At 68.2% G+C, this 55,840-nt stretch carries 60 protein-coding genes and 2 pseudogenes (1 of these 62 cut by a window edge); 36 read left to right on the top strand and 26 right to left on the bottom strand.

Annotated features, from left to right (window positions below; translation table 11 throughout):
* Both C5E41_RS20715 and C5E41_RS20720 read left to right on the top strand, forming a co-directional pair.
* On the top strand, positions 1-127 hold a 127-nt coding region (locus tag C5E41_RS20715; RefSeq protein WP_146097620.1), incomplete at its 5' end, for a helix-turn-helix domain-containing protein.
* A 102-nt stretch (positions 128-229) separates the two neighbouring features.
* A complete protein-coding gene (locus C5E41_RS20720) occupies positions 230-1,054 on the top strand; it encodes an aminoglycoside phosphotransferase (protein ID WP_104377467.1) in 825 nt (274 codons plus the stop codon).
* A 261-nt stretch (positions 1,055-1,315) separates the two neighbouring features.
* Here the strand turns inward: C5E41_RS20720 and C5E41_RS35240 are convergent, their stop codons facing one another.
* Positions 1,316-1,621 (bottom strand): thioesterase family protein, encoded by a 306-nt coding sequence (locus tag C5E41_RS35240; RefSeq protein ID WP_258081120.1) that lies wholly within the window; start codon positions 1,619-1,621, stop codon positions 1,316-1,318.
* A gap of 679 nt (positions 1,622-2,300) precedes the next feature.
* Here C5E41_RS35240 and C5E41_RS20730 point away from each other — a divergent pair.
* Complete coding sequence (locus tag C5E41_RS20730; protein ID WP_258081121.1) at positions 2,301-2,516, top strand: hypothetical protein; 216 nt, start codon at positions 2,301-2,303, stop codon at positions 2,514-2,516.
* A gap of 107 nt (positions 2,517-2,623) precedes the next feature.
* On the opposite strand, the gene C5E41_RS20735 is transcribed toward C5E41_RS20730, so the two are convergent.
* Together C5E41_RS20735 and C5E41_RS20740 are read right to left on the bottom strand one after the other, a co-directional pair.
* Entirely contained in the window at positions 2,624-3,523 is a 900-nt protein-coding gene (locus C5E41_RS20735; protein WP_104377469.1) for a helix-turn-helix domain-containing protein, read from the bottom strand.
* A gap of 127 nt (positions 3,524-3,650) precedes the next feature.
* Positions 3,651-3,881 carry a DUF397 domain-containing protein gene (locus C5E41_RS20740; RefSeq protein ID WP_030515774.1) on the bottom strand — a complete coding sequence of 77 codons (231 nt, stop codon included), beginning with the start codon at positions 3,879-3,881 and terminating at the stop codon, positions 3,651-3,653.
* A 431-nt stretch (positions 3,882-4,312) separates the two neighbouring features.
* On the opposite strand from C5E41_RS20740, the gene C5E41_RS20745 reads away from it, so the two are divergent.
* The 5 genes from C5E41_RS20745 to C5E41_RS20765 all read left to right on the top strand — a co-directional run bounded on the left by C5E41_RS20745 (position 4,313) and on the right by C5E41_RS20765 (position 7,338).
* Positions 4,313-5,113 (top strand): SAM-dependent methyltransferase, encoded by an 801-nt coding sequence (locus tag C5E41_RS20745; protein ID WP_219823216.1) that lies wholly within the window; start codon positions 4,313-4,315, stop codon positions 5,111-5,113.
* A gap of 191 nt (positions 5,114-5,304) precedes the next feature.
* Positions 5,305-5,520: a hypothetical protein gene (locus tag C5E41_RS20750; protein WP_062966811.1), complete on the top strand. Its 216-nt coding sequence runs from the start codon at positions 5,305-5,307 to the stop codon at positions 5,518-5,520.
* A gap of 163 nt (positions 5,521-5,683) precedes the next feature.
* Complete coding sequence (locus C5E41_RS20755; RefSeq protein WP_030515776.1) at positions 5,684-5,965, top strand: hypothetical protein; 282 nt, start codon at positions 5,684-5,686, stop codon at positions 5,963-5,965.
* Positions 5,966-6,096: 131 nt separating this feature from the next.
* Positions 6,097-6,654 (top strand): TetR/AcrR family transcriptional regulator, encoded by a 558-nt coding sequence (locus tag C5E41_RS20760; protein WP_258081122.1) that lies wholly within the window; start codon positions 6,097-6,099, stop codon positions 6,652-6,654.
* 117 nt (positions 6,655-6,771) lie between these two features.
* Positions 6,772-7,338 (top strand): hypothetical protein, encoded by a 567-nt coding sequence (locus C5E41_RS20765; protein WP_258081123.1) that lies wholly within the window; start codon positions 6,772-6,774, stop codon positions 7,336-7,338.
* Position 7,339: 1 nt separating this feature from the next.
* On the opposite strand, the gene C5E41_RS20770 is transcribed toward C5E41_RS20765, so the two are convergent.
* Positions 7,340-8,758, bottom strand: coding sequence for an amino acid permease (locus C5E41_RS20770; RefSeq protein WP_104377472.1), 1,419 nt, complete (start codon positions 8,756-8,758; stop codon positions 7,340-7,342).
* 106 nt (positions 8,759-8,864) lie between these two features.
* Between C5E41_RS20770 and C5E41_RS20775 the strand changes: the two genes are divergently transcribed.
* The 4 genes from C5E41_RS20775 (at position 8,865) to C5E41_RS20790 (ending at position 12,320) form a co-directional block, all read left to right on the top strand.
* The gene (locus tag C5E41_RS20775; RefSeq protein WP_181063343.1) at positions 8,865-10,238 is read left to right on the top strand and encodes an MFS transporter; all 1,374 of its coding nucleotides are present in this window, start codon (positions 8,865-8,867) and stop codon (positions 10,236-10,238) included.
* Positions 10,231-10,662, top strand: coding sequence for a MarR family winged helix-turn-helix transcriptional regulator (locus C5E41_RS20780; protein ID WP_258081124.1), 432 nt, complete (start codon positions 10,231-10,233; stop codon positions 10,660-10,662). The genes C5E41_RS20775 and C5E41_RS20780 overlap by 8 nt, the downstream gene beginning before the upstream one ends.
* A gap of 9 nt (positions 10,663-10,671) precedes the next feature.
* A complete protein-coding gene (locus C5E41_RS20785; protein WP_258081125.1) occupies positions 10,672-11,157 on the top strand; it encodes a universal stress protein in 486 nt (161 codons plus the stop codon).
* A gap of 83 nt (positions 11,158-11,240) precedes the next feature.
* The gene (locus C5E41_RS20790) at positions 11,241-12,320 is read left to right on the top strand and encodes a DoxX family protein (RefSeq protein WP_104377474.1); all 1,080 of its coding nucleotides are present in this window, start codon (positions 11,241-11,243) and stop codon (positions 12,318-12,320) included.
* 25 nt (positions 12,321-12,345) lie between these two features.
* Here the strand turns inward: C5E41_RS20790 and C5E41_RS20795 are convergent, their stop codons facing one another.
* Positions 12,346-13,179 (bottom strand): alpha/beta fold hydrolase, encoded by an 834-nt coding sequence (locus C5E41_RS20795; RefSeq protein ID WP_104377475.1) that lies wholly within the window; start codon positions 13,177-13,179, stop codon positions 12,346-12,348.
* A gap of 100 nt (positions 13,180-13,279) precedes the next feature.
* Between C5E41_RS20795 and C5E41_RS20800 the strand changes: the two genes are divergently transcribed.
* Complete coding sequence (locus tag C5E41_RS20800) at positions 13,280-13,894, top strand: TetR/AcrR family transcriptional regulator (protein WP_104377476.1); 615 nt, start codon at positions 13,280-13,282, stop codon at positions 13,892-13,894.
* A 9-nt stretch (positions 13,895-13,903) separates the two neighbouring features.
* On the opposite strand, the gene C5E41_RS20805 is transcribed toward C5E41_RS20800, so the two are convergent.
* The 5 genes from C5E41_RS20805 to C5E41_RS20820 form a co-directional block, all read right to left on the bottom strand.
* The gene (locus tag C5E41_RS20805) at positions 13,904-15,967 is read right to left on the bottom strand and encodes a neutral/alkaline ceramidase (protein ID WP_258081126.1); all 2,064 of its coding nucleotides are present in this window, start codon (positions 15,965-15,967) and stop codon (positions 13,904-13,906) included.
* Positions 15,968-16,081: 114 nt separating this feature from the next.
* The gene (locus C5E41_RS20810) at positions 16,082-18,505 is read right to left on the bottom strand and encodes a beta-glucosidase family protein (RefSeq protein ID WP_258081127.1); all 2,424 of its coding nucleotides are present in this window, start codon (positions 18,503-18,505) and stop codon (positions 16,082-16,084) included.
* Positions 18,506-18,565: 60 nt separating this feature from the next.
* Positions 18,566-18,709, bottom strand: a complete 144-nt coding sequence (locus tag C5E41_RS36255) for a hypothetical protein (protein ID WP_439956449.1) — start codon at positions 18,707-18,709, stop codon at positions 18,566-18,568.
* Positions 18,706-19,008 (bottom strand): nitroreductase family deazaflavin-dependent oxidoreductase, encoded by a 303-nt coding sequence (locus tag C5E41_RS20815; RefSeq protein WP_439956450.1) that lies wholly within the window; start codon positions 19,006-19,008, stop codon positions 18,706-18,708. The genes C5E41_RS36255 and C5E41_RS20815 overlap by 4 nt, the downstream gene beginning before the upstream one ends.
* Positions 19,009-19,017: 9 nt before the next feature.
* Positions 19,018-19,161: a TetR/AcrR family transcriptional regulator gene (locus C5E41_RS20820; protein WP_258081128.1), complete on the bottom strand. Its 144-nt coding sequence runs from the start codon at positions 19,159-19,161 to the stop codon at positions 19,018-19,020.
* Between the two features lie 192 nt (positions 19,162-19,353).
* On the opposite strand from C5E41_RS20820, the gene C5E41_RS20825 reads away from it, so the two are divergent.
* From C5E41_RS20825 to C5E41_RS20850, 5 genes are all read left to right on the top strand, one after another.
* Positions 19,354-21,423, top strand: coding sequence for an acyltransferase family protein (locus C5E41_RS20825; protein WP_258081129.1), 2,070 nt, complete (start codon positions 19,354-19,356; stop codon positions 21,421-21,423).
* Positions 21,424-21,829: 406 nt separating this feature from the next.
* Positions 21,830-23,278, top strand: coding sequence for a hypothetical protein (locus C5E41_RS20835; protein ID WP_258081130.1), 1,449 nt, complete (start codon positions 21,830-21,832; stop codon positions 23,276-23,278).
* A gap of 400 nt (positions 23,279-23,678) precedes the next feature.
* Entirely contained in the window at positions 23,679-24,425 is a 747-nt protein-coding gene (locus C5E41_RS20840; protein ID WP_104377481.1) for a hypothetical protein, read from the top strand.
* A gap of 107 nt (positions 24,426-24,532) precedes the next feature.
* Entirely contained in the window at positions 24,533-24,931 is a 399-nt protein-coding gene (locus C5E41_RS20845; RefSeq protein WP_104377482.1) for a BlaI/MecI/CopY family transcriptional regulator, read from the top strand.
* Positions 24,928-25,920, top strand: coding sequence for a M56 family metallopeptidase (locus tag C5E41_RS20850; RefSeq protein WP_104377483.1), 993 nt, complete (start codon positions 24,928-24,930; stop codon positions 25,918-25,920). Before C5E41_RS20845 ends, C5E41_RS20850 begins: the two co-directional genes overlap by 4 nt.
* 49 nt (positions 25,921-25,969) lie before the next feature.
* Here the strand turns inward: C5E41_RS20850 and C5E41_RS20855 are convergent, their stop codons facing one another.
* Positions 25,970-26,596 carry a hypothetical protein gene (locus tag C5E41_RS20855; protein ID WP_104377484.1) on the bottom strand — a complete coding sequence of 209 codons (627 nt, stop codon included), beginning with the start codon at positions 26,594-26,596 and terminating at the stop codon, positions 25,970-25,972.
* Between the two features lie 71 nt (positions 26,597-26,667).
* Positions 26,668-26,916 carry a hypothetical protein gene (locus C5E41_RS33385; protein WP_146097621.1) on the bottom strand — a complete coding sequence of 83 codons (249 nt, stop codon included), beginning with the start codon at positions 26,914-26,916 and terminating at the stop codon, positions 26,668-26,670.
* 211 nt (positions 26,917-27,127) lie between these two features.
* On the opposite strand from C5E41_RS33385, the gene C5E41_RS20865 reads away from it, so the two are divergent.
* Positions 27,128-27,994 carry an alpha/beta fold hydrolase gene (locus C5E41_RS20865; protein WP_104377485.1) on the top strand — a complete coding sequence of 289 codons (867 nt, stop codon included), beginning with the start codon at positions 27,128-27,130 and terminating at the stop codon, positions 27,992-27,994.
* A gap of 224 nt (positions 27,995-28,218) precedes the next feature.
* Here the strand turns inward: C5E41_RS20865 and C5E41_RS20870 are convergent, their stop codons facing one another.
* On the bottom strand, positions 28,219-29,250 hold the full coding sequence (locus tag C5E41_RS20870; RefSeq protein WP_258081131.1) for an alpha/beta hydrolase: 1,032 nt from the start codon (positions 29,248-29,250) through the stop codon (positions 28,219-28,221).
* Positions 29,251-29,645: 395 nt separating this feature from the next.
* Between C5E41_RS20870 and C5E41_RS20875 the strand changes: the two genes are divergently transcribed.
* Together C5E41_RS20875 and C5E41_RS35995 are read left to right on the top strand one after the other, a co-directional pair.
* The gene (locus C5E41_RS20875) at positions 29,646-30,602 is read left to right on the top strand and encodes an alpha/beta hydrolase (RefSeq protein ID WP_258081132.1); all 957 of its coding nucleotides are present in this window, start codon (positions 29,646-29,648) and stop codon (positions 30,600-30,602) included.
* 288 nt (positions 30,603-30,890) lie between these two features.
* Positions 30,891-31,358: pseudogene (locus tag C5E41_RS35995) on the top strand (AI-2E family transporter); the annotation flags it as partial.
* Between the two features lie 156 nt (positions 31,359-31,514).
* On the opposite strand, the gene C5E41_RS20885 reads toward C5E41_RS35995, so the two are convergent.
* Positions 31,515-32,768, bottom strand: coding sequence for a PucR family transcriptional regulator (locus tag C5E41_RS20885; RefSeq protein ID WP_258081133.1), 1,254 nt, complete (start codon positions 32,766-32,768; stop codon positions 31,515-31,517).
* A gap of 365 nt (positions 32,769-33,133) precedes the next feature.
* On the opposite strand from C5E41_RS20885, the gene C5E41_RS20890 reads away from it, so the two are divergent.
* Entirely contained in the window at positions 33,134-33,745 is a 612-nt protein-coding gene (locus tag C5E41_RS20890) for a dihydrofolate reductase family protein (protein ID WP_104377488.1), read from the top strand.
* 93 nt (positions 33,746-33,838) lie between these two features.
* Here the strand turns inward: C5E41_RS20890 and C5E41_RS20895 are convergent, their stop codons facing one another.
* Complete coding sequence (locus C5E41_RS20895) at positions 33,839-35,335, bottom strand: flavin-containing monooxygenase (RefSeq protein WP_258081134.1); 1,497 nt, start codon at positions 35,333-35,335, stop codon at positions 33,839-33,841.
* Between the two features lie 470 nt (positions 35,336-35,805).
* Between C5E41_RS20895 and C5E41_RS20900 the strand changes: the two genes are divergently transcribed.
* Positions 35,806-36,603: an SAM-dependent methyltransferase gene (locus C5E41_RS20900; RefSeq protein WP_104377489.1), complete on the top strand. Its 798-nt coding sequence runs from the start codon at positions 35,806-35,808 to the stop codon at positions 36,601-36,603.
* Positions 36,604-36,610: 7 nt separating this feature from the next.
* On the opposite strand, the gene C5E41_RS20905 is transcribed toward C5E41_RS20900, so the two are convergent.
* On the bottom strand, positions 36,611-37,648 hold the full coding sequence (locus C5E41_RS20905; protein ID WP_104377490.1) for a Gfo/Idh/MocA family protein: 1,038 nt from the start codon (positions 37,646-37,648) through the stop codon (positions 36,611-36,613).
* 134 nt (positions 37,649-37,782) lie between these two features.
* Between C5E41_RS20905 and C5E41_RS36260 the strand changes: the two genes are divergently transcribed.
* On the top strand, positions 37,783-37,986 hold the full coding sequence (locus C5E41_RS36260) for a helix-turn-helix domain-containing protein (RefSeq protein ID WP_439956451.1): 204 nt from the start codon (positions 37,783-37,785) through the stop codon (positions 37,984-37,986).
* On the opposite strand, the gene C5E41_RS20915 is transcribed toward C5E41_RS36260, so the two are convergent.
* Positions 37,980-38,777, bottom strand: coding sequence for an SDR family NAD(P)-dependent oxidoreductase (locus C5E41_RS20915; RefSeq protein ID WP_104377491.1), 798 nt, complete (start codon positions 38,775-38,777; stop codon positions 37,980-37,982). The genes C5E41_RS36260 and C5E41_RS20915 overlap by 7 nt on opposite strands.
* A 68-nt stretch (positions 38,778-38,845) precedes the next feature.
* Here C5E41_RS20915 and C5E41_RS20920 point away from each other — a divergent pair.
* From C5E41_RS20920 to C5E41_RS20940, 6 genes and pseudogenes are all read left to right on the top strand, one after another.
* Positions 38,846-39,178: pseudogene (locus tag C5E41_RS20920) on the top strand (integrase core domain-containing protein); the annotation flags it as partial.
* Positions 39,179-39,195: 17 nt separating this feature from the next.
* Positions 39,196-39,417: a DUF5753 domain-containing protein gene (locus tag C5E41_RS34525; RefSeq protein ID WP_258081143.1), complete on the top strand. Its 222-nt coding sequence runs from the start codon at positions 39,196-39,198 to the stop codon at positions 39,415-39,417.
* Positions 39,414-39,623 carry a DUF397 domain-containing protein gene (locus tag C5E41_RS20925; RefSeq protein WP_104377493.1) on the top strand — a complete coding sequence of 70 codons (210 nt, stop codon included), beginning with the start codon at positions 39,414-39,416 and terminating at the stop codon, positions 39,621-39,623. The genes C5E41_RS34525 and C5E41_RS20925 overlap by 4 nt, the downstream gene beginning before the upstream one ends.
* 86 nt (positions 39,624-39,709) lie before the next feature.
* On the top strand, positions 39,710-40,108 hold the full coding sequence (locus C5E41_RS20930; protein ID WP_104377494.1) for a DUF4870 domain-containing protein: 399 nt from the start codon (positions 39,710-39,712) through the stop codon (positions 40,106-40,108).
* A 207-nt stretch (positions 40,109-40,315) separates the two neighbouring features.
* Positions 40,316-40,633: a DUF222 domain-containing protein gene (locus C5E41_RS20935; protein WP_030515825.1), complete on the top strand. Its 318-nt coding sequence runs from the start codon at positions 40,316-40,318 to the stop codon at positions 40,631-40,633.
* 84 nt (positions 40,634-40,717) lie between these two features.
* Positions 40,718-41,929, top strand: coding sequence for a GNAT family N-acetyltransferase (locus C5E41_RS20940; protein WP_104377495.1), 1,212 nt, complete (start codon positions 40,718-40,720; stop codon positions 41,927-41,929).
* 37 nt (positions 41,930-41,966) lie between these two features.
* On the opposite strand, the gene C5E41_RS20945 is transcribed toward C5E41_RS20940, so the two are convergent.
* From C5E41_RS20945 to C5E41_RS36000, 6 genes are all read right to left on the bottom strand, one after another.
* Positions 41,967-42,734 (bottom strand): ABC transporter permease, encoded by a 768-nt coding sequence (locus C5E41_RS20945; RefSeq protein ID WP_258081135.1) that lies wholly within the window; start codon positions 42,732-42,734, stop codon positions 41,967-41,969.
* Positions 42,731-43,876: an ABC transporter substrate-binding protein gene (locus C5E41_RS20950; protein WP_104377496.1), complete on the bottom strand. Its 1,146-nt coding sequence runs from the start codon at positions 43,874-43,876 to the stop codon at positions 42,731-42,733. Before C5E41_RS20950 ends, C5E41_RS20945 begins: the two co-directional genes overlap by 4 nt.
* Entirely contained in the window at positions 43,873-44,604 is a 732-nt protein-coding gene (locus tag C5E41_RS20955) for an ABC transporter ATP-binding protein (RefSeq protein WP_104377497.1), read from the bottom strand. Before C5E41_RS20955 ends, C5E41_RS20950 begins: the two co-directional genes overlap by 4 nt.
* Positions 44,580-45,611, bottom strand: a complete 1,032-nt coding sequence (locus C5E41_RS20960; RefSeq protein WP_104377498.1) for an acyl-CoA dehydrogenase family protein — start codon at positions 45,609-45,611, stop codon at positions 44,580-44,582. The genes C5E41_RS20955 and C5E41_RS20960 overlap by 25 nt, the downstream gene beginning before the upstream one ends.
* Positions 45,608-46,129, bottom strand: a complete 522-nt coding sequence (locus tag C5E41_RS20965; protein ID WP_104377499.1) for a DUF4242 domain-containing protein — start codon at positions 46,127-46,129, stop codon at positions 45,608-45,610. Before C5E41_RS20965 ends, C5E41_RS20960 begins: the two co-directional genes overlap by 4 nt.
* Positions 46,130-46,234: 105 nt before the next feature.
* Positions 46,235-46,315 carry a putative leader peptide gene (locus tag C5E41_RS36000; RefSeq protein ID WP_368854174.1) on the bottom strand — a complete coding sequence of 27 codons (81 nt, stop codon included), beginning with the start codon at positions 46,313-46,315 and terminating at the stop codon, positions 46,235-46,237.
* A gap of 63 nt (positions 46,316-46,378) precedes the next feature.
* On the opposite strand from C5E41_RS36000, the gene C5E41_RS20970 reads away from it, so the two are divergent.
* From C5E41_RS20970 to C5E41_RS20980, 3 genes are all read left to right on the top strand, one after another.
* Positions 46,379-46,978, top strand: a complete 600-nt coding sequence (locus tag C5E41_RS20970) for a TetR/AcrR family transcriptional regulator (protein WP_258081136.1) — start codon at positions 46,379-46,381, stop codon at positions 46,976-46,978.
* Positions 46,979-47,053: 75 nt separating this feature from the next.
* Positions 47,054-47,824, top strand: coding sequence for a trans-aconitate 2-methyltransferase (locus C5E41_RS20975; RefSeq protein WP_104377501.1), 771 nt, complete (start codon positions 47,054-47,056; stop codon positions 47,822-47,824).
* 132 nt (positions 47,825-47,956) lie between these two features.
* Positions 47,957-48,652 (top strand): class I SAM-dependent methyltransferase, encoded by a 696-nt coding sequence (locus C5E41_RS20980; protein WP_104377502.1) that lies wholly within the window; start codon positions 47,957-47,959, stop codon positions 48,650-48,652.
* A 56-nt stretch (positions 48,653-48,708) separates the two neighbouring features.
* Here C5E41_RS20980 and C5E41_RS20985 read toward each other — a convergent pair whose 3' ends face one another.
* Positions 48,709-49,521: a PRC and DUF2382 domain-containing protein gene (locus tag C5E41_RS20985; protein WP_104377503.1), complete on the bottom strand. Its 813-nt coding sequence runs from the start codon at positions 49,519-49,521 to the stop codon at positions 48,709-48,711.
* Between the two features lie 596 nt (positions 49,522-50,117).
* Between C5E41_RS20985 and C5E41_RS20990 the strand changes: the two genes are divergently transcribed.
* On the top strand, positions 50,118-50,981 hold the full coding sequence (locus C5E41_RS20990; protein WP_104377504.1) for an AfsR/SARP family transcriptional regulator: 864 nt from the start codon (positions 50,118-50,120) through the stop codon (positions 50,979-50,981).
* An 11-nt stretch (positions 50,982-50,992) separates the two neighbouring features.
* On the opposite strand, the gene C5E41_RS20995 is transcribed toward C5E41_RS20990, so the two are convergent.
* Together C5E41_RS20995 and accA are read right to left on the bottom strand one after the other, a co-directional pair.
* Entirely contained in the window at positions 50,993-52,351 is a 1,359-nt protein-coding gene (locus C5E41_RS20995; RefSeq protein ID WP_104377505.1) for an acetyl-CoA carboxylase biotin carboxylase subunit, read from the bottom strand.
* Positions 52,352-52,365: 14 nt separating this feature from the next.
* The gene (gene accA / locus C5E41_RS21000; RefSeq protein WP_104377576.1) at positions 52,366-54,036 is read right to left on the bottom strand and encodes an acetyl-CoA carboxylase carboxyl transferase subunit alpha; all 1,671 of its coding nucleotides are present in this window, start codon (positions 54,034-54,036) and stop codon (positions 52,366-52,368) included.
* Positions 54,037-54,254: 218 nt separating this feature from the next.
* On the opposite strand from accA, the gene C5E41_RS21005 reads away from it, so the two are divergent.
* Both C5E41_RS21005 and C5E41_RS21010 read left to right on the top strand, forming a co-directional pair.
* Positions 54,255-55,523: a beta-ketoacyl-[acyl-carrier-protein] synthase family protein gene (locus C5E41_RS21005; protein WP_104377506.1), complete on the top strand. Its 1,269-nt coding sequence runs from the start codon at positions 54,255-54,257 to the stop codon at positions 55,521-55,523.
* Positions 55,520-55,840: the start of a ketosynthase chain-length factor gene (locus tag C5E41_RS21010; RefSeq protein WP_104377507.1), read on the top strand. Its footprint extends 894 nt past the window's final position; the window shows 321 of its 1,215 coding nt (coding positions 1-321); the start codon lies at positions 55,520-55,522; its stop codon lies beyond the right edge, outside the window. Before C5E41_RS21005 ends, C5E41_RS21010 begins: the two co-directional genes overlap by 4 nt.

Raw genomic sequence — 55,840 nt, forward strand, 5'->3', positions numbered from 1 at the left:
CCACACCAACACCGTCGACTACCGCCTCAAACGCATCGCCCAACTCACCCACCTCGACCCCACCCAACCCAGCGGACTCTGGTACCTCCGCAGCGCCCCCATCGCCCGCACCTACACCACCACATGAAAACCGCACCTGAAAACACAGGTGAAAGCACGCTGCCGAAAGCGGTGGCGGAATAACCGAGTTCCCTTGCCAGAGCAGGGCATCGGGGGTAATCCTTCGAGGGTGACAGTCGATCGGGCGCAGACATCCTCGCGCCGGCGCAACTGGGAGCAATTGCCCGCGGCGACCCGTGCGGCGGTCGAAGCGGTGACCGGTCCGGTCGCGCGGGCGGATTCGGTGATCGCCGGATTCAGCAGTCAACTCGCGACGGTGATCGAGACGGCGGACGGCCGGACCTTCATCAAGGGTGTGCCACAACGAGACCCGGAGGTGTGGACCCAGCACCGCGAGGCCACCCTGGCGCGGCACGTGACTCCGGTCGGCCCGAGGTTGCGGTGGCAGATCGCGGCCGGCGGGTGGGATCTGCTCGGATTCGAGTTCATCGCAGGACATTTCGCGGACTACCGCGTCGACGCCGATCTCGCCGCCACCGCAGCCGCGATGTCCGCGCTGAACCGGCTGCACCCGCCCGCCGAAGTAGAACTCAAGGATGCCGAGGTCCGCTGGGGCGCGTATCTCGACGACGACGCCGATACCGCGATTTTCTCCGGTGACGCCCTGCTGCACACCGACTGGAACTACAGCAACGTCATCATCGACCACGCCGAGGCCCGGCTCGTGGACTGGCCGTGGGCGACGCGGGGTGCGGCCTGGATCGACCCCGGATGCTGGATCGTCTGGCTCATCTTCGCCGGCCACGACCCGGCCGCCGCCGAGTCCTGGGCCGCGCAGGTCCCGGCGTGGCACTCCGCGTCCGAACGCGACCTGCGCATCTTCTCTGGCGCGCTGGCCGCGGAATGGACCGCGACGGCCAACCGCAGCCCCAACATGTGGACGCACGGCCTGCGCGACGCCGCCCGCCGATGGGCCGCCCACCGCGATCAGTGAGCGGCGACAGCGGCCGTACTAGCGGCGCGCGCCGCCGGCCGCGGCGATCACGCCGTCGAGATGACTCGCGGTGATCTGGCGGGCGGCAGTGGAAACGGCGGTGATCATCGCACTACCGAACGCGCCGTGCCGATCGAACAGGGTCGCGGTGCTGGCGGCGATCCCGTTGCGGCTTAGATGATTATCGGCCTCAATACCAGCTGCGTTTGCCGCTGCCGTTCTCGTGTTCCGAGGGCACCCGCGACCAGTGTGCGGAATCGTCTACTGCTCCCGGGTCCAGATCTCGCCAGGCGGTTGCTCGGACGGCTGCAGGAGGACCACCGAGGCGGGTGCCGCGGGTTCGCCGTCCTGGGTGACGACCGCATCGGCGAGCCGGATGCGCTTCCCGTTGCGCACGCGGGTCGTGGAGACCGACAGCTCGTGCATGCGCGCCGGCTTGAACAAGTCCACGGTCAGCCGTACCGGCACGAAGCCGTCGGTGGCGTGCTCGTTGTCGAGTGCTCGCGCCAGCAGCCCGCCCAACGCCGGCCCGACCACCTGATCGGCCGACCACTGGCTGGCCGCCATCCGATTCGGGGTGCAGCCCCCGCCGTCCACCGCGAAAATATCCGTGCGAGCTGTCCACCGCGCGTGCCTGTCTCCTCGGGTCGCCGCCTGTGAGCACCGCGGGCGGCCACTGTCGGCGACAGCCCGCGCTCGCCGACGGCGACTGATCTTGCTGGTCCAGGCAGATTGGTCCAGGCAGATATAGCACGGCAACGAGAACCGGTTCCAAGCCAGGGCCGCTACCCGGACACCACCGACGCGCTCGGCAGCGCATTCGATCACGACCGGCGTGTCATCTTCCGGCACCGATACCACATTTTTTCGGCGAGAGAACCAGCCGTCCGGTCCGTGTGGAAACAGTGCAGCAAGCCACCTGCCCGCCCCGGCCGGCGTGCCGGTCGGTATATCACCCCCGCTATGCGAATCGGCGCCGGATCACCTCCCGGACGGAGGGCTCCCGCGAAGGTCGGCAGCAACCCGTCAGCACCCGAAAACCGGGTCCTGACCGGGGATTCGATGTTGCAGATGTGCTTGCATATGATCTCGCGGCCGCCCTAGACTCGGGCTGCAAGGCAATGCAGGGGACTACCCGTGAGCCGCAGGGTGAACCGGAAGCCAATTTTCGCCGAAGGTAACCACGCGGCCTGGCGTCAGGGGCGTTCGTATGAACCAGCCAATGGGCCTCGGTCGGCTCGGAGTGATGGACAGGAACCGGACCGGGCATCACATCTATTCGCGGGAAACCGCAACATCTTTCGTCATCAGTGCGGTCGAGTCCACCGGAGCGGCCACACGCGACGATTTCGATATCGATCGCATCGTCACCACCGCGCACGCGATGGTGAACGATTGGGATTTCGACGCGATGCAACCGGAAGCTTTCTGGCGCATCGCATCCAGTTGCATCAAACAATAGATCGGGACGGAAGTAGTAGCCGCCGACCCTCTGGTCGGCGGCTACTGCTGTCTTCGAGGCATTACTGTCTTCGAGGAGCGATACACCGCAATGCCGGATCGGAGGGTCTAGGCAGGGTCGGAAAGGTCGGCCGCGGCCTTCTTCATCGTCTCGCGTGACCGCTCCGGCGGTTCGGCCTGCACACTGAGCCGATCCATGACCTGGCGGTAGAGCTCCAGATCCTGCTGGCGATCCAAATACAGTGCGCTGGTGAGCTGTTCGAGATACACGATATCGGGCAGTTCGGGTTCGGCGAAGCGCAGCATCGTGAACGAGCTGCCCGCCGCCGCATGGCCGCCGGCCGCATACGGCAGTACCTGGATGGTCACGTTCGGCTTCATCGAGACCTCGACCAGATGGTCGAGCTGTGCGCGCAGCACCTGCTCACCGCCGATCGGCCGGTGCAGCACCGCTTCGTCGAGGACGGCCCACAGCGTCGGCGCTCCGGGGCGGTCCAGGATTTCCTGGCGCTTCTTGCGTAGTTCCACCCGGCGGGCGGCCTCGGCGTTCTCGTGACCGAGCGCCACCACCGAGCGGGTGTACTCCTCGGTCTGCAGCAGACCGGGAACGAGCTGTCCTTCGAAGGTACGGATCGACTTCGACGCGTGTTCCAGACCCAGATAGGTCTCGAACCATTGGGGCAGCAGATCGTTATAGCTGTGCCACCACCCCGGCTGATTCGCGCGGCTCACCAGATCGAGGAACATCTCACGCTCTTCGGCGTTGTCGACGCCGTAGAGCGTCAGCAGATCGCGAATGTCGCGTTCCTTGAAACCGGTGCGCCCCAACTCGAGCCGGCTGATCTTCGCGTGTGAGCCACGGATGTGCTCGCCGGCCGCCTCACGCGTGATGCCGGCGGCTTCCCGCAGTTTGCGGAGCTGTCCGCCGACCGCGATCCGAAGCGCCGTCGGACCGCGTTCGGCGACAAGCGAATCCACACGGCCGATCCGGACGGGCTCTGCCATCATGAGGTTTACTCCGATGCTCGACGATCACCGGCAATGAGGGTACAGCCATCGAGAGCAGCTGGTCGAACATCAGGGATCTCTGCCTCGTCGCGTACCGACACCGCGCCGAGTGCCATGCTACCGCCGATCAGGCCAGATCGTCGAACTCTCCGCTCTTCGCGCCGCGGAGAAACGCGTCGATCTCGGGGCGGGTGTAGACGAGCACCGCTCCCTCGGGATCACGCGAGTTGCGCACGGCAACCAGGCCATTGGACAAATCGGCCAATTCGACACAGTTCCCGCTCGGATTGCTGAACGTGCTCTTGCGCCACGCAGCTTCGGACAGGCGGCCGGCTGTGGTGGCAGTGGAATCGGTCATGACTGTCTCCAGGGTTCGTGGTGGCCGAGCTCGGCAGCGGTGGCTCACACTCGGCGATCCGGATTGATCGAGCTGATGCCTATCTTCAGCTCTTGCATATGTTCGAGCAAATGTACTTGCATTTGAAACCGACGCTTTGAACGATAGCACGGGGGTTGACTCGGATCGAGCCCTCCGGAAAACCGCAAAAAACCAAGGGCGACAAGGCCTTTTCCACGCCTTATCCATTGACTCGTCATCATTCGAACCGCCATCCGAGCGCCAGAAATTGGTGGCCGACCGGTCGGTTTCAGGCCTCGACCAGGGTGGATGACACATTCCCCGCGGATCCGCACACCGGATGCGGTGGTTTCGATTACCGTCTCGCGGACCCGGCATCGGCAACCGCCGGACGGGACTCGAGCGTCGGAACCGGGAGCAGGAGGGAATCGGTGCCGCCAAGACAGCAGCAGCCGAGCCGGGAGCGTGAGATTCGGACCGATATCCCGCACACCGCGCGGATTTGGAACTACTGGATGGGTGGACGGCAGAATTTCGAGGTCGATCGCCGGGTCGGCAGCGCGGCAACGGAACTCGATCCCGGTATCACCGCCCTGGCGGCCGAGAGCCGCCGCTTTCTCCGGCGCGCGGTCGAGCATCTCGCCGGCAACCTCGGAATCACCCAGTTCCTCGACATCGGCGCGGGGCTGCTCGCCACGGACAACACCCACGAGGTCGCGTGCCGGCGCAATCCGGCGGCCCGGGTCGTCTATGTGGACAACGATCCGCTGGTGCTCACCCACGGCCGGACGCTGCTGACCGATCCGCGAGCCGTTTATCTGGACGCGGATCTGCGCGAACCGGACCGGCTGTTCGCCCGTGCCGCAGACATTCTCGATCTCGACCGTCCGGTCGCGGTCATGTTCATGGGCGTGCTGGGTCACTGCGAACGCATCGGCGAACTCCGTGGAGTCGTCGCCGACTCGATGGCGCGGGTCTGCCGCGGCAGCTACCTCGCCTACTGGGACGGCACCATCGACAGCGTCGATTTCGTCCGCATGTGCGCGACGTACGAAAACGTCACGGCCGTACCGTATTTTCCGCGCGACCATTGCGAGTTGCGCTCCATCTTCGCGGACCTGGAGTTGCTCGAACCCGGCTTCGTCCCCCTGACTCGATGGCGCCGGCCGGCCGGCGAACCGGCGCCCACCGTGCCGGTGTCGGCCTACGGCGCGGTGGCGCGCAAACCCTGATCACCCCTTGGGGCACAACACTTCCGATCACCGACGTGTGTGCAGATGTACTTGCATTTGCTCCTTGCAGCGCCGTAAACTCGACCGCACGACATGGCCGGACCACGCCGGAGTAGGCAGGCCGGAAGCAGCGGGAGGCCGTGCCGCAAAGTTCGCTTCCGCAATCTTTCGCCAACGGTCGAGGGCATCCCATGAACCAACTGCTCCAGCATTCCGGTACATGCGATCACGGCATATCCGAGCACCGCACGTCGGGCGCCGATCAGGTCGGTGACTGCGCCACCGAACCCCGGGAACTCACCTATCCCCGCGCCCGTGCGATTCTCTACGCACACGACCGGCACCTGTCGTGCCGGCAGTGGATCGCCGCCGCGGCGTACCTGTCCGCCGGGCTCGACGACGAGTAGATCGCTCCGCGTTCGGCACGCCCGTCAAGGCGGCTGAACGCCTCGAAACCGGCCCCCGACACCGCGATTCCGCGATCACGCTCGCAATCGCCTGTCACCAGGACGAATACGCGCCCTACGATGGTGGTACCCGCACCACACCATCTTGTGGAACGAGGGCATCATGATCCTTCTCGCGATGCACGACGTCATAGTGGCCCAAGTCGGCAACCCGACGCCCGAGACACCTCCGGCGGCGGACAAACTACTGAAACTGGTGCGCTACTTCACCTGGTTCATGCTGCTGTCGGGGACCAGCGCGATCATCTTCGCCGGCGGCCGGTTCGCCTGGGAAAAGTGGAACGGCGGACCACTGGAGTCACCGAAGATGGTGGCCGGGGCCCTCGTCGGCGGCCTGGTGGCCACCAGCGCCGGAACCTTGATGAATTCGATTCTGGCGCAGTAATTCCCGACATTCCGGACGATTCGTCCGGAACCATGGATTCGCCACCCTGCCGCCGGACGCCGCCCCCAGTAGACTGAACGCGGACCACCGGCCGATCCGGTGCCGTCCCTCGGTCGAGAAGGGAGGCTCCGGTGGCCGGCAGGCGGACCGACACACGGGACCGAATCCGGTCGGTCGCCATGGAACTGTTCTCCGCGCACGGCTACGAACAGACCTCGATCCGGGAAATCGCCGATCGGCTCGCCATCACCAAAGCCGCGGTCTACTACCACTTCCGATCCAAGGAAGACATCGTCGTCAGCCTCGCCGACGATCTGCGCACGGGCATCGACGACCTGCTGGCCTGGGCCGCGGACCAACCGTCCGGACCGGACACCGGCCGGGAGATCTTGCGCCGCTATGGGGCGGTGCTGCACCGCACCGGGCGGGAGATGGCCCGGTTCATGTACGAGAACCAGCCCGCGTTCCGCCGGCTCGGCGTGGGGTCGGACCTGCGCTATCAATTTCGCGCGGTCGCCGACGCGATGACCGCCGCCGACCACGAACCCGTGGCGGTCTTCCATGCCCGCCAAGCTCTGCTGGCCATCTCATGGAGTACCGGGATGATGGGCGATGTCGACCTGACCGACGAGCAATGTCGCCGGGCGGCAGAGGATATCGCGCTGGCCATCTACGAGCGGGCACAATGAGAGCCTGATGAAGGCCGGCCCGAGGACATCATGAATACACGCGTAACCCTCCTGGCCGCTGCGATACTCGCGGCGCCGCTCCTGATATGTGGGTGCTCCCACCAGAATTCGTCACCGGTGAGCCAGGCGGTACATCCGGTGCCCATCGCCCACCAGGGCGCTCCCGCGGTCGGCCCCGGCCCGTCGGGCACCTACACCGTTGCCGCGCAACCGGCGCCCGGCAGCTGTCATTTCGGCAAAACCGCTGACGGACAGCCACTTCCGGACCCGCACTGCACCCCGGGCGCGACCAATCCGAAGGTCACACCCGCAACCGTCAAGTCGACGATCTGCGTCGGCGGATACACCCAATCCATCCGCCCGCCGGCGAGTATCACCGACCGGGAGAAGAAGGCGAACGCCGAGTCCTACGGTTACACCGGCAATCTGCACGATGCCGAATACGACCACTTGATCTCGCTGGAACTCGGCGGCGATCCGAACGATCCGCGCAATCTGTGGGTCGAACCGCCCTCACCCGACCACAAGGCCGGGTCGGGGCCGAACAATCCCAAGGATTCGGTGGAGAACACGCTGCATTCGCTGATCTGCTCCGGCGCGGTCGGCCTGACCGACGCGCAGAACGCCATCGCGGCCGACTGGACCACCGCATTGGCGGCGGTCGGCCATCCGGACGGAAAGTAGGTCAGCTCACCGCGGATGCCCGGCGGCGCTTCAACCGGTTCACCACCGGGTATCCGGCGCAGACGACCACCGCCCACCCCAGGCCGACCGCCAGCGCGGTCCGTCCGCTGTCGGTCCAGAACAGCAGCACGACGACCAGTCCGAGGAAGGCCAGTGCCAGCACCGAGCTGACCGGCGCCCCGGGCAGGCGATAGTCGCTGGCCGGCAGCTCGCCGTGGCGCACGCGGGCCCGGTAGATCAGGTGGCAGACCAGGATCATGCCCCAGACGAAGATGATGCCGATCGTCGACACCGAGGTGATGTAGTTGAACGCCTTGTCCGGGGAGACCAGGTTGACGATCACGCCGACCACCATCATCGCCGCCGAGAGCACGATGCCCGCGAACGGCACCCGGCGAGCGCTCAGGCCACCGAGCGCGGCCGGGGCCTCACCACGCAGCGAGAGACTGCGCACCATCCGACCGGTCGAGTAGATGCCGGAGTTGCACGACGACAGCGCCGCGGTCAGCAGCACGAAATTGATGATCCCGGCCGCCCCCGGAATGCCGATCTGCTCGAACACCTCTACGAACGGGCTGCGCCCGGAGTGGAAGACCCGCCAGCTCGACACCGACATGATCACGATCAGCGCGCCCACATAGAACAGCCCAATCCGCAGCGGGAGCGAATTGATCGCCCGGCGCAGAGTGCGGCGCGGATCGGCGGCCTCGCCCGCGGTCACACCGACGAGTTCGACGCCCACATAGGCGAATAGCACGATCTGCAACGCCAGTAGGGCTTGACCGAATCCCTTCGGGAAGACACCTCCGTCGGCCCACAGATTGGTCACCGTCGGATCCGGCGCGTGGCCGAAACCGAAGATCAGCACGCCGATACCGATGACGATCATCGCGACGATCGCGGTCACCTTGATGATCGAGAACCAGAACTCGCCCTCGCCGAACAGCTTCACCGAGATCAGGTTCGCGGCGAACAGCACGCCGAGTACGACGAGCGCGGTGACCCATTCCGGGATCGCGAACCAGTACTTGACGTATTTGCCGGCGACGGTGATCTCGGCCATGCAGGTCGACACCCACACCGCCCAGTAGGTCCAGCCGGTGACGAAGCCCGCGAAGCGACCGAGGAATTCGTGCGCGTATTCACCGAAACTGCCCGAGACCGGCCGGTAGGTGAGCAGCTCCCCCAACGCGCGCATGATCACGAAGATCGCCAGGCCGGCGGCGAGATAGCACAGGATCAGCGCCGGACCGGCCTGTTCGATGGCCCCACCGGATCCGTAGAACAGTCCCGTGCCGATCGCCCCGCCGATGGCGATCATCTGGATGGTTCGGGGGTTGAGGCCGCGCTGGTAGCCCTCTTCACCCGCGGACGCGAGGGCGGTCGCGCCCGTTCCCTCGGGTTTCCGGTCGGTCGTCATATCGCAGCACCGTACCGGGTCCGGACGGGGGCGCGACCGGTGCGACCGTCCAGTGAACTAGTTCACAGTTCTTGCCAGCTAATAGTTGTGGTAGCACAATCATTGTGTGCCTACAACTGTTTCCGGGGTGACGCCGCGTCACAAGACGATCGTGCTGGTCACCTGCTGTCTGAGCCTGCTGATCTCGTCGATGGACGCGACCATCGTCAACGTCGCGATTCCGACCATCCGCAGCGATATGGACGCGCCACTGTCGCGGCTGCAGTGGATCGTCGACGTCTACACCCTCACCCTGGCGAGCCTGCTGATGCTCTCCGGCGCGACCGCCGACCGCTTCGGCCGCAAGCGCATGTTCCGGATCGGACTGAGCATCTTCGCCCTGGGCTCACTGCTGTGCAGCGTTGCTCCCGATATCGACATGCTGGTCGGGGCCCGTTTCATCCAGGCCATCGGCGGCTCGATGCTCAATCCCGTCGCGATGTCGATCATCACCACCGTCTTCACCGGCCGGGTCGAACGGGCGCGGGCGGTGGGCGTCTGGGGCGCGGTGGTCGGCATCTCCACCGCGATCGGCCCGATGGTCGGCGGCGTGCTGATCGACGCGCTGGGCTGGCAGTCGGTGTTCTGGATCAATCTGCCGATCTGCGCGGTCGCGCTGGTGCTGACCACTCGCTACGTCCCGGAATCGAAGTCGCGGACCGCACGCGGGATCGACCCGCTCGGCCAGGTGCTGGCCGTCGTGGTGATGTTCACGCTGGTCTTCGGGCTGATCGAACGTCGCCCGGAGATCTTCGGCCTCACCGCCGTGGCACTGGCCGGATTCCTCTACGTCGAACGGCGGCACCGCTCGCCGTTCATCGATCTGCGGTTTTTCCGCAGCGTGCCGTTCGCGGCGGCCACCGTCACCGCGATCTGCGCGTTCGCCGGGCTGGGCGCCTTCCTTTTCAGCGCTTCGCTGTATCTGCAAGGTGTACGGCATTATTCGGCTGTGCACACGGGACTTCTCTACCTGCCGATGGCGCTGGGGATGCTGATCTGCTCGCCGCTGTCGGGCCGGCTGGTCGGCCGCTTCGGCACCCGGCCCTCGCTGGTCGCCGCCGGAATTCTGATGACGACGGCCGCGGCGCTGCTGACCACGCTGCGGCCCGATACTCCGATCTGGCAGCTCATCGTGACGTTCGCGATCTTCGGCGCCGGTTTCGGCACGGTGAACCCGCCGATCACCACCGCCGCGGTCAGCGGGATGCCGATGGATCGCGCGGGCGCGGCCTCGGCGGTGGCCTCGACCAGCCGCCAGATCGGTGTCAGCGTCGGTGTCGCCCTGTGCGGGCTGCTATCCGGGGCGGGATTGTGGTGGGTGGTGGCCGCTCTCGCGGCGGGCGTCGGGGTGTTGGGCATCGCCGCCAACACCGGATGGGCACTGCGCTCGCGCGACCGGATCGCTCCCCTGCTCGAACACAAGGAGCCCGCCCGTGTCTGACGACGAGCTCACCGTCGCTGCGGAACCAACGCCCGACGAGGTCTGGCGCGTGCTGACCGATGTGGTCAAGGACACCCGCGACACCTGGAAGCGCGCGGTGGTCGATCGAATGGGCATGCCCTTCAGCAGATTCCGCGTGTTGCGGCGACTGCTGCCCGGTCCGCTGCCGCTGAAGGAACTGGCCCGGGTGGCCAGCATGGACGCGCCGGCCACCACCGTGGTGGTCAACGACCTCGAGGCCCGCGGTCTGGTCTCGCGCGAAACCGCTCCGGACGATCGACGGCGCAAGCTGGTGACCATCACCGATGCCGGGCGGGAGGTGATCGCGCAGGCGATGGCCACTCCCGACCCGCCGCCGCCCACGCTGACCGCGCTGTCCGCCCAGCAGTTGCGCACCCTGCACGATCTGTTGCGCCTGCTCTAGGCTCGGATCGTGGCCGAAGAGACAACACCGGAGTGGGCGCCCGGCCTGTCGTCGGGTTTCGAACTGGGCACCGACGGGCCCCGGGTGATCATGGTCGGCATCGACGGTTCGGATGCCTCCTGGCGCGCGACCGCGTATGCGGCCGGATTGGCCCGGCGTCAGAACTCCCTGCTGGCAATGGTTTACGTCCAACCGTGGATCGCCATGGCCGGCGCCTACGGCGTCGACGTCCAGGGCGCGACCGCCGAGATGGCCGAGGATCTGGCCCGGCAGGTGCGCGAACACGCGGAGAAGGTCAAGGACGTCTACCGGACCCGCTGGAAGTTCATGACCCGCCGCGGCGACCCGTTCACAGTGCTGGCCGAGGCCGCCGACGAGTTGAAGGCCGACGGCGTCGTGGTCGGCGCGTCCGAGAAGGCCGGGCATCGAATTATCGGCTCGGTCGCGGTGCGTCTGGTGAAAGCAGGGCGCTGGCCGGTTACTGTCGTGCCCTGAGCTCCGTCGGCGTCCCGAGGTGATTGGGACGCGGCATCGGGGGAACCCGCCGGAACGAGACCGTTGAGGAAAGGGTTTTCACTATGTTGATTCGCCGCCTTGCCCGACCGCTGCTGGCGTCGGTGTTCGTCGTCGACGGAGTCGACACTCTGATGCATCCCGAGCCGCGGGCGCAGGCCGCTACCACCTTGGTGTCCCACGGAGAACAGCGGCTGCCGGATTCGGTATCGGCCAAACTGCCCTCCGATCCGGCGAAAGTGGTGCGGATCAATGCCATCGTCCGGGTCGGTGCCGGAACGCTGCTCGCGCTGAATCGTGCCCCCCGGCTCTCGTCGCTGGCGCTGGCGGTGACCGTCATTCCGGCCACCGTGACCGAGCAGGACTTCTGGAACGAATCGGATGCGCAGCAACGTGCCGCCAAGCGCACGGCATTCCTCAAGGATGTCGGTCTGCTCGGTGGCCTGCTCATCGCCGCCGCTGATACCGAGGGCAAGCCCTCGCTGGGCTGGCGGGGTCGCCGGGCCGCGCGTAAAGCCGCCGCCGCCCTCCCCTTCACCGCCGCCACCACCGAAACGGTGCGGGATCGCCTGCAGCAGCAAGCCGTCCGCGGCCGGGAACTGGCCGCGGTGGCCGCCGACAAGGGCGCCGATCTGGCCTCGGTCGCGCAGTCGCGCGGCGCTGAACTAGCCTCGGTGGCCCAGTCGCGCGGCGGTGAACTCGCCGAGGCGGCCCGCGAACACGGCGCCGAATGGGCGGAATTGGCGCGTAACCGCGGCGCCGAGTTGGCCGGCACCGCTCTCGACCATCGCGGCGAGTGGGCCGAACTGGCCAAGCGGCGCGGCGCGGACCTGGCCGAGGCCGCCCGCGAACACGGCGGCGAGTGGGCCGAACTGGCCAAGCGCAAGAGCGCGGAACTCGCCGACACCGCGGGCGATCACCGGGGCGACTGGGCCGAGATCGCGAAGCACCGCGGCACCGAATGGGCCGAAGCCGCCCGCGAACACGGCGGCGAATGGGCCGAGGTGGCCAAGCAGCGTGGGTCGATCTTCGCGCGCCAGGCCCGCAAGCGCGCCGAGAAGGCGGCCGAGGCCACCCGCGAGCGTGCGGAGAAGGCCGCGGAGACGGCCCGCGAACGTCTGGTCGAGGCCAGAAATGGCAAGTGACACATCGTTTCTCACCGGGGCCTGATCAGGCCCCGGTGAGAAAGGCCGTCATTGCCGCGGCCACGGCCTCGGGTTGATCGAGCATCGACAGCACGTACGCGTCGCCGATTTCCACCAGTCGGCCCGCGGGCAGGAGTTCGGCGAGGCGGCACCCGTGGTCGCGGGGCATCGGCGCGGCCTGCGGGGACCACAGCACCAGGGCGCGGCCGGGGAAGTTCCGCAAGGCTTCGGTATCGGCGATCAGCTGCGCGGCCGGTGGCAACACCCGGCCGTATTTGCGCACATCGCGGCGGATGTCCGGATCGCGCAGGGCGGGTTCGGTCCAGCCCCGCATCAGTTCGTCGGGTATCGGATCACGCGCCATCTGCCCATAGATCAGCGACGAGCGGCGCAACAGCCCGATGCGCAACTGGCGCAGAACGATCGGGAGCGCACCCGGGACCCGCAGCGCGAGCACCGCCAGCTTTCCGGGCAGTCCGGGCGGGAAGTTGTCGAAAGCCTCGCACGGCAAAACGACCAACTGGGCGACCCGTTTGTCCAGGCCGTAGGCGGTGAGGAACAGCCCGCCGCCCCAGTCGGAATGCACCAGGGTGACCTCGCGCAAGTCCAGCGCGTCGAGGAAATCGGCGAGCACCACATTCTGGCCGCGCATACTCAAATCCGCGTCCGGCCGCATCGGTTCCGGATGCGAGCCGAGCGGCAGCACCGGCCGCACATAGCGAAAACCGCTGGGCAGCAACGGCATCACGCGGTCCCACACCGTATGGTCGATGAGCAGTCCGTGCAGCAGCACGACCGGCGGCCCCTGCCCCTCCTCGACGTAATGAATCGGCCCGGCGGGAACTTCGACGACCGGCATACTCCTGCCACCTCCGTATCGCAATCGCGCGGCCACGCCATGAAAAACGCGTCCACCTGGTAGAACGTTCATTCTAGAGCGTGTGTTCTAGTATGGGAGGATGTCCGAGACCGTGTCAACCCCGACCGCCGAGCGCATCGTCACCGCGACCGCGGAACTGATGCGCCGCCAGGGCTACGGCGCCACCAGCGTCAAACAGATCACCGCCGCCGCACGGGCCCCGATCGGGTCGCTGTATCACCACTTTCCGCAGGGCAAACAGCAGATCGCGGCCGCCGCGCTGCGTACCAGCGGTGCCGCCTACATTCAACTGCTACCGCTGCTGATGGATCCGCATCCGGACCTGCGGGTGGCAGTGGTAGCCGCGTTCAGCGCCGCCGCGGAACAGATCGAGCAGTCCGGCTGGATGAACATGTGCCCGGTCGGCACGGTCGCGGGCGAGATCGCCGACAGCGAACCGGCGCTGCGCGAGGTGACCGCCGAGGTGATGCAGTCCTGGATCGAGCAGGGCAGTGCGTACTTCCGGACACGCGGGCTGCCCGCGCCCACGGCCGACACCTTCGTGATCGCGGTCCTCGGCGCACTCGAGGGTGCGTTCATTCTCAGCCGCACCCTGCGCTCGAGCGCCCCGATCGAATCGGCCGGGCGAGCGATGGCCGCCTATCTCGACATGCTCACCGAAAACCGCACCCCGGCAACGTCTTCCGAAAAATGAAGCAACCGCTCAGCCCAGGCTGAATTCGGCTGTGGTGCCGGTGAACGGAAGGGCGGCGGCGCCATCGCGGCTCTCACCGCGGTATTCGATGCGATAGCGCCCGGCTTCCGCATCGGCGGGCACAGTCCAGTGGATGGCGACCCGCGAGGCCGCCGGTTGGCCGGGCGGGCGCGACCAGTGCAGTTCGGTACACCAGTCGTTGTCGTCGAAGACCGCCCGCCACTGCCCGTTCTCGGCGCGCTGCACCTCGAAATAGCTTCCGCCGGTGTGGAAGTCGTTGGCAGGGTGCGCGCCGCAGAACTCGACCGTCACCGTAGCGCCGCGACCGTAACCCGGCTTCGGCCCGGTGATCACCTCACCGAATGCGCGCCCGGTCATCGGCACATCGGCCGGTACCGGCGGAAGCAGATTCGGCTGCACGCCCGCCGCCCAGTCCAGCGGGGCCGGGCCGCGGCCGAGGTCGACGCGTGCGGCCACCGCACGGGCCAGCCGATCGAATTCCTGCACATAGGCGGGCAGAGTCCACCGCCCGAACAGCGTTTCCCCGCCCTCGTACTGCTGGGAGGCGTATTCCTCCGGTGTGGTCACATAGCCGCAGTAGCCGTTCGAATAGCCTTGCAGCAGCACGTTTTCCAGCGGAACCGACAGCGCGTGCGCCACCACCCGCCGGATGCGCAACCCCGAGACCACCGTGTATTCCGCCGGACCCGAGGCCAGCACCAGATCGCCGATCCGCAGAATCTGGATCGGCACCGTCAGTGGCACCCACGGGCGCGGCGGCAATACACCCAGCGGCGCCACGATCAACTTGGGCGCCTGCACATCCCGCATCCACTGCTCGATGGGTCCGTCCAGTCCGCCGAGCGCCGCGACGACCGGATCGGCATTGCCTTCCTGCAGGAACGACAGCTGGGTCTTCCAGTTGTCCTCCGAGCTGGTCGCGGCGGCCGCGGCGCCCATCATGGCGGGCGCGGTGCGGGCCGGCTTCCCGTCCGGCGTGTAGGACCCGTCGATGGCGATATCTGCCATGTTCAGATAGCGCAGGGCGGCGTCCACTCCCCCGCTGCGCATCGGCCGCGCCGCATCGAAAGCCGCACGGCCCGCGCGGTATTGGCGCTCGCCGATAAGGGAACAGTTGAGCCGGTTGTCCTCCGTGGGCCCGGACGGATGCCACGGCGTGAGTCCGATATTCGGGGTCATATCACCGGCGTTGGTTTGCGCGAACGCTGCCACGAAACCGGGCTTTCCGGTGCCCGGCCGCACTCCCATCTCGTCATGCTCCCAGCGGTAGCTGGCATAGCCCTTGTTGTCGGCCGAGATGAGTGTGTTGGCGTCGGTGAGCGATGTACCGTGCGTCGCGAACCAGGTGATCGCGCCGATGTCCTTGCCACCCTGCCGCAATCGCAGCACCGTCACCTGCGGATCGATGGCATTCGGGAATGCGGCCTTGTCTTCCGGCGGGTTCAGGTCGAAGGCCACCCGGGAGCGGTTGGCCGAGGCGTCGTGCAGTTCGCCGCGCCCGAGCGACAACGTGCCGGGCGCCAGATTTTCGTGCGCCGCCGCCAGGGCCGCGACGATACCGTCCACCTCGGCCTGATGGGAATTGTTCTGGAAGCCGTACGCGGCAAGGGAATAGGCGTATTCGCGGGCGGTTCCGCCGCAGGAATTGTGATTGTGAGTGGCGTTCACGTTGACGTTGCGCTCGGTGTACAGGGAACCGAATCGCTGTGCCAGACGCTGCATCACGGCCAGATGCACCGATTGGAACAGGCAGGCGATATCCGCGTTGACGAAGGCCACCCGCTCGCCGCTGGCCCGGTCGACCACGATGTAGGCGCGAGCCCAGGTCCGCATGAGCAGCCCGGTCGCGACCTGGTCGAGCTCGGAGTAGCCCATCATGCCCTGCCCGGCGACCGCACCGGTGACATCGGCGATACCGGCGCCGACCAGATATCCCGCCTCGTCGCCGGTGACCCGGATCGGTGCCGCCCCCGCGGAAGCGGTGGCCCCCACTCCCACGGCCACGGCCGCGGTCACGGTGCCGGCCAGCATCGATCGCCGGGTAAACGTCACTGATCGCTCCTTCGATTCCGGCCGCCACGCTGCGACCGCCTCCTCCAACCGTGTGTACCGGAGACTAGTGGTCACTCGTCCAGTATGCTAGCCCGGTATTCCCCCACGAGCCGATTACTCGATGGACGCGGTCAGCGGCAGTGCGATCACCGAGGTGCCGACGTGCACGGTGAAAGAACCGGGTTCGGTGTCCCATCCCGCGTCGGTCCAGTGCTGAAACGCTCGCTGCGGCAGAGAGATTCGCACCCGGCGCACTCCGCCCGGTTCGGCGGTGACGCTGGCGAAGGCGGCCAGCCATCGCACCGGACGCTCGATCGCACTGTCCTCGCGGGACAGATAAACCTGGACGACCTGCTTACCGGTCCGCTCTCCGATATTGGCCACGGTCACCTCCACATCGTGGCCGTCCACCGCGAGATCGCTCAGTTCCCACACGGTGTAGCCGAGTCCGTGGCCGAACGGATACGCCGGCTGCACACCGGCCCGCAGCCAGGCGCGATAGCCGATGTGCACGCCCTCGTCGTATGTCAGGGTGCCGTCGGCGGCCGGGGTGGTGTCGCGGACCGGCACGTCGGCGAGTTCCTTCGGCCAGGTGGTCGGCAGCCGGCCGCCGGGTTCGGCCGCGCCGGTCAGCACGTCGGCCAGGGCGGCGCCGAACTCCTGGCCGGGGAACCAGGACAGCAGCACCGCGGCCACGTCGTCGCGCCACGGCATCTCCACGGGGGCACCGGAATTCATGACCACCACGGTGCGCGGATTGACGGCGGCGACCGCGGCGACCAGGTCGTTCTGGCGGCCGGGCAGCGCCAGGGTGGTCCGGTCGCGCCCCTCGCTCTCCAGCTGTTCGGTGGTGCCGACGACCACGACGGCCACCTCGGCCCGGCGCGCGGCCTCGACCGCCGCGGCGAATTCCTCCTCGGGCGCGCGCTCCGGCCGCGCCACGACCAGGCCGACGCCGAGAATCATGCCCAGCCCCGCGGCCACCGACGCACCCGATCCGACCGTGATCCGGACGTCGACCTCCTGGCCGGCGGCGAGTTCGCGCTCGACGCAGCGTTGCGGCGGATCCAGCAGTGCGGCAACGGAATCCGAGCCGTCGAAGGCGATATCGGTGTCGATCACGCTCGCGCCGTCGAGCTCCACCACACAGTGACCCAGCGCCGCGACACCGAGCCGCCACTCGCCCGCCACATCGGCGCGCAGCCGCGCGCGCAGTTCGATCGCCGACGCGGCCGCCGCATGCGGATCACCGAACAGGACCAGCCGGCCCGCCGTGCGGTGCTGGGTGTCGAGGACACGCTCCCCGTCCAGGTAGCGCAGGCACAGACCCGGTGTCCCGGTGGCCGGGTCGGTGACCAGGTCCAGCGGCACGGGTATCAGGTCGTCACCGGTGCGCACCCCCGGCGTGTGGGTGACCGGCAGCACCGCCGACAGACCCTCGACCGGCGTGACGGTGTGGTCGGGGATCACGGTCGCGCTGCCGCCGCCCATGTACCGCGGCTGCGCGGCGGCGGGCCCCAGCAACGCCACCGAGGTCTGCGGCGGCAGCGGCAGCACACCGTCGTTGTGCACGAGCACCATCGCGGCCGCGGCGGCGCGGCGGACCAGATCGTGTGCCTGCGTGGCGGTGAAGACGGGTACCGGGTCGGGCTCGCGCGGGGCCAGGGCGCCGACGCGATCGGCGAAACGCAGGATGCGCCGGACCTTGTCGTCGATCGCGGACTTCGGCACGGTGCCGGCCGCGAGCGCGTCGGCGAGGGCAGGGCCCCACAGCGGCGACGGGCCCGGCATGCACAGGTCGGTGCCACGCGCGGCGCCTTCGGTACTACGCACGGCGGTCCAATCCGAGACGACCACGCCGTCGAATCCCCAACTGCCCTTGAGGGGTTCGTCCAGCAGCGGCGATTCGGTCATGGTGGTGCCGTCGACGCTGTTGTAGGCGGCCATCACCATCCACGCCCCCGCCTGCACCGCGCGTTCGAACGGATACAGGTACAGCTCGTGCAAGGCTCGCGCGGCGACGCGGACGTCGACGGTGAACCGGTCGGTTTCGGAATCGTTGGCCACGAAGTGTTTCGGACAGGCAGCGACGCCGTGTGCCTGCACCGCGCACACATATGCGGCCGCGATCTCCGCGGTCAGCATCGGATCCTCGGAGAAGCATTCGAAATGCCTTCCGCCGAGCGGGGATCGGTGCAGGTTCACGGTGGGTCCGAGGACGGCGTAGACGTTCTTCTGCCGGGCCTGCGCCGCGATCAGGGCCCCGATCTCGATGAGCAGATCCCGGTCCCAGGTGGCGGCCAACGCGGTCCCGGACGGCAGGCTGACCGAGGGCTCACGTTCGTCCCAGTTCTCGCCCCGCACACCCGAGGGACCGTCGGATACCGGCATCTCGGCGAGACCGATCGCGGAATCCCCGGCCAGACGGAACATTCCGGCTCCGGATATGAGCCGTAGTTCGGCCGCCGGATCCAATCGCGTTGCCAGCTGCTCGATCCGGTCGTCCATCGGCTGCCCCGTTTCGTCTCGACTGCGCATCGGCCTCGACGCTACGGGATATCGGCGGGTCGGCGCCGTATTACCCGGCGCGCGTCGGGGCTAGCGCAACCGCAACCGGACCATCGGCAGCGTGTCGACCGGCGCGCCGGTCGCTCGTTCGATCACCGCGCGCAGATTCTGCCAGGCCCTGGGGTGCTCGTGGATGTAGTGCGCGAGCGCCGCCGCCGATTCGGCCTCGGTCATCGCCGTGGCTCTCGTGGGCACAGCCGGACATTCGAGTCGGCCTGGATGTTGCGGTACCACTGGGCGCGCGTGCCGAAGCCGGACACGATGACGTACTCGCGGGGCCCCGGGTGGTCGACCACCTCCAGCACCATGTGCCGCTTCGCGCCGCTCGTGCGGCCGATATGTTCCATCATCAGCAGCCGCTGTCCGAAGACGAATCCGAGACCCGCGCGGTACAGCCCGATCGGGGCGCGGACCAGGATCCTGGTGTGCAATGCCCGCGCACCCAGCTCGGCGGCGAATTCGGCGAATGTCATCGTGATCTCCTAGTCGACAGTGCACCGGGGCCGCTCGGCGACGAGCCTGGTCGTCACCGATCCCCAGCCGCGTTCGGCGATCAGCTCCGTCGCGGCGTCCATCAGCCGGGCCCGCGTCTCGTGGCCCTGCTCTTTCGCGGTGACCAAACGCACCTACTTGGTCGTTCCCCTTGGGCGAATGACCAAATATCCGCGACGTCGAGGCCCTCACCAGAGGCCATCGCCCCGCCGTGCGCCACGCTCGCGGAGTTGGTCCCGGGTCAGGCCGGTGTGATAGGGAATTGTCGTGTCATGCACCCCTTCCGTTCATCCCGTCTACACCGCCGCGCCGCCATGCCCGCGACGATGACGGAGGCGGCCGTCGATCGCGCGCGAGCGCTCGGCTACCGCCGGGACCTGGACGGATTGCGCGGACTGGCCATCGCGCTGGTGGTGATCTTCCACATCTGGTTCGGCCGGGTGTCGGGCGGGGTGGACATCTTCTTGGTGCTGTCGGGCTATTTCTTCACCGGATCGCTGCTGCGCCGGGCCGAGTCGGGCGGTGAGGTCGGCATCGGCCTCACCCTGCGGCGCACCGCCCGTCGGCTGTTGCCCGCGCTCGTGGTGGTACTCGGCGCCGTGGTGGTCGCGACCGTCACGCTGCGGCCGTACACGCAGTGGGGTGATCTGGCCGGCCAGACCCTGGCCTCGCTGCTGTACTACCAGAACTGGCGGCTGGCGACGACCTGGTCGGACTATCTGGCCGCCGATCCGTCGGTGAGCCCCCTGCAACACCTGTGGTCGATGTCGGTGCAGGGGCAGTACTACCTCGCGGCGCTGCTCGTGGTGGCCGCCACGGTATGGGTGTGCCGGCGACTCGGGCGCGAGCGCGCCGTGCGCCCGGCGCTGGCCGCGGTGATCGTCGTCGCCACGCTCGCCTCGTTCCTGTACGCCGCGCGGGGTTCGGCGACCCATCAGGGCTGGAACTACTACGACAGCGCGGCGCGGGCGTGGGAACTGCTGGTCGGCGCCGGATTGGCACTGGCCGCCGCCGCACTGCGCGTGCCGCGGGTATTGCGCGCGGTACTGGCGGCCGCGGGCCTGCTGGTCGTCGCGGTGGGCGGCTGGATCACCGACGGCGCGAATCAGTTCCCGGGCCCGCCGGCGCTGCTGCCGGTCGGTGCGGCCGTGGCGCTGATCCTGGCCGGCGCCGGGGTCGGCGCCGAGGAACAGCCGCGGCTCACCCGGCTACTGGCCTCGCCTCCCCTGGTCCGGCTCGGCGACCTGGCCTACTCGCTGTATCTGTGGCATTGGCCGTTGCTGATCTTCCTGCTCGCCGAACGCGGCGGCTCCCGCGCGGGGGTGACAGGCGGCGCGGCGGTGATCGCTGTCTCTCTCGGTCTGGCCTATCTCACCCATCGCTATATCGAGCAGCCGCTGCGCCTGCGCCCCCCGCAGGAGGCCACAGCACCGGCGTTCGGCCCTCGGTATCGCCGCACCGCCGGGGTCGCCTTGTCGGTGACGGCGGCGGTGGTCGCCTCCGCGGCGGTCACCTGGAGCGCGGTCGTGCAGACTCATCCACCGCGCGCGGTGGGCGCCCTCGACCCGGTGCAGTATCCCGGCGCCGAGGCACTGGTCGGCGGCGCACCGGTACCGCAGGCGCGTATGCGTCCGACGCTGTACGAGGCGCCGGCGGAACTGCCGCGCCCGACCGTCGACGGATGTATCGCCGACTGGGATCACCGCGAGGTCGTCACCTGTACCTACGGGGCAGCCGATGCCCAGCACACGCTCGCGGTGGTAGGTAACTCCCATGCCGAGCACTGGATGCCGGCGCTGCAGCAGCTGGCCGAGCAGCACCATTTCAAGATCCTGGTGCATCTGAAGATGGGCTGTCCGCTCACTCTCGACCAGAACGCCATGTACAAGGGCGAACCGAATCCGGATTGCCGCGACTGGTCGCGCGAGGTGATCGATCTGCTGGGTAACGAACGGCCCGACTGGGTGTTCACGACCGGCACCCGCCCGGTCGACGCGGGCGGCGACGAAACCCCGCCCGACTACCAGGACGTGTGGAAGGCGTTGTCCGACAAGGGTATCCGGGTGATCGCGATCCGCGACACCCCGTGGCTGCGCCACGACGGTGTGCGCTATCGCGCCATCGACTGCCTGGCCCGCCACGGCGATCGGATCAGCTGCGGCATGCACCGCGCCGATGCGCTCTCACCGGTCAACCCGGCCCTCGACGCGGCCGCCGCCTTCCCCAACGTCTTCCCCATCGACCTCACCGACGCCGTCTGCGAACGCGACGTCTGCCCGGTGGAGATCGGCAATATCCTCGTCTACCACGACGAACACCACTTCACCGCGAGCTACGCGCGTTCACTGGCCCCGGAACTCGGCCGGCAGCTCAGCCCACTGCTGGGTTGGTGGTGAGCGAGGCCAGCGGCGGCCGCTCGGCCGACGGCACCGGGCCAGGTCACGGTCGTGACGCCGATAGGTGCAACAGCAGCTATTTCGCCGATCGGCGCGCCGACGATCCCGTACTCGGCAGGCAGGAGTGGTCGAGTGTCCGCACCGCGGAGCTGCCGCGGACAGATGATCGACCACCTCGGCCAGCACCCGCAGCGTCGGCAGGCTGGCCGCGTCCAGGCCCCACGCGCAATATCCCAGTGCGCGAACGGTTTCCAGCACCTGTTCGAATTGGGCCCGGCGCTCGGGTGGCGCGGGGGCGAGCTTTCGGCCCGTCCGATGTTGCCAGTCGGCACGGGATCCTAACCTGTCGCGATACGAATAATTGAATTATTCGATACGAATAATCATATCGAGGAGTGCTTGTGCGATGTCAGGGCTTTACCGGGGGCGCGATCACCTCGATCGCGGCCGTCGCGGTGGCGATACTGACCGTCGGCGCGGGAACCGCGAACGCCGCGTTCGGCCCACCCCTCCGGTCGATCCGTATCTCGGGCCGGTCGGCACCGCCACCATGCACGGCGATGCGGAATCCTCCGACAGCACCCCGCTGACGGGCGTCGGTACCGGCGCGGTGCACGCACGGTTCCGCGAACTGGCCGCCGCGTGCCCGACTATCCTGCAAGGCGCCGACGGCATGCCGCAGGCGTTGTGCACCACCGTCACCGACCGTTCGCCCAAGATATTCCTGCTCGACCCGAACAACGGTCGGCCGCTCACATCGCTGTCGCTACCCAAGGGCGGGCTGCTGGGCGGGGTCTATGCCTATCTGGACAATGCCGACCGCATGGTCATGGTCGACGGTGACGACAATTTGGTACGGGTCGCGCATACGAAAGAGGGCGACGGCTGGAAGCTGGCCATCGCCTCCTCGATGCCCCTCGGCGCCGCGGTGACCGGCCACTGCGGCGGCAACGGCTGTGACAGCGTCGCCTCGCTGATGCCCGATCGCGACGGCCGGGTGTGGTTCGCCACCGCCAACGGCACGGTGGGCGCGGTCGACCCGAAAACCGGCTCCGCACAATCGATCACGCTGCCCGGCGAGCACGTCGACAACAGCATCTCGACCGCCCCGGAGGGCACCGCGGTCACCACCGATCACGCCACCTATCTGTTCACCGCGGACGGCTCGGGCGCTCCACACCAGGTGTGGCGGCAGCCCTACGATCGCGGCCCGGCGCGCAAACCCGGACAGCTCAGCTGGGGCAGCGGGGCCAGTCCGACCTTCTTCGGCCCACGTGACGGTACCGATTATCTGGGGATCACCGATAACGCGGTGCCGCAGGAGAATCTGCTCGTCTACGACACCCGCAGCGGCCGCCAGGTCTGCTCGGCGCCCGCGGTGGACGGCACCGAGAACTCGCCGATCGGCTCGGGTAACAGCGTCTTCGTGGCGAGCACCTACGGCTACCCGTATCCGGCGCTACCCGACAACGCCGGTCCGAGCGAGCCGGACAACGCCGATTTCACCGGCGGCATGGTCCGCATCGACGTGAATGCCGACGGTAACGGCTGTACCCGGAAATGGACCAGCGATGTGAAATCTGCTGCGGCTCCGCGGCTTTCACTGGCGGACCGCAAGATCTATACGGTCGCCCGCAAGAATCGGATCGCCGGCATCGACACCGGCAGCGCCGGAGCGGTGATCGACACCTATCACCTCGTCGTGATCGACGCGGCAACCGGTACGGAGAATTCCAGCCGGTTGATCGGCACCAGCACCGTGCACGACACCCTGCAGATGGTGGGCACGATCGCACCGGGGCGCGTGCAATACCAGGGCACCACGACCGGGCTGTTCCGGATCGCACCGAGCTGAACGGGAATTCGACCGCCACACGGGCGAGGCCGCTACAGGTCTCGCCCCTCTGGGTTTTCCGGATCGCTCGAAGATTGCTATTGTAGCCGTCCAGTACGGACGATCGTCTACTAAATGCGTACGTACATAGTCGAATAGCCGCAGCGATGTCCGAAATGCGCACGGCCCATTGGCTTCTCACGTTAAATACTTATTACGCAGCTGTATCCGATTGGTTAGCAACATTTCTCAACCGTAAACGTTTCTGTGTCGCACCTTTACGCCGGGTCGGCACTCGTTAATCTCAATTCGCGCGATCCGGTAATCCGGATTTCGCACCGGCAGCGGATAATTCGGCAATTCTCCCCTTGGAATTCCCGATCGCTCGCCGCCTTATCCGATCGACCACGATGAGGATCCGATGAACAAGACCACCCGTTTGGTCTCCGGCGCGACCATAGCTTTGATGGTGACCGGTGCCGTAGCCACCACCGCCACCACTGCCAACGCCGCCACCGGCACGCCCACGGCCCCCGCCGCCGGCGCACCGATCGCCGCCGACCCGTTCACACTGACGACCGAAATCCTTCCGGGCGTCCGCTACACGAGCAATACCCAGGACGGCTCGGTCAGCATTCAGACCGGACTGGGCTCGCTCACCACGGTGGGCACCCAATTCCAGGTCAAGGACGGCAACGGCGCTCTCGTCGCCGGTACCGCCCTGGCCACCTCGCCAAAGGCCGAACAGGCCGCCACCGCACCCGCCTCGCTGCCGGAGACCCAGCAGACGGCCGCCGAGCAGCCGGCGCCGCAATCGGCCGCCGTCGAACAACCGGTCACCTCCGCCCAGCCGATCTACACCCAGGACGAGTTCAACTCCGCCCTGAGCGTGGCCGCCACCCAGTTCGGGCTGGCGACCGGTATCGGCAGCCTCGCCGGCGGCGCGGTGGGCGGCATCACCGGCTGCGTGCTCGGCGCGACGGTCGGCTTCGCTCTGGTGCCGGAGTTCTTCCTCGGCAGCGGCGCGGCCGGCTGCCTGGTCGGGGCCGGCCTCGGTGCCACCGTCGGCCCGCTGATCGGCGCCGCCATCCTCGGCGTGCCGGTCGGTATCGCCAGCGCGGTGCAGATGTACAACACCCTCAACGCACCTGCTCCGGCCGCCTCCTGAGTCGGCTCTCCCACCCTGTGGCCCCGTCGTTCCGGCGGGGCCACAGCCGTTCCCGAGGGCCGGGAATGGGTACTATCCCGGTACGTAGTCGATGGTGGAGAGGTGCGATGGCACATCGTTTCGGGGATCTGGAGGCGGTGGTGATGGACCGCATCTGGTCCGCTCCCGACACCATCACCGTGCGGACCGTGTTCGAGGACCTGCTGCGCAGCCGCGAAATCGCCTACACCACGGTCATGACCACCATGGACAATCTGCACCGCAAGGGCTGGCTGGAACGCGAACGCGACGGCAAGGCCTATCGCTATCGCGCGCGCCTGAGCCGCGAACAGTACAGCGCTCAGCTGATGCGCGAGGCGCTCGGCGGCGGCCGCTCCGATCTGGTGCTCGCCCATTTCGTCGAGCAGATCTCCGACGACGACACCGCCGCGCTGCGCAAGGTGCTGCGCCGCGCGAAAACCCGCAATGCCCACACCGATCAGCCGGGTACCGAGGTCGCCGAGTGACCCTCGCGCTGTGCCTGCTGGGTTATTCGGCACTGGTCTGCGTTCTCGGCCCGCCGATCCTGACCCGGCTCACCGCACACGGCAGCGTCCCCGCGCTCGGAGTGCTGGCCTGGCTCACCGCGATCGCCGCCGTCCTCGGCGCCTGGGCGGCCGCCGCGGTGGCCCTGACCGTACAGGTCGCCCACACCTGGGATCTGCCGATGGCCCACCTGTTCGACGACTGCTGGGTGGCCGTGCACGCCACCGCCGACGGCAGCCACGGTCCGGTCGCGCAGTTCGCCGCGCTGCTCTCGGCGCTCGCGCTGATCGGATTCGTCACCGTGCGGGGGGTGCGGGTGATCGGTGCGGTGGTGCGCGCGGGACGCAGCAGCGCCCGGCACGCCCGCTCGGCATCGCTCGTCGGACGGCGGCTGGACGAGGCCGGCGCGGCCGCGGCGGTGGTCATCGACGCGCCGCAGCGGGCGGCCTACTGCGTCGCGGGGCGACCGGGGACCGTGGTGGTGACCAGCGCCGCGGTGGCCGCGCTGGACCGGCCGCAGCTGGCGGCGGTCCTCGCCCACGAGGACGCGCACCTGGCCGGGCGGCACCATCTGATCCGGGCATCGACCCGCGCGCTCGCCACCACCCTGCCGCGCATTCCGCTGTTCGCGGCCGCCGACGACCGCGTCGCCCAGCTGCTGGAAATGTGTGCCGACGACCGCGCGTCCGGTCGCCACAGCCGTACCGCCGTACTCACCGCGCTGCTCACGCTGTCCGGAGCCACCGGCGACGCCGAGATCCGCTCGCTGCTCCCGGATACCGCGCTGGGCACGAGCACGCTCGCCGTCGCCGACCGGGTGCGCCGGCTGGTGCACTCCGAGTCCCGCACGAGGCGGGCCGGCCGCGGAATTCCGCTCGCGCTGTTCGCGGCATCGGTCGCCGCGGTGCCGGCCTCCGGATATCTGCTGGTGCATTTCGGGATGGCGGGCTGTCTGCCCTTCGTTCACTGACACGGCGCGGGGACCGGTCCACTCGAAACCGGTCCCCACGCAAGGTCGTTCAGTTGTAGAAGGCGCCGAACGAGGGGATGGAGATGGTGCCCAGCTGGTACTGGAACCCGTCGGGGTTGGCGTCGGAAACCGGAACCGGCCACCGGTGCCAGAGCGTCCCGTACACCGCGGCCACCACCATGCCCGTCCCCGGATCGAAGACGGGGGTGCGGATGGTGGTGTCCACCGGCACGTCGTTGTGTTCGATCAGTGTTTGGGTGCCGCTGCGCCCGTTCGACAGGTTGTACCAGACGACCTGCAGATTCGCCCCGCCCTGATTCGGGGCTATGGTGCCCGGGCCGCCGAAGAAGCCGAGGCGGAAGCCGTCGTAGTTCAACGCGATTCCGGACCCGTAGACGCCGGGGCCGGTGCCGCGCCCGATGTCGGATTGAGCGGGAATCTGGAACGGCTGGGCGGGCAGCGCCGCCTGCTCGACGGTCGGTCCCGCGGCACGCAGCCGATCGATCGCCTGTTCGGCCGCCGGATTCCCGGCCGCGGCCGCGCGCAGATGGGCGGTCGCCGCGGACCAGTCCACGGCCGCCGGTTCCGCCGCGACGGGACCGGCGAAGACCACGGCCGCCGCCGCAGCTGCCGCCGCTGCCGCGGTGAGACGATGGGTGAGGCTCAGTCGACGCATAACCAGTTCTCCTCGAGTATTCCGGTACCGCTTGCTGAGAAATTGCGATATATCCGGTCACCGTAGCTTTTTCATTCCCGAGTGCGCGGGTGCGGCACGCTGTAACCGGGCGGCGAGTTCGCGGACATGGTCGGCGACCTCGGGCGGGGAGTCGACGGCGGGGAGTCGACGCGGAAGTCGTAGCCGAGCCGCAGCAGCCGGAAAACCAGCCATTGCATGGTGTCGGCCTCGGTGCGAAGCCGGCAGGTGCGGTCGTCGACTTCCTCGACCTCACCGAGCGCAGCCGCGGACGCGCGGATATCCTCCGCCGAGGCGAACACGGTGACCTCCGCGCGGTAGCAGCGGCGGCATCGCCGTCCCCGCGGCCAGCCGATATCCCCCGTACACACCCATCGTCGCCTGCACCGGATAGTCGAGTTCGCGCAGCCGGTCGATCTCAGTTTCCGACCGGGAAGCGGGTGACCGAACTGTTCGCCGCGACGTTGGGTTCGGTGACCGATGACTTTCCGGTGCGCGCCTCGTCCTAGGAGCATGCAGACACAGACCCTCAGTACCCCCGAGGCCGATCTCATCTACGACGTCCGCGGTCCGCTGCCCACCGCCGACGGGCGCGCGCCGCTGCTCATGGTCGGCCAGCCGATGACGGCCGACGGATTCGCGACCCTGGCCTCCTACTTCCCCGACCGCACCGTGATCACCTACGACCCGCGCGGGCTGGGACGCAGCGTGCGCAAGGACGGACGGGTCGACCATTCGCCCGTCGTACAGGCCGAGGATCTGCACGCCCTCATCGAGAAGGTCGGTGGTCCGGTGGAGGTCTTCGCCAGCAGCGGCGGGGCCGTGACCGCACTGGCCCTGGTGACCGCGCACCCCGGCGACGTGACCACACTCGTCGCGCACGAACCGCCGATCCTGCCGGTGCTTCCCGATGCGGAAGCGGCCCGCCGGGCACAGATCGCCGTGCGAGATGTGTACGAGGCCAAGGGATTCGGCGCGGCGATGGCCGCCTTCATCGCGGTGGCATCGTGGCAGGGCGAATTCACCGACGAATTCTTCGCCCTGCCCACCCCCGATCCGGCGCAGTTCGGCATGCCCACCGAGGACGACGGTTCCCGCGCCGACCCGCTCGTGTCGGACCGGTCCTGGGCGGTCAGCGGCTACGTACCCGACGTGGCCGCACTGACGGCGGCTCCCACACACGTCCTCATAGCAGTCGGCGAGGAGTCGGCAGGCGAACTGACCGCCCGCACCGCCGCGGCAACAGCCGCCCTGCTCGGACAACAGCCGACCGTCTTCCCCAGCCACCACAGCGGTTTCGCCGGCGGCGACGCCGGCTACGCCGGGCAGCCCGAGGCTTTCGCGCAGCGACTGCGAGAGGTACTCGACACCCACCGGTAGATCCGCGACACCGCTCTGGGCAGTTGGCGACCACAGAACCCGAGCATCGACGAGATCTACGAGCGAGCTTTCGACCACGCTGCTCACAATGAGGCTGCACCGACCAGGCCCGATCTCGCACGGTAACCGGCAGGAATGATCATCCAGCGCCGTGATCGTGATCCCGACCGAGCCGGCTTCACCACCCTTGGACGCGACCGAGGGAAGCCGCAACCGGGCAGCTCTCACGCACCCAGGGCGTCGGCGAACAGCGGCCACGAGGTGTGCAGGTCCTCCTGCCAGTAGCCCCACGAGTGGGTGCCGGTCGGCCGGAAATCGAAGGTCGCGGGCACACCGAGTTGCTGCAGGCGGTCGTGCAGCTGGTGGGTGCACAGATTCGTGACGCCTTCGAGTGCCGCACCGAAGACCAGTTGATAGGCCAGCTGCGTCGCGTCGCCGTGTGCGCCCTGGAAAGTGTCGAGTGGTCCCGGAATTCCGGTGCCGGTGGAGACGTAGATCGCGGTGCCGCGCAAGCGATCCGCGTGCAGGTAGGGGTCGTTGGCCGCCCACGCCGGATCCGTCGGCGGCCCCCACATGTTCACGGTGTTCCCCATCCGATTTCCGACCACGGCGTCGACGATCAACTGCCCCTGCGGGTCGCTGGTGCGCACACATCCGGAGTACGAGCCGACCGCCTGGTACAAACCGGGGGCGGCCAATGCCAACTGAAATACCGAGGTACCGGCCATCGAGATGCCCGCGATCGCGTTCACTCCGGTACCGCCGAAACCGGAATCGATGAGTGGCGGCAATTCCTCGGTCAGGAAGGTGCGCCACCGCTGCCGGCCCAGCACCGGATCGTCGGCGCGCCAATCGGTGAAATAGCTGCTGGCTCCGCCGAACGGCACCACCACATTGACCTGCTTGTCGGCGAAGAATGCGGCGATATCGGTGCGATCGGACCAGCTGCCGTCGCTGATCCCGCCGTTGGCGCCGTTGAGCAGATACAGCGTCGGCGCCGGCCGGTCCGGGTCGGCGGCGCGAATCAGTTGTACGCGAGTCACATTGCGCATGGCCGCCGAGTACACGCCGATATCGAGGATCCGGTCGTCGCGCCGGCGTATGTCGCTGATGTGCGAACCGTCGGGTGCGGTGGCCTCGGCGGGATCGGCGGTGGCGCGATCGTTCGAGGCGGTGATCGCGGCCGCCACGGTGATCACGGCCGACAGCACGGCGACGGCACGGGCGATGCGCATTCTCGGCGGGCGGCTGAGCATCCTCGCACTCCGATCTCGACATATGTTCGCGGCACGATTCCCCGACGGCCTATCCCAGTCAACGACGCCGGCCCCTGCCCCGGCAGCCGATAATGCGGAATTTGTGGCCATTACCAGACCGGGCGCGCTCGCGCTGGCATCCGGGCCAAAGCCGGCGCGCGGTGATTGTCGGGCAGCGCGGGAGCGGCCTATCGTCGGCGTCAGCGGTTCCGCGGTTTCGGACCCAGGAAAGGCGACGCGTGAATTCTGCTGTGTTGCAAGGCATCTGCCGCGCCTCGGTGCGGCTGTCCGCGGCGCTGTCGATGACAGCCGGACTCGCCTGCGGTTCGGCCACCGCTCAACCGTCTACCGTGCCATCTGCCACCCAACCGTCTGCCGTCGCAGCCGATTCGCCTGTGCCCGCTTCCATTTCGTCCACCCAGGCCCTGACGAACGCCCGCCCCTCCGCCGACGGGTCCGTCCTGACGGGGGCCGCCCCCGGATCACCACGCGCCCTCACGGTCACCGTCCACTCCGCGGCGATGAACGTTCCGATCCGGCTGGAAGTGCTTCCGGCGCCGGACCGCTCGCGACCGGCGCCCACGGTGTACTTGTTGAACGGTATCGACGGCGGCGCCGACGGAAACTGGATCAACCGGACCGATATCGCCCACTTCTTCGCCGACAAACAGGTCACTGTGGTGGTGCCTTTCGGCGGAGCCAGCAGCTACTTCACCGACTGGCGCACCGACGACCCGGCCCTGGGCAGGCAGCGGTGGACGACGTTTTTGACCGAGGAACTGCCACCGATCATCGATTCCGGTTTCGACGGAGACGGCAGGAACGCGATCATCGGAATATCCATGGCCGGTACCTCGGTATTTCAGCTGGCACTGGCCGCACCGGGCTTGTACCAGGCGATCGGGTCGTACTCGGGCTGCGCGCGAACGAGCGATCCGCCCGGTCAACTCATCGTCGACGCGGTCGTGGGCGGCGGTAGGGGCAATACCGTGAACATGTGGGGCCCGCCGACGGATCCGGCGTGGGCGGCCAACGACCCCTACCTGCACGCGGATCGCTTGCGCGGCACCGCGATCTACGTCTCCACCGGCACCGGGCTGCCCGGACCACTCGACACCTTGGATGGTCCCGGAATCCGTTCCAGCCCAGCAAAATTGGCCGATCAGATCCTCGTCGGTGGCGCCCTGGAAACCGGCGCGGTCCGATGCGCTCGCGACCTCCGCACCAGGCTCACCGAGCTGGCCGTCCCCGCCACCTTCGACATGCGTCCCACCGGCACCCATTCCTGGGGCTACTGGCAGGAAGACCTGCACCGGAGCTGGCCGGTGTTCGCTCGGGCACTGGGACTGTGAGCCCTCCCGAGTTCGGCGCGGACCCGATGCCCTGGTCCGACCCCAGTTCGGCGCGCGGGCGCTACGCTGCCAAGAATGGGCAGTTCCGCCGATTCGGACGCCGAACGCGGTCCGCAGGGCGAGCCGTCGGTCCCGGAGCCGATCGCGGCAGCCGAACGCGCGGCCTCCGAGTCGGCCGGCGCGCAGCACCCGCACGGGCGGCCGGGCCCGCGGTTCGACCGCAATTCTCCGTTCGTGATCGGCGTGACCGGCGGCCTCGGCGTCCTCCTCGCGATCGGCATCGTGGACATGCTGGCCACCGCACGACAGGCCCTCGTACTGGTGGGCGTGGCGCTGTTCCTGGCGATCGGGATCGAGCCGCTGGTCGCCTGGCTGCATCGGCACCGGCTGCCGCGCTGGGTGGCCGTGGCCGTCGTATTCGGCTGTGCCACACTGCTCGTCGCCGGATTCCTGGCTGCGGCGATCACACCCCTCGTCACCCAGGGCGGCGATCTGGTCGACCACGCTTCCGACCGGCTGCACGACCTGGAGAACCAGTACCCGCTGATCCGGTCGTGGTCGCAGCGTTTGCACCTGGATCAGGAACTCGAACACGGCCTCACCGACAACCCCTCGCTGCGCCACGGTCTGCTCGGCGCCGGTGAGCGCGTCTTCGGCGCCTTGGCCAGCGCGTTGATCGTGGCGGTGCTGACCATCTACTTCTCGGCGAATTTCCCACGCATCCGGCACGGCCTGTACCGGTTCTTTCCGCAGTCGCGCCGCCCCCGCGCCATCCTGCTCGGCATCCTCGGCTCGCTGCTGGCGATCCCCGTGCGCCGCCGCGGTGCTGCTCATCGTGCAGGAGGTGGTCTACCCACACCTGGACGGCACCACCGATCGGCCACCGGCCGGTTCCGACCGGTAAGGCCCGAATCAGGCGGGCCGGCGCACCGGCGTGGACGCATCGCGGTCGGCGATGCCGAGCCGGGCGATCAATGCCGAACGCAAATACCACAATCCGGTGGTACGGGACGGGTCGAAGCCGGTCAACTGGCCGATGCGGCGCAGCCGGTAATCGATCGTGTTCGGGTGGATACACAACTGCCGTGCGGCGCGCTGCCGGTTGAGGTCGGTGTTGAAGAAGACTCGCAGCGTTTCCAGCAGCTCGGGATGGTCGTCCAGCGGCGCCAGCCGGGCATCGAGGATGTCGCGGCCGATGCCGGGCCGGGTGAGCTGATACTGCAGTGCGAGTTCGGGGAAGCGATGCACCCCGGGCCCGCGTCCGAGCCGGCCCACGGTGTCGAGAAGATCGTGCGCCTGCTGTGCGGCGGCCGGGACGTCGGCCGCGGCGGCGCCCACCACCGCGGCGGTCAGCGGCACGCCGGCCAGCTCGGACAGCCGGGTGAGCAGATCGTCCAATTCCGTGTCGGTGCGGGCGGTTTCGGGGATGAGCACCGTGCCGCCGTCGACCGTGAGCATCGCCAGCGGCTGATCGCGCAGCAGTTTCGCCAGCGCGGCCTGCACCCGCCGCAGTTTGCGGCGCGCGACCACGTTCCGGTCCAACCGCGGATGGGTCTCGTCGGGATGCGGCGGAATCCATAGGGCGAGAACGTGATACCGCTCGGCGATCCGGATCCCGCATTCACGCGCCAGCTTCGTGGTGGCGTGCCCGCCGAGCAGCGCCGAGGTGAGGGTGTGCACGGCCGTGTGGTGTTCGACGGCGTCGGCGCGGCGCTCCTGGACGTAGGCCTTGCTGACGGTCGCGGTGATCAGGTCCAGCAGTTCCAGCGCGGTGGTGGTGCCCTTGACGACGAGTTCGGCATCGCTGGCCTTGGCCCGGGCGAACAGCAGGTCCAGTCCGGCCTTGAAGCCCTCGTGGACCGCGTGCACGACCACCTCGATCGGGATCCCGGCGCGGCACCACCGCGCGGCGGCGGCGCGCAGCCGATCGGTGCGCTCGGGAAGATCCCCGCCGTTGACCCGGCGGATCGACCATTCCACGCAGATTCGCGCGACTGCCGACACCTCACCGGACATCACATCGGCGGGCAGGGTGGTGAACGGCGCCACGGACCCGCCGAGATGGAGGACCAGTTCCCGGGACATGGCCTGCGCGTCCCGCATGGACAGCGAGGTGGCGCGGCCGGATAGCGCGCGCTCAGCACCGACTGTGCTTGCTGTAGTCACTCTGACCTCCTTGTCACGGGCCAGATCCGCAGTCTTCGCGAGATCTGCCGGAACGGTGATCAGGCCATGTCGACACCGCCCGATCACCGGCCGTATATGTCACCTGATGGAACGGTAATGCGAGCCTCCACTCACCTTCTACTCCGTTTTGGACATTTTCGACCCCCCGCCACATATCTTCTGACCTGCGCAAATGAATGACAGCGCGGCCGGATCGGCATATTTGCCGACAAATATGGGGAACCGCTCACTTTTTGCCCCGCTCCCGCACCCGCGCCGCCGGAGACCTTCGCCGGCACCGACGAATTCCGCGCGCTCGCGCCGTCGGATCGTGCAACAGGGACTTTTCGGATCCAGGAGACAACATGCGCACGATCACGGCCGGCTTGTTCATCGCCCTCGACGGTGTCGTCGAGAATCCGCAGGACTGGCAGTTTCCCTATTACAACGACGAAATGGGCGCGGCGGTCGATGCCCAGCTCGGCACGGCCGACACGCTGCTGCTGGGCCGCAAGACCTACGATAGCTTCGCCGGCGCCTGGCCCGAACGCGAAGCCGCGGGTGGGCCCGACGCAGAGTTCGGCCGCAAGCTGGGCGATGCCCGCAAGATCGTGGTGTCACGCAGCGAGCACAGCTTCACCTGGCGCAATTCCGAAGTGCTGCAGGGTGATCTGATCGCCGGGGTGACGGCGTTGAAGCGAGAACCCGGCGGTGACATCGCCATCTCCGGCTCGGTCTCGGTGGTGCGCGCGCTGCTCGGCGTGGCGCTGCTCGACGAACTGCATCTGCTGGTGCATCCGATCGCGGTGCGGTCCGGCATGCGCCTGTTCGACCAAGGCGAGGCCACTGTCCCACTGACTCTGCTGCGCTCGACCGCCTTCCGCACCGGCGTCGTCCATCTCGTCTACGGACCCGGACACCACCTCGAGGGCGACTACGACCAGGCCAAACAATATCTGGCCCACGACGAGGACTGAGCGCCGGTCACAGGCGTCGAGGGCGTCACCACGACCGAAAGGCCGCCCGGCGCGGCAAATCTCGCGCCGGGCGGCCTTGTCGCACGAGCCCGATCAGGCTCCGACCGCTTCGGCGGCGGCGGTACGGTGCACTGGAGCGAAACTCGACGCCGGCGGGCGACGCAGCATCCGGGCGTAGGTGCGCACGGAGGCGGGCCAAGGGTTGGTGATCGCGCCGCTGTCGTGGGTGTACCAGCTGGGCACATCAGCCGACCACACCGTGGTCGCGAGCGCGTCGGCCAGCCATGCTCGATGGGCCGCCATCGCGTCGGCCCGCACCTCGATCGCCGCCGCACCGATCTCGTCGCGCCAGCGCAGGCAGCGCATGATGTAGGCGATCTGATGCTCCTTCATCGCCGGATTGCTGCCGGCCGGAGTGAACGAGTTGGGTCCGGCGATGAGGAAGGCATTGGGAAATCCCGGCACCGCCAGGCCCATGAAAGCGTCCGCGCCGCAGCGCCATCGGTCCTGCAGAGACTGTCCACCACGGCCGCGCACGGTGATCGGGGCCAGGAATTCGGCGGCGCGGAAACCCGTCGCGTAGATGATGACGTCGGCGTCGTAGCGCCCGCCGTCGGCGGTCACGACGCCGTCGCGGGTGATGCGGGCGATCACGGAAGTGGTCAGTTCCACGTTGTCGCGGCCCAGCGTGCGATAGAAGTGGCTGTCGAAGACGATGCGTTTGGCGCCGATCGGATAGTCCGGGGTGAGCCGGCCCCGCAGCACCGGATCGGCGACACAACGCCGAAGATACTGCCGCGCAACCCATTCCGCGGGCCGGGCGGGCCAGCGGCGGTGCATGATCGGTGCCAGCAGCGAGTCGGCGGCCTGGTGCAGACCCCAGCGGTAGGCGCGCTGCGCACCGGGCAGCCGCAGCGCCGCACGCGTCGCCGGGCCGAATTCGGCGGCCGGTTTGGGGAGGATCCACTGCGGAGTGCGCTGGAATATCCGCACGGATGCGGCCGTGCCGGCCAGCGTCGGCAGGCATTGTGCCGCACTGGATCCGGTGCCGATCAGGGCGATCCGCCGCCCGCGCAGCTCGGCCGCATGATCCCAGTCGGCGGTATGGAACGACGCGCCGCCGAATTCGTCGCGGCCCGGGATCTCCGGAATGTTCGGCCGGTGCAGTTGGCCGACGGCGAAGACCACGATATCCGCGGTGAGCCGAATCCCGTTCGCGGCCCGCAGTTCCCAGCGCGCATCCGATTCCGAGTAGGTCGCCTCGGTGACGGCGGTGCCGGTGTGCAGGTGGGCGGGTAGTCCTTCCGCTGCGGCGACGGCCCGCAGATATCCCAAGGTCAGGCGGCGGCCCGGGAATCGGATGCCGGTACTGCGATACGGTGCGAACGAGAACGAATACAGGTGCGCCGGTACATCACAGCTGCATCCCGGATAGGTGTTGTCTCGCCATACGCCACCCAATTCGGGCGATTCCTCCAGGATGACGAAATCGTCCATCCCCGCGCGCCGTAGCGCCGTTCCCATGCCGATTCCCCCGAATCCGGACCCGACGACGACCACTGTGCTGTGCAAGCCCTCTACCACCTCCATGCGAGAAGAGATATTCAGTAACCGATCGGCAACCTTACGTCTCGAGGGGTCGATTTCCTAACCATCGATGGCGCGGGCGGAATGGCACCCGCCGAGAGCGGGCGCCGATGTGGACAACGTTCCAGATTGGACACTTGATCAGTGTTGCGTCGCGCCAGACTTCCGCCTATCCGAGAGCAGATGTCGAACATGTTCCACCGGCAGCCGCCACAGCCGATTCAGGCTGATTAGCACATTTTCAGCTAACTCAACGTCGCCGTCGAGATTCCCTCGTACACGCCGTTGCCGCACACGAGCCGTCGCACGTGTTCGCCCGGGCGGCACGGGCGCTCCCTCACCGCGGGTCCGAATATTACGGCCCTGCAACATATTCCGGCACAATCGCAGCGCGGAGGGTTATACTCGCGTAGTTCGCACCGACGAGATGCCGCGGTTCGGCGGCGCCCCACACCTACGGGAGCTCAGCACATATGGCCATCGACGATCCGGCGCAGATCCGCACCGATATTCCACACTCGGCGCGCATCTGGAATTTCTGGATGGGCGGCAAGGACAATTACGAGGTCGACCGTGCCGTCGGTGAGGCGAGTCTGCAGATCGATCCGGATATCGCGACCATGGCCGTGCAGTCGCGGCAATTCCTGATCCGGGCGGTGCGCCATCTCGCCAGCGAGGCCGGGATCCGGCAATTCCTCGATATCGGTACCGGTTTGCCGACGATGCAGAACACCCACGAGGTGGCCCAGAACGTCGCGCCCGATGCCAAGGTGGTCTACGTCGACCACGACCCCCTGGTCCTCGCCCACGCTCGCGCGCTGCTGACCAGCACCACTCCGGAGGGTGTGACGACCTACGTCGACGCCGATTTCCACGAACCGGAGAAGATCATCGCCGAGGCGCACGCCATCCTGAATCTGCAGGAACCGGTGGCCGTGATGTTCATGGGCGTGCTCGGTCACGCCCGCAGCTACGAGGATATGCTGCGCATCGTTCGCACGGTGCTGGCGGCGGTGCCCTCCGGCAGCTATCTGGTGCTCTGGGACGGCACCGACGACAGCCGGCCATATGTCGACCTGTGTGCCGAATACGCGAAAACCGGTGGTACACCGTACTATCCACGCACGCGCGCCGATATCGCCGCGGCCTTCGACGGACTCGAGCTCGTCGATCCCGGCTTCACCTGCATCACGCAGTGGCAGCCCGACTCCCGTGAGGTCGGCCGCACTCCCGACATCGCCGCCTACGGCGGCGTCGCCCGCAAACCCTGACGGCCGTTCATCGAGCGGCCGCCGCCGCGCGTGCCCGCTCGATGATGCGCAGGGCCGCAACGGCATCGGCGGGGTCCACTGGTGGTTCGGCGCCGTCCAGCAAGGCGGCGGCGACCTCGGCGTAGAAATCCGGATAGGCGCCGGGTTCGCTGGGGGTCGGGCGCAGCTCGCCTTCGGCGCCGAGCTGACCCCAGTCGGCGGGATCGACACTCCCCCACGGCTGTCCGTCGCCGGGACGACGACCGGCTCGCAGTGCCGCCTCCTGCGGATCCAGTCCGTAACACACGTACCCGGCCTCGGAGCCGAGCACCCGGAAGCGCGGACCCAGCTGTGGCGCAACGGCGCTCATCCACAGATGCGACCGCACGCCCGAGGCATGGGTGAGCGCCACGAAGGCATCGTCGTCGGCCCGCACCCCGGGACGGCGGGCGTCGAGTTCGCAGTAGACGTCGCCGACCGGGCCGAACAAGTCGAGCGCCTGGTCGATCAGGTGACTGCCGAGGTCGTACAGGATGCCGGCGCCTTCATCGGCGCCACCGACCTCTCGCCACCCGCCCTTGATACGCGGCCGCCAGCGTTCGAAGCGGGATTCGAAACGGCGCACCTCCCCCAGCGCGCCGTCGGCCATCAGCCGACGGACCGTGCGAAAGTCGCTGTCCCAGCGTCGATTCTGAAAGACCGTCAACATCGTGCCCGCCTGCCGAGCGGCCGCGATCATCGCCTCGCCCTCGACGGTGGTCAGGGCGAAGGGCTTGTCGACCACCACCGGCAGCCCGGCCGCCACGGCCCGCAGCGTCAGTGGTCCGTGGGTGCGGTTGGGGCTCGCGATCACCATCAGATCGATATCCGTTGCGGCACTGAACAATTCGTCGGCCGTTGCGAATACCCGCACGCCGGGATGGTCGCCGCGCGCCTGGTCGGCCCGTTCCGGCGAGGAGGTCACCACCGCGGCCATCCGGAGCCTAGGGTCGGCGGCGATCAATGGGGCGTGAAAGACCGCCCCGGACAATCCGTATCCGATCACCGCCACATTCACCTGCGCCATCGCCGCCGCTCCTCGATTCGACATCCGCCGCACGGGCCGACGCTCACACCCGCGCGGGGCCGACACCGGGCCGGCCCGCGTTCATCACACCACGATCACCCATCGGGTGCGCACGGGAACGAGCTCGGTCATGGTTGCCTGAGCACGACGGCGGACTCGACGCGGTCACCATCGATGCGGTGACGCGGCGTTCGGGCGTCGCGCGCACCACGCTGTACCGGCATTTCGACACCGTGGCACAGTTGCGGACCGCGACCCTGAAAGAGCTGATGCCGCCGGTGGTCGAGATTCCCGCCGCAGGCCCCCTGCACTGCGTCCGCGACGGTTCGCGTCAGTAATAAACGGACCCCGGCACGCCGCCGCCCGCCGCGACGGCATCGCCGGTGATGGCGACGCTGCGCGGCGAGGCGAGGAAGGTGACGACGTCGGCGACCTCGCGGGCGTCGATCACCCGGCGGATCGAGTTGGCCGCCAGACCAGCCTCCAATTCTTCGACGGTGGCGCCGGATTCAGCGGCCTGGGCGGCCAGTCGTCCGGTGAGTCGTTCGGTCCGAGTGAGCCCCGGGTGCACGACCGTCACGTTGATCCCATGCGGGCCGAGTTCGTCCGCGAGATTCTTCGTCAGGGCCGAAACGCCGACATTGCGCACCGTCTGGGCGATCGAATTCGCTTGCCGCGCACCGAGTCCGCTGATGTTGACGATTCGCCCCCAGCTCTGCGCGATCAGATGCGGCGCGACGGCGCGGGCGGTGCGCAGATAGCCGAGCACCTTGATCTCGACCTCGCGGCGCACGATGTCGTCGCTGGTGGCGTTCAGGTCCGCGGGCGAGCCTGCACTCCACGGCGTGGCCGCGGCATTGACCAGGATGTCGACCCCACCGAGCTCCGCCACGGTGCGCTCGACCAGTGCCCGCACCTGTTCGTCGTCGCCGGTGTCGGTGGGCACCGCCACGATCCTCCGTCCGCTCTCCTGGGCGAGTGCCTGCGCGGCCGCCGCGAGCGGTTCGGCGGATCGGGCGGCGAGCACCACGTCCACGCCCTCGGCCGCGAGTCCGCGCGCGACGGCCAGCCCGATTCCCTTACTGCCGCCGGTGACGACGGCCCGCTTACCGCTCAGCTGCAAATCCATGGGAGCGACGGTAGCAACGCCTGCCGTGCGCGTCGCGGATCCGGATCGGGCTGAACAGAATCCGGCTCGGGCCGCCGAGGGTGCTGCGGATGAACAACGGTCCGGAGATGATCTCGGTTGCCCTGCAACGGTTCTGCGCCAACCGGGTCGGGATCTCCTACATTCCACCGGGCACGCCTTGGAACAACGGCTTCGTCGAATCGTTCAACCGGCGACTGCGGACCGAGTACCTCAACCGCAACCACTGGACCAGCCTGCTCGAGGCCCGGGTGGTGATCGGCGATTCCAAGGCCGACCACAATCGACGGCACCGGCATTCGGCGCTGGGCTACCTGACGCCGGCCGAGTACGCTGCGGCCTGCACCCACACCCACCACCCGGTGGCCCGCGGGATCAACTGAACACGGCACGAAATCACCTGACTCTATTCCCGGGTGGTCTCGTCATCGGGGACTACTCACCGGCGCTGACACAACCGCCGGTGGTATACATCGAGGGCTACGCCGGAACCCTGTACCTGGACAAGCCAACCGAGATCGAGGTGTACCGACAGGCGCTGTCCGACATCGCCGCTGTGGCGCTGGACGAAGCGGAGTCAAGGGCTCTGCTGGAGAAGATCGAACAGGAGTACAGAGCGTGAGTACCGAAACATCAGCCGCGAAGTGGTTCAAAAGCAGCCGAAGCCGGGACGGCGGAGAGTGCGTGGAGGTTGCGCACCTCAGCGATGGCACGGTCGGCGTACGCGACTCCGAAAGCCCCACCGGCCCGGCACTGATCTTCACCCCCGGCGAATGGGACGCCTTCACCACCGGCGTTCAGGACGGCAAGTTTCAGCGACCGGCGTAGCACGGACCGGAGGATCTCCAACGCGACCTGCGGGTTCGTGTGAAAGTTGGGATCGGTAGGGGGCGCGGGCGGCGTCTACTTGCCACATGACATCTTCTCAACCTCCCGCGAACCAGCCGCAGTCCGCCGGCTTGGACAAAAAGACCAGCGCGATCCTGTCGTACGCGCTGGGGTGGCTCACCGGAATCATCTTCCTCTTCATCGGAAGGCACGATCCCGATGTGAAATTCCATGCCTCGCAATCGATCGTCTTCTTCGGGGCGGTGTCGGCGGTCAATATCGTTCTGAGCATCCTCGGCTCGCTGCTCGGAGCCCTGGGGATCATCGTCAGCCTCGTTGGACTCGCAGTCGCGGTCTTCGCGATCGTCGTCTGGATCATGGCGATGGTCCAGGCGAACAACACCGGCGGTGTCCGTGCGGCGCTTCCCATCGTCGGAAGACTCACCGCCCCTTATGCGGATCGGTTGGCCGATTCGATCACATAACGGCGACGTCGCCCCCGCATGGCAGCCACATGCGACAGTCCGAAGACCAACGGCCCGAGACCATCTCGGGCCGTTGGCGTCCGTGTGGAACAGCCCGAGCGTCCGGCCCGGCCGTCACCGACACTTCGTTGCGATGCTACTGAGCATGGCGCGCCCAACCACGCCGATCATCGAACACATGTTCGACCATGCGCTACGCTAGCCGGCGTGAACACACATTCGACTGCATTGGCACCGAATGCGCCGGCACAGAGCTGGTCGGACCTGGCCGATGTCGACTTGCTGCGCACCCTCGTCGAAACCGAACGCCGCCGGCGTCGATTGGGTGCGGCCATGGTCGCGGCCGTCGCCGAGGCCGAACGCCGCGGCCTCGCCGCCGACACCGGCTATCGGGACACAGCGGAGCTGTTGAGTGATCTGCTGCGGATCAGTGCCTCCGAGGCACGCCGGCGAATCGAATACGCCGCTCCGCGGGCCCGCTCACGCGCCAGAAAGGCGTGGAGGGCCGTCGCAGCGGCGGGTTGAGGGCTCGGTCGCCGGAGACGGCCACACCAATGGCCCGCTACCGTGGTCGGGAATGTGACTCGCGCACGACCCCGGAGGTGACGAATGACCGGCGGAACAGCAGCCGTCGAACTCGCGACGCTGACCGCGGCAGACGATGTGCGTGCGGCCGGAGAGATCTTCCGTACCGCGATGGTCGGCCTGCCGCCCCTGCCGGACGGCGCCGACGGACTGGTCGAGCCCGGGCGCACGCTCGGGGCGCGCCTGGACGGGCAGCTCGTCGGGGCCGTCGACTCCTACACCAGTTGGCTGGCGGTGCCCGGCGGCCAGCGTCTTCCGCATGCGGCCGTCACGCACGTCGGCGTCCTGCCGACCCACACGCGCCGCGGCGTGGTGAGTGCGCTGCTGCGGCGCCAGCTCGCCGATATCGCGGAGCGCGGTGAAGTGGTCGCTAGCCTGCGCGCCACCCAGGGCGGCATCTACGAGCGGTTCGGCTACGGTGTGGCCGGCTCGTACGCGACGCTCGAGGTGCATCGGCGACAGGCCCGGTTGCGCGATACCGTCGCCCAGGGCGGGCCGGTGCGGTATCTCGATCCCGAGAACCGGTGGGAAACACTCGCGAAAATCTATGCGGCCGCCGATATCTCGTGGACCGGCGCGATCGACCGGCCGCCGTACTGGTGGCGGTTCCAGGAGTTGGTGGCCGGCAGCGGCGGCTGGACCGTGGTACACGGCGAACCGGGCGCCGAGGACGGCTTCCTGCGTTATCGTGCCGCCGACAGCGCCGGCTGGCCGCGGAATCCGCAGCGCACAGTCGTCGTCGACGATTGGGTGACCACCACCCCCGCGGCCTATCGCGGATTGCTGCGCCATCTGCTCACCCACGACATCGTCGACCGGATCGTGGTCACCTTCGCACCCGTCGACAGCCCGCTGCGGCACATGTTCGCCGACGAGCGGGTGGTCACCGTCGCCGGGGTGCACGACGAGACCTGGCTGCGACTGGTCGACGTACCTGCCGCTCTGGCGCGGCGCGCGTACCGCGAAGCGCCGCCGGTGGTGCTCGCGGTGACCGACGCCGTGCTGCCCGCGAACTCTGGTTCTTACCGCATCGCCGCCGATGCCGTGACCCGCGTCGGCACACCCGCCGACCTCACCACCGATGTGGCTACGTTGGCGGCGGTCTATCTCGGCGGCTCCACCTGGCGGCAGCTGGCCCTCGCCGGGCGGGTAATCGAAAACCGCAGTGGCGCAGCCGAAGCCGCGGACGCGCTGTTCGCCACCACCGCGGCGCCGTTCGCCGGCACCTATTTCTGATCCGCGAGATCACGGCGGCAGCTCCGCCGGGACGCGGTCAGCGCCGGTCGAGCGCCGCCCGGGCGAGGGAGTCCAGCGCGAACCCGATCAGGCCGATCACCACGATGACCGCCATCACCTGGTCGTAGGCGAGCTGGTCGCGGGCATTGAGGATCTGATAGCCGAGGCCGGACCGCACCCCGAGCATCTCGGCCGGGACCAGCACCACCCAGGCGATGCCGAGCCCGACGCGGAATCCGGTCTGCACCGGCCCGCGGACCGCGGGCAGGACCACCGAGGTCAACTGCTCGCGCCGGGTCGCACCGAACGACCGCGCCACCAGCAGCAGACCCGGATCGATGGATCGCACACCTGCGGCGGTGTTCAGCACGACCGGCCACACCGAGGCTGCGGCCACCAGGAAGATCACCGGCTGATGCCCGATCCCGAACAGCGCCACCGCGATCGGCGCCCACGACAGCGGTGAGATCATCCGCAGGAACTGCACCACCGGCGCGACCGCGGATTCGGTGGCGGCGTGCAGTCCGAGCAGCAGCCCCAGCGGAACGCCGACGGTGACCGCGATCAGCAATCCCACCAGCAGCCGCCACATGCTCACCGCGATATCGGGGAGCAGCACACCGCGATCGAGCAATCCGGCGATGGCTCCGGGCACATGCTGCGGCCCGAATTCGCGCAGCAGCGACTGCGGTCCGGCCACCAGATCGGTGAGCACCCACCACAGCAGGATCGCGGCGACGACGGCTGCCAGCCGTGGCGCCCAGGCCGCGGCGCGCAGGCGTGGGCGAACGACGACGGTATTCACGATGGATCGATCTCCTCGGTGCGGGTGAGCCCCGGCGGCAGCCCGAACGCGGCCGGCCCGCCCGCGCGGTCCAGGGCGGAGCGGACGAACCGGTCGTCGACGAGTTCGCCGTGCGCGCTCGCCGGATCGAGGCGGGACAGGAAGCGAGTGTCGCCGTCGACGATGGTGTCGTGCATGGCGGTGGCGAGCGCGGCGGTGAAACTCGGAAAGGGGAAGGGCTGGAAGCCGATTCGCTGGGGTCGCCAGTCCGGATGCCGGACCGCGATCCGGTCGGAATAGGTCAGCGCCTTGGTGACGGCGGGCAGCGGCTGCGGGAGATACCGCCCCGCGAGCTGTTTCGCCGCCGCCGCGCGGTCGGCGCCGATCCGCTGCTGCGCGGCGACCACCGAATCCGCCACCGCCTGCGCCACGCCGGGCCGGGTGTCCAGCAAGTCCTGGTGCACCACCAGCGCGCAGCAGCCGTGGTCGCGCCACAGATCGCCGAGAAAGCGGTGGATCCGTCCGACGCCGCGCAGTTCCGCTCCCGCGTTGAACGGGTCGGCGACGGTGAAGGCACTGATCGACCCGTTGGCCAGGGCTGGGATCATATCCGAGGGACTCATCACGATCAGCTCCACCGTGCCCGCCGAGCGGGCCGCCGATCCACGGATCACCGGTCGTAAACCGTTGGCGCGCAACAGTTGCTGAATCAGGATGTTGTGGATCGACCACCAGAACGGGATCGCCACCTGCGTTCCGGCCAGTTGTCCCAGCTCGGTGATGCCCGGAGCCACGGTCAGCGCGGAACCGTTGGTGTGGTTCCAGCCCAGGATCCGAGCGGGCACGCCCAGGCCGAACCGCAACTGGATCGCCATCGGCATCAGCAGGTGCACGATATCGACTTGGTGGGTGAGGAATGCCTCGGCGAGGGCCGACCAGCTGCGGAACAGCACGGGCTGGGCGAGTTGGGTACCGCGTTCGGCGATCAGCAGCGGGGCGGCGTCGGTGATCGGCAGATATCCGATCCGCAGCCGCTCACCGCTCGTACCGCGGCGGTCGGCCGCGGCCACGCCGAGGTCGGTCAATCCGGCCAGCCCACCGGCGGCGACGAGTCCGGCGCACCCGCACAGCAGGCCACGCCGCGAGATCACGGGTCGTCTCATACCGGCACCGACATATCGCGATAGCGGTCGATGATGCTGTGCCGCAGCGTGTTCCGCTCGTCGTCCGAGGTGGGACGCGGGAATTGCGCGCGCACGGTCCCGCCGTGTCCGATGAGGACGATCCGGTCGCCCAACCGCAGCGCCTCGTCGACATCGTGGGTGACCAGGACGGTGGTGCAGCCGAGGTCGGCGACCAGTGTGGCGAGCCAGTCCTGCAGGTCTGCGCGTACCGCCGGATCCAGGGCGCTGAAGGGTTCATCGAGCAGCAGCAGCCGCGGCCGCACCGCGACGGCCCGCATCACCGCGACCCGCTGCGCCTGTCCGCCGGAGAGCTGATCGGGCATCCGGTCGGCCAGCCCGGCCAAGCCGAACCGCTCGAGCAGTGCGTCCGCCGCCGCGGGATCGAAATCGCCGCGGTGGCGGGCGAATCGGCCGCCGAACCGGACGTTGTCGCGCACGGTCAGCCACGGCATCAGCAGTGGCTGCTGGAACACCATGCCGGTGGCCGGATTCGCCTGCCGCCCTTCGCCCCAGCCGATGCTGCCGCCGTCGAGCCGGTCCAGTCCGGCGATGATCCGCAGCAGCGTCGATTTGCCGCTGCCGCTAGGGCCGAGGATCACCAGCGACTCGCCCGCCGTGATCTCCAGATCGACGCCGTCGAGGACCGGTGTGCCGTGGTGGGCGTAGCTCTTGCGCGCGCCCGCTAGTCGTACTGCGACAGTTCCCATCGCAATTGGCCTTCCGAAGGAGATTGAACGGGCAGGAAGGCGGCCTCGCGGAACCGCCGGTTGGTATCGCAGCCCCGCGCGAATCCGGCGCCGCCGCGCAGCGTCGATTCCAGCCGGGTGGCATCCACCGCGGTCCGGGACGCGTCGAGCCGCAACCGGATCAGATCGGCCGCCGCGACCCGGCCCGGATCGGTGGCGAAGTCGTAGAGCCGCGCGCGCACGGATTCCTGCCGGGCCGCGAGACCGGTGTGCTCGTCGCAAAATTGGGCGCCGAGACCGTCGAGCAAGACCGCGGCCTCGGCCACCGATCTGCCCGCGATGCCGCTGCAGAACGCGGTCTGCAGGAGCAGGAATATCGGCCGGATTGCGGCGCCGAAGAGGGGCAGATCCGAGGTCACGAGTTGCTCGTCGGGCACCTCGACACGGTCGAAGATCAGCGCGGTCGAACCGGTGGCGCCCAGTGCCAGCAGTTCCGGTGCGGGGCGCACCCGCACGCCGTCGGCACCGGCGGCGACGACGGCGACACACCCGGATCCCTCACGATCGCGGTAGGGAAACACGATCAGCGCGTCGTCGAAGACGTTGGAGGCCCAGGCGATCGGGCCCGAGACCGAGCGGACGGCGCCCTCGTCGGCCCGCAGCGGCAACTCGCCGAGGCCTGCGAGGTGTTTGAGTGCCGCGGCCATCGCGGTGACGCCCACCCGGCGTCCGGACGCGAGGTCGTCCAGGTACCGCCCCTGCACCGATTCCGGTGCGCGCCGGACGTATTCGAGGGTCATCCGCTGGGCCCACAGCGAGAATCCGGCAGCGAGGCTTTCGGCGGCGACCTCTTCCACCACGGCGGCGAATTCGCGAATATCGCTGTCGCCCAATCCGATCGAGAGCAGATCCCGGGCCCCGATCTCGGCGATGTCTGCCCGCACGTCGGTGGTGGCGGCATCGAGCGCGGCGGCGCGGGCGCGCACGAAGGCGGCCACCGCCGCCCGGGCCGGTGCGGTGACGCTCATGTCCGCGGATCCGCGAGCGTGTGCAGCCGGTCGACCGGGGTGCTGACCGCGTCGCGCGCCCGGCGCACCGCCGCCTCGTCCGGCGCGTCGTAGAAGCACAGGCATTTGGCCGTGTCCTCGCGCACGTAGGTGCGCAGGAAGCTGACCTCGGGGACGTCGGCGTATTTCGGCGCATTGGCCTTCTTGCGCGCGAGGTAGGTGTCCATGTCGATCTCGGCCGGAATATCCCATTCGACCAGGTATCCGGCGGCGGGACGGGCGGCTTTGACGGTGGCGAGGTCGGCGCCGACCAGCCGCACCTGATGCGGCCCGTCGACCGCGGCCGCGAACACCTGGTCCGCGGCCAGTGTGGGAGCAGCACATCCGGCGAATTCGGCGATCGCGAAGATCCGCGCCGCACCGGTGGTGACCTGTGCCTCGATGAGTTCACCGCCGGCATTGTCGGCGTGCGCGCCGAATTCGCCGATGGTGCGACCGGGCTCGCCGGTGGGCACGAGTTCGTACAGATACAGAGACATCGAAAGCCGCCTTTCGGAACAGGCTCGGAGAAGGGCTCGACGGCCGCGCGACAGACGGCCGGAGATATGCGCGAACGAACGACGTCCCGCGGGAACGCGGACGTCTCAGCGCCGGTGGTAACAGGCAGCGCCCGCCACGCGCACGAGATCCACGTGCAGTCGGCGAGTGAGGTTGCTGCGGGTCACGCATTCAGACTAAACATGTACAGAACGTTCTGTCTACTCCAAGGGATGGTTATGGTGGAAGACGTGGCCACAACAACGGAGCCGGCCGAACGGCAGCAGTCGACCCGGCGCGGCAAACCCACGCCGGCGCAGCGCCTGCTGGACACCGCGACCGACCTGTTCTCGCGCTACGGCATCCGCGCGGTCGGCATCGACCGGGTGCTGGCCGAGGCCGGGGTGGCGCGGGCGAGCCTGTATCAGAGTTACGGCTCCAAAGACGCTCTGGTGCAGGCTTATCTGGAACACCTCGATCGCCGCGACCGCAGCCGCTGGGACGAGGCGGTGGCAGCGGTTCGCGAACCGGTGGACAAGGTGCTGATGTTCTTCGATCTCGCGCTGGCCTCGGCGCCCACCAAGGGGTTCCGCGGCTGCCAATACGCCAACGCCGCCACCGAATTTCCCGATCAGGCGCTGGAACCGGTTGTGGCCCACCGCCGCTGGATGCTCGACACCCTGACCACTCTGCTCCGCGAGTGCGGCAGCGCCGATCCCGAGGAACTGGCCGCGCGCCTCCAGCTCGTCTACGACGGCGCACTGTCGGGATCGAAATTCGCCCACTCGCTCGAACCGCTGCGGACGGGCCGCGGCCTCGCCGCCCAGTTGATCGCCCAGTCACTGCGATGACCGCGAGCCGAATCCGGCCCCAGCGCTAATATAACGCTTGTACGGTTTTAGCACCTTCGGCGAGTGGAGCAGCTTATGTGGGATCCCGAGAAGTACCGCAGTTTCGGCGACCATCGCTCGCGGCCGTTCTTCGAACTGATCGCGCGCATCGATGCCGAGAATCCACGCCGGGTGGTCGATCTGGGGTGCGGGCCCGGACAGCTGACCGGCGTGCTGGCTCGGCGCTGGCCGCAGGCGCGGATCGACGCGTTCGATTCCTCACCCGAAATGGTCGCTGCCGCACGGGAATCCGGTATCGACGCCGAAGTGCGCTCCGCCGAGGAGTGGCAGCCCGCACCCGATACCGACGTCGTGGTGACCAATGCGGTGCTGCAGTGGGTGCCGACGCATACCGCGCTGCTGCCGCAGTGGATGGCGGCGCTGCCGTCCGGGGCCTGGCTGGCGTTGCAGGTGCCGGGCAACTTCGACGCCCCCTCCCATGTCGCCATCCGCGAACTCGCCGCGCGCGACGAGTGGCGGCCACGCCTGGAATCGAGCGGCATCCTGCACCCTCGCGACGTCCTCGATCCGAGCGGCTACGCGGCGGTGCTCACCGCGGCGGGATGCACGGTCGACGCCTGGGAGACCACCTATCTACAGCGGCTGACCGGCACGGATCCAGTCCTCGAATGGGTGACCGGGACGGCCCTGCGGCCGGTGCGCGGCGCGCTCGACGACGAGGAGTGGGCACGCTTCACCACCCAGCTCGCCCCACTCCTGCGCGCGGCCTACCCCCAGCGCGCCGACGGGACGACCTGGTTGCCGTTCCGGCGAATCTTCGCCGTCGCGCACAAATCCGGCGACTGACTGTGCTGACCTGAGAGGTCGGGGACGCGGCTGGCTGGTGGGTGTCCGCCCGCGTACGCGGCAAGAGACGCGGCCGTAACATCGAATGAGCTCCACCCATGTCTGATAGCCCCGACCGATGCGGAGGACATCATGACCACACCGAGCGATTTCACGTTCGAGAACGCATACCAGGGCCAGGACGGCCCCTTCTCGGGCGCCACACCGCCCTGGAGTATCGGCGAGCCGCAGCCGGAGCTGAAAGCGCTTGCCGAACAAGGGAAATTTCACGGCGACGTCCTCGACGTCGGCTGCGGCGAAGCCGCGATCTCGCTGTATCTGGCCGAGCTCGGCTTGACGACGGTCGGGCTCGACTCCGCCCCGACCGCCATCGAACTGGCCCGCGCCGAGGCCGCACGGCGCGGACTGACCACCGCCACCTACGAGGTCGCCGACGTCACCTCGTTCACCGGGTACGACGGCAGGTTCGGCACCATCGTCGACAGCACCCTCTTCCATTCGATCCCGGTCGACCAGCGGGACGGGTATCAACGGTCGATCGTCCGGGCGGCGGCCCCGGGAGCGTCCTACTTCGTACTCGTCTTCGACCGTAAGGCGTTGCCGGTCTCGCCCGAGGGGTTCGGCCCCAATCCGGTGACCGAAGACGAACTGCGCGACGAGGTTTCGAAGTACTGGGTCATCGACGACATCCGCCCGGCTCGCATCCACGTCAACGATCTCCCCCGCGACGATCGGTCACCGGTCCGGTTCGAGGATGTGCGCGACGAGCCCGGCGGCCGCAGCTCGGTCCCCGCCTGGTTGCTGCAAGCCCACCTGGCTCTGGCCTGACGGCGCCCCTGGCGTCAGGGCCGGGCCCGGTTCGGGCCCGGCTCGCACCATCGTGGTCAGCGTTCGTGCGGGTAGCGGCGATCCACATAGCGTCCCGGATCGGTGCCCTCGGTTTCGATGCGCTCCTTGCGCACGGTGTCGCCGACGGTCTCCCGCTCCTCGACGTCGTCGACGGCCAGACGCACGCGTTCGACCGGCACGGTCTCCTTGTCCACGGTCACCCGGTCGCGGTGCAGGGTGACCTCCTGTTCCTCGTCGCCCAGGGAGGTCTGCCCGTACGCGCCGGCGTCGGTGACCGGTTCACGTTCCACGCGGACCTCTTCGTGGCTGGTGGGCACCGTGCCCGTCTGGTCCTCGGCGACGACGTACTTGCGCAGGCGCGCCGTGCCGGCCGCCTCGCGCTGGGTGTCGACGTTCAAGCGTTCCTCGGAGCGGATCAGGCCCTGGCCGCCGGTGGGATCGGTGGCCGCGTGGCGTCCGCTCGGGCCGCCATCGGGACGCGCCGTCCCCTGCCCGCCGTCGCGCACGGCACGGCCGTAGGCGTCCCAGCCGGAGTGGTTCGGGTCGACGTGATAGTGGCGGAACAGCTGTTGCTCGCCTTCCCGGCTGATGTGCCCGTCCTGTTCCACAGCGGGCGCGGATTTGACCGTCGCCTTGTCCACATTCACCCGCAGCGCGTCGGACTGCGGATTGTGCCGCGCCCCGGCCAGCGGGACCAGCGAATCGTGGCGGAACAAGCCCGTGGACACCGACGCCCAAGTCGGGGAACCGGTTTCGTTGTCGACGTAGATGTGCTTGACCTTGCCGATCTTGTCGTCGTGCGAGTCGTACACGATGCTGTCCATCAGAGTGTCGAGCTGTCCGGTCATGGTTGCTCTCCTCTTCGGTACGGATCGGATGGATTCATCGGGGAATACGCCGGCATAACCGGCTGTCACCCCCGGCAGCCCAGCACGTTCGGCTACACGTCGGCAGGTACCCGGCAGTCACTCAGCGAAACCCCGCGGAGAGACATGGACATCCCTGGACAGCGGTGTGGTGCGTCACCGCTTTCGCAGGGCGGGGCCTATGCCTCGAGTGTCGGTGATCTTTCGGTTACCGGAATGCCCGCACTCGCCGACCTCGCCACCACCGACCTTCGGCGTCCGCGTCGGCCTTCGCCGAACACCTCGCCCAGCCTCTCGCCGGAACCTGACCGGAACCGGCGGACCGCTGCGGCCCGGCTCGTATTGCGCTCGGCGGCAATCGCTTCCGAAGATAGGCCGCGTCGTCACCTAGTCGAACGTCCAGATTATTCTTCACCTGCGAAAACATATGCGAGAACAAGACGGCCGTCAGGCGTTAACGGTATGATCACAGTGGGTTTACGGTCTCGCCACAATGGCCTCGCTACTCTGAATAGGTCTACAGCGACGTACGATTTCACGCTCACCGCACAGCAATTCATGCTACAAGGGGACGCTACGTGTCGAATACTGTATATGCCCGCGTTCTTGGCCCTTTGACTCTCGCCCTCGACAATCGCAATGCGACGCCCACCGCGCAGAAGCAACGGCAATTGCTGGCATTGTTGTTGATTCGGCATTCGACGGTTGTTCCGGTCACGACACTGATCGAAGAGCTGTGGAACGACGATCCGCCGCGCAGCGCGATAACGGTCGTGCAGACCTATGTTCTGGGTATCCGAAAGAAGATGGCGCAATATCTGGATGTCGACCAGGGCGAGATCGCGGACCGATATCTCCGCACCTGGAGCAAGGGATATATGTTCGACGCACAGGACTGTGTACTGGATTTGCGTGACTATCGCACGATGACCGACGCCGCCCGCTGCGCGTTGAATACCGGTGACGACATGCGCGCGGTGGATCTGTTCACGGCGGCCGAGGCACTGTGGACCGGTCCGGCGCTGCTGGACGTGGAGAGCGGCCTGCCGTTGTCGGCTGAGCTGTCGCATCTGGAACAGGTGCGGCTGACCGACCTCGAACTGCGAATCGAGGCTCAGTTGCGACTGGGCCGCTTCCGCGAGGTCTGCCCCGACCTGGCACGACTGACCGCGGAGCAGCCCCTGCACGAACGACTGCAGGCGTACTACATGTACGCGCTGTGCCGTTCCGGCCGGCGACATCGCGCCCTCGAGTCCTACCATGAATTCACCCGTTCACTGCGGCGCGAACTCGGCCTGGATCCTTGCGTGAAATTGCGCCGATTACACAGCGACATACTCAACGCCTCCGACGAATCGGTGACCCTGATCCTCGAGCGTCGCCATGCCGGATATCTGATCGGCTGGCAGGCGGGCGCACAACGTTCCGCGACACCCGCCTGATCCGGCCACTTTCATTCCGGGGCGGTACCCTCGAACATTTCTTCCACCATCGCGGTCGTATGGGTACCGGCTCGGAATTTCGGCTGATCGAGGACGTCCAGCAGGAATTCGCGAGTGGTGCACAATCGTTCGCCGTCGACCCGGAATTCCGTCAGCGCCCGGTTCATCCGCGCTATCGCGGCATCGCGATCGGGCGCCCACACGATAATCTTCGCGAGCAGCGAATCATAGTTCGGCGGCACCGAATAACCCGCCCGGATATGGGTGTCGACTCGGGTGAACGGACCGCCGGGCGCGGTGAATTCGGAAATTCTGGCGGGTGTCGGCGAGAATCCGGCCGCCGGATTCTCGGCATTGATCCGGCATTCGATCGCGGCGCCCTTCGGCTGAATGCGATCCTGTGTCCATGCCAGCGGTTCGCCGGCGGCGATCCTGATCTGCTCGGCGACCAGATCGATACCGGTGACCATTTCGGTGACCGGATGTTCGACTTGAATTCGGCAATTCACTTCCATGAAGTAGTAGTTTCCGGCCGAGTCGAGCAGGAATTCGACGGTGCCGGCTCCGGTATATCCGGCGGCGAGCACGCCGTCGACCGCGGATCTGCCGATCCGCTCGGCCAGCCCGTCCGGCAGCCGCGGCGCTGGTGACTCCTCCACCAGCTTCTGGTGCCTGCGCTGCACCGAGCAATCCCGCTCGCCGAGATGGACGCCCGCGCCGAAGGTGTCACACAGCACCTGGACCTCCACATGCCGGGCGCGGTCGAGATACCGCTCGACATACACCCGGCTGTCGCCGAAAAGCATGCGGGCCGTGGCCCGGGTATCCCGGTACGACCGGGCGAAATCGGCGCTGTCGTGCACCACCGCCATGCCGCGCCCGCCGCCGCCGGCGACGGCCTTGATGATCACCGGATATCCGATCCGGTCGGCGAGAGCCTGCGCCTCGTCGAATTCGAGAGCGTCGAGACTGCCCGGCAGCAGCGGCAGCCCGGCCTTGGCCATCAGTGTGCGTGCCGACTGTTTGTCGCCCAGCTCGGCCATGACATCCGCGGGTGGCCCGATGAGGGTGACCCCGGCGGCCCGGCAGGCATCGGCGAAATCCGGTGATTCCGAAAGGAATCCGTAGCCCGGATGGATGGCGTCGGCGCCGGTGATCTCAGCTGCCGTCAGAATGGCGGCCGCGTCGAGATAGCTGCGTTTCGCCGCGGCCGGACCGATCCGCACGGCCTCGTCGGCGAAATCCACGACCGCCGAATCGTGGTCGGCTGCCGAATAGACCGCCACCGTGCGTACACCCATTTCCCGGCAGGTGCGGGCCACCCGCAGCGCGATCTCGCCGCGGTTGGCGATCAGAATCTTGTCGAACATTCGCGCCGCCTCTCTCACGCCGCCGTGCGAGCGGCCACGGGGAGTCCGAAGCGACGGAATCTGGCCCGCCGCTGCGCCGCCAGCTCCTCACCGCTGCGCCCGATCAAGGCTTGCAGCGTTTCGGCCAGGGCGCGGTGCAGCCGCTCGGCCGCCGCGTGCGGCGCCAGGGCACCGTCGTGGCCGAGCTCGGGCAGGACGCCGTCGACGATGCCCAGCCGCAGCAGGTCGCGGGCGGTGATGTGCAGTGCCGCAGCGGCTTCGGCCGAGGCGCTCGGATCGTTCCACACGATGGCCGCACATCCTTCGGGACTGATCACCGAGTAGACCGAGTCGGCCAGCATCAACACGCGGTTGGCGACCGCGAGCGCCAGCGCGCCGCCACTGCCGCCCTCGCCGATCACGACACTGATCACCGGAACGCGTAAGGCCGACATCAGGCGGATGTTCTCGGCGATGGCGATGGCCTGGCCCTGTTCCTCGGCGGTCGCCCCCGGATAGGCGCCCGGCGTGTCGATGAGCGTGACGACCGGCAGGCCGAGCTTCTCCGCCAGGCGCATGAGCCGGGCGGCCTTCCGATATCCCGGCGGTGTCGGCATGCCGAAGTTGCGGGCCATGAGCTCCTTGGGATCGTGGCCCTTCTGCTGGCCGATCACCATCACCGGCTGGTCGCCGAGCCAGGCCGGACCGCCGACGACAGCCGGACAGTCGGCGCCGATGCGGTCACCACGCAGTTCGAGGAATCCGTCGAACGCGAGCGCCACATAGTCCATTGCCGTGGGCCGGGTGATCTGCCGCGCCCGGTGGACCTGCTCCCACGCCTCGGTCTCGGGCAGCGACTGCGGATCGGTGACGATGCCGGCCGCCGCACCCGGTTCGCCGGTGGGGTCGACCGGGCCCGCGATGCGCAGCAACGAACCCAGCGTCGCGCGCAGGCCCGACCGGGGCACGATCATGTCGATGAGGCCGTGGTCGAGCAGGAATTCCGCGGTCTGGAACTGTGGCGGCAGTTCCTGGCGGATCGTCTGCTCGATGACCCGGCGCCCGGCGAAGCCGAGCCGGGCGCCGGGTTCGGCGATCAGCACGTCGGTCAGGGTCGCGAACGACGCGGCGACGCCACCGTAGGTCGGATCGGTGATCAGGCTGACGGTGAGGACGCCCGCGCGATCGAGCTGCTCGAGCGCCGCGCTGGTCTTGGCCATCTGCATCAGCGACAGTGGCCCCTCCTGCATGCGGGCGCCGCCGGACGCGGTGACGAGCAGCAGCGGAATGCGTTCGGCCAGGGCGTATTCCGCCGCCACGGTGATCATCTCCCCGACCGCGGTGCCCAGGCTGCCGCCGAGGAAGCGGAAGTCCATGGCGACGATGACGACCGCGGAGCCCTCGATGCGAGCGGTCGCGCATACGACGGCGTCGTGTAGTCCGGTGCGCGCCCGCGCGCCGGCCAGCCGATCGGCGTACGGCACGACGTCGTGGAAGTTCAGCGGGTCGTCCTCGGTGCCGGCGATCGGCAGCGGCTCGAACCGGCCCTCGTCGGACAGCTGGCGCAATCGCTGCTCGGCGGACAGGGTGGTGTGCCGGCCGCATTCGCCGCAGACGCCCAGGTCTCGCTCGAAACGCTTGCGATACAGCGGAATCCGGCAGCCCGGGCAGAGTACCCAGTCCGCGGTGTGGGAGCTTGGCGGCATCTTCACGGGTGTCTCCTGTGCTCGATCGGCCACGGTCAGCCGGACCACAGCGTCCGGTGTGCCCAGGTTCGCCCCGCGCCCTCGAGGACAGCTCGACCGCGCTGCTCGAGCGGGGCTAGAGCGGCCCGCTTCACCCTGATCGTGATCTCGGGGACTTTCGGGACTCTTCGGCGAGAAGGGACAACAGCTGTGTACGCCAATGCATTCGGAGGTTCGTTATGAACCGTCGCGTCGTCGTGACCGGGCTCGGGGTGCGCGCGCCCGGCGGTAACGGCAAGGACGAATTCTGGAAGTTGCTGTCTGAGGGACGCACCGCCACCCGCCGGATCAGCTTCTTCGACGCCTCGCCCTACCGGTCGCAGGTGGCCGGCGAGGCCGATTTCGACGCGTCCCGGGAAGGATTGTCGCCCAGGGAAATTCGCCGAATGGACCGCGCCGCGCAGTTCGCGGTGGTGTGTGCGCGGGAAGCGGTCGTCGACAGCGGTCTCACCGTCGACGCGCTCGATCCGCAGCGCGTCGGGGTCAGCCTCGGCAGCGCGGTCGCCGCGGCGACGAGCCTGGAACAGGAATATCTGGTGCTGTCGGACTCCGGCCGCGACTGGGTGGTCGACGAGAAGCACGTCTCGCCCTACATGTTCGACTACATGGTGCCGAGTGTGATGCCGGCCGAGGTGGCGTGGAGTGTAGGCGCCGAAGGGCCGGTCGCCATGGTGTCCAACGGGTGCACCTCCGGGCTCGACTCGGTCGGGCACGCGGTGCAGTTGATCCGTGAGGGCTCCGCCGACGTCGTGCTGGCCGGCGCCGCCGATACCCCGATCACGCCGATCGTGGTGGCCTGCTTCGACGCGATCAAGGCGACCACGCCGCGCAACGACGACGCCGAACACGCGTCGCGCCCGTTCGACAACTCGCGCAACGGTTTCGTCCTCGCCGAAGGCGCGGCGATGTTCGTGCTCGAGGAGTTCGAGAGCGCCCGCCGCCGCGGCGCGCACATCTACGCCGAGATCACCGGCTACGCGACGCGCTGCAACGCCTACCACATGACCGGTCTCAAGGCCGACGGTCGCGAGATGGCCGAGGCGATCCGGGTGGCCCTCGACGAATCGCGGGTCGACCCCACCGCCGTCGACTACGTCAACGCGCACGGCTCGGGCACCCGCCAGAACGACCGCCACGAAACAGCCGCGGTGAAGCGCAGTCTCGGCGAGCACGCCTACCGCACGCCCATGAGTTCGATCAAATCGATGGTAGGTCATTCGCTGGGCGCGATCGGTTCGGTGGAGATCGCTGCCTGCCTGCTCGCGCTGCAGCACCAGGTGGTGCCGCCGACGGCCAATCTGCACGAGCCGGATCCGGAATGTGATCTCGACTACGTCCCGCTCACCGCCCGTGATCACCGCATCGACACGGTGCTGAGCGTCGGCAGCGGCTTCGGCGGGTTCCAGAGCGCCATGGTGCTGCGCCGGCCGCAGGGAGTGCCGGCATGAGCGTCGTGACCGGAATGGGCGTGGTGGCGCCCAACGGGCTCGGTATGGACCACTTCTGGGACGCGGTGCTGGCGGGCCGCGGGGCGATCGCACCGCTGACCCGCTTCGACACCACCGGGTTCGGCGCCACACTCGCCGGCCAGGTGGCCGAGTTCGACGCCTCCGAATACCTGCCGAGCCGGCTGCTGCCGCAGACCGACGTCTCCACCCGGATGGCACTGGTTGCCGCCCAGTGGGCACTCGACGACGCGAAGGTCGACACCACCGCACTCACCGACTACGGCATGGGCGTGGTCACCGGAAACGCTTCCGGCGGT

Origin of the sequence: Nocardia nova, from assembly GCF_002933465.1 — a bacterium.
In the GTDB taxonomy this organism is placed as follows: Bacteria; Actinomycetota; Actinomycetes; order Mycobacteriales; family Mycobacteriaceae; genus Nocardia; species Nocardia nova_B.

Bases quoted from the DNA above. Each gene is read 5' to 3' on its own strand.
- C5E41_RS35240 (WP_258081120.1), bottom strand. From the start codon at position 1,621: ATGGCGGCCAGCCAGTGGTCGGCCGATCAGGTGGTCGGGCCGGCGTTG.
- C5E41_RS20730 (WP_258081121.1), top strand. From the start codon at position 2,301: ATGGACAGGAACCGGACCGGGCATCACATCTATTCGCGGGAAACCGCA.
- C5E41_RS20735 (WP_104377469.1), bottom strand. From the start codon at position 3,523: ATGATGGCAGAGCCCGTCCGGATCGGCCGTGTGGATTCGCTTGTCGCC.
- C5E41_RS20740 (WP_030515774.1), bottom strand. From the start codon at position 3,881: ATGACCGATTCCACTGCCACCACAGCCGGCCGCCTGTCCGAAGCTGCG.
- C5E41_RS20750 (WP_062966811.1), top strand. From the start codon at position 5,305: ATGAACCAACTGCTCCAGCATTCCGGTACATGCGATCACGGCATATCC.
- C5E41_RS20755 (WP_030515776.1), top strand. From the start codon at position 5,684: ATGATCCTTCTCGCGATGCACGACGTCATAGTGGCCCAAGTCGGCAAC.
- C5E41_RS20770 (WP_104377472.1), bottom strand. From the start codon at position 8,758: ATGACGACCGACCGGAAACCCGAGGGAACGGGCGCGACCGCCCTCGCG.
- C5E41_RS20790 (WP_104377474.1), top strand. From the start codon at position 11,241: ATGTTGATTCGCCGCCTTGCCCGACCGCTGCTGGCGTCGGTGTTCGTC.
- C5E41_RS20795 (WP_104377475.1), bottom strand. From the start codon at position 13,179: ATGCCGGTCGTCGAAGTTCCCGCCGGGCCGATTCATTACGTCGAGGAG.
- C5E41_RS20800 (WP_104377476.1), top strand. From the start codon at position 13,280: ATGTCCGAGACCGTGTCAACCCCGACCGCCGAGCGCATCGTCACCGCG.
- C5E41_RS20810 (WP_258081127.1), bottom strand. From the start codon at position 18,505: ATGCGCAGTCGAGACGAAACGGGGCAGCCGATGGACGACCGGATCGAG.
- C5E41_RS36255 (WP_439956449.1), bottom strand. From the start codon at position 18,709: ATGACCGAGGCCGAATCGGCGGCGGCGCTCGCGCACTACATCCACGAG.
- C5E41_RS20815 (WP_439956450.1), bottom strand. From the start codon at position 19,008: ATGACATTCGCCGAATTCGCCGCCGAGCTGGGTGCGCGGGCATTGCAC.
- C5E41_RS20825 (WP_258081129.1), top strand. From the start codon at position 19,354: ATGACGGAGGCGGCCGTCGATCGCGCGCGAGCGCTCGGCTACCGCCGG.
- C5E41_RS20835 (WP_258081130.1), top strand. From the start codon at position 21,830: ATGTCAGGGCTTTACCGGGGGCGCGATCACCTCGATCGCGGCCGTCGC.
- C5E41_RS20840 (WP_104377481.1), top strand. From the start codon at position 23,679: ATGAACAAGACCACCCGTTTGGTCTCCGGCGCGACCATAGCTTTGATG.
- C5E41_RS20845 (WP_104377482.1), top strand. From the start codon at position 24,533: ATGGCACATCGTTTCGGGGATCTGGAGGCGGTGGTGATGGACCGCATC.
- C5E41_RS20855 (WP_104377484.1), bottom strand. From the start codon at position 26,596: ATGCGTCGACTGAGCCTCACCCATCGTCTCACCGCGGCAGCGGCGGCA.
- C5E41_RS20865 (WP_104377485.1), top strand. From the start codon at position 27,128: ATGCAGACACAGACCCTCAGTACCCCCGAGGCCGATCTCATCTACGAC.
- C5E41_RS20870 (WP_258081131.1), bottom strand. From the start codon at position 29,250: ATGCTCAGCCGCCCGCCGAGAATGCGCATCGCCCGTGCCGTCGCCGTG.
- C5E41_RS20890 (WP_104377488.1), top strand. From the start codon at position 33,134: ATGCGCACGATCACGGCCGGCTTGTTCATCGCCCTCGACGGTGTCGTC.
- C5E41_RS20895 (WP_258081134.1), bottom strand. From the start codon at position 35,335: ATGGAGGTGGTAGAGGGCTTGCACAGCACAGTGGTCGTCGTCGGGTCC.
- C5E41_RS20900 (WP_104377489.1), top strand. From the start codon at position 35,806: ATGGCCATCGACGATCCGGCGCAGATCCGCACCGATATTCCACACTCG.
- C5E41_RS20905 (WP_104377490.1), bottom strand. From the start codon at position 37,648: ATGGCGCAGGTGAATGTGGCGGTGATCGGATACGGATTGTCCGGGGCG.
- C5E41_RS20915 (WP_104377491.1), bottom strand. From the start codon at position 38,777: ATGGATTTGCAGCTGAGCGGTAAGCGGGCCGTCGTCACCGGCGGCAGT.
- C5E41_RS20930 (WP_104377494.1), top strand. From the start codon at position 39,710: ATGACATCTTCTCAACCTCCCGCGAACCAGCCGCAGTCCGCCGGCTTG.
- C5E41_RS20940 (WP_104377495.1), top strand. From the start codon at position 40,718: ATGACCGGCGGAACAGCAGCCGTCGAACTCGCGACGCTGACCGCGGCA.
- C5E41_RS20950 (WP_104377496.1), bottom strand. From the start codon at position 43,876: ATGAGACGACCCGTGATCTCGCGGCGTGGCCTGCTGTGCGGGTGCGCC.
- C5E41_RS20955 (WP_104377497.1), bottom strand. From the start codon at position 44,604: ATGGGAACTGTCGCAGTACGACTAGCGGGCGCGCGCAAGAGCTACGCC.
- C5E41_RS20960 (WP_104377498.1), bottom strand. From the start codon at position 45,611: ATGAGCGTCACCGCACCGGCCCGGGCGGCGGTGGCCGCCTTCGTGCGC.
- C5E41_RS20965 (WP_104377499.1), bottom strand. From the start codon at position 46,129: ATGTCTCTGTATCTGTACGAACTCGTGCCCACCGGCGAGCCCGGTCGC.
- C5E41_RS20975 (WP_104377501.1), top strand. From the start codon at position 47,054: ATGTGGGATCCCGAGAAGTACCGCAGTTTCGGCGACCATCGCTCGCGG.
- C5E41_RS20980 (WP_104377502.1), top strand. From the start codon at position 47,957: ATGACCACACCGAGCGATTTCACGTTCGAGAACGCATACCAGGGCCAG.
- C5E41_RS20985 (WP_104377503.1), bottom strand. From the start codon at position 49,521: ATGACCGGACAGCTCGACACTCTGATGGACAGCATCGTGTACGACTCG.
- C5E41_RS20995 (WP_104377505.1), bottom strand. From the start codon at position 52,351: ATGTTCGACAAGATTCTGATCGCCAACCGCGGCGAGATCGCGCTGCGG.
- accA (WP_104377576.1), bottom strand. From the start codon at position 54,036: ATGCCGCCAAGCTCCCACACCGCGGACTGGGTACTCTGCCCGGGCTGC.
- C5E41_RS21005 (WP_104377506.1), top strand. From the start codon at position 54,255: ATGAACCGTCGCGTCGTCGTGACCGGGCTCGGGGTGCGCGCGCCCGGC.